This window comes from Micromonospora sp. NPDC049101 (assembly GCF_040648675.1).
GTDB lineage: Bacteria > Actinomycetota > Actinomycetes > Mycobacteriales > Micromonosporaceae > Micromonospora.
This window is the reverse complement of sequence record NZ_JBEZED010000031.1, coordinates 1-57,671: the sequence shown is the minus strand read 5'-3', so window position 1 is coordinate 57,671 and position 57,671 is coordinate 1. Positions and strand designations below refer to the sequence as shown.

At 70.9% G+C, this 57,671-nt stretch carries 44 protein-coding genes and 1 pseudogene (1 of these 45 running past the window's edge); 15 read left to right on the top strand and 30 right to left on the bottom strand.

The window, feature by feature from the left end; translation table 11 throughout:
- The 8 genes from ffh to ftsY all read right to left on the bottom strand — a co-directional run.
- Positions 1-740: the beginning of a signal recognition particle protein gene (gene ffh, locus AB0B57_RS31085; RefSeq protein WP_357077836.1), read on the bottom strand. The gene continues 820 nt to the left of window position 1, outside the view; only the first 740 of its 1,560 coding nucleotides appear in the window; the start codon lies at positions 738-740; its stop codon lies off the left edge, out of view.
- A gap of 123 nt (positions 741-863) precedes the next feature.
- Complete coding sequence (locus AB0B57_RS31080; protein ID WP_357077833.1) at positions 864-1,520, bottom strand: response regulator transcription factor; 657 nt, start codon at positions 1,518-1,520, stop codon at positions 864-866.
- Entirely contained in the window at positions 1,517-2,668 is a 1,152-nt protein-coding gene (locus tag AB0B57_RS31075) for a sensor histidine kinase (RefSeq protein ID WP_357077831.1), read from the bottom strand. The genes AB0B57_RS31080 and AB0B57_RS31075 overlap by 4 nt, the downstream gene beginning before the upstream one ends.
- Positions 2,669-3,028: 360 nt before the next feature.
- A complete protein-coding gene (locus tag AB0B57_RS31070) occupies positions 3,029-5,359 on the bottom strand; it encodes a [protein-PII] uridylyltransferase (protein ID WP_357077828.1) in 2,331 nt (776 codons plus the stop codon).
- Positions 5,360-5,378: 19 nt separating this feature from the next.
- The gene (locus AB0B57_RS31065) at positions 5,379-5,717 is read right to left on the bottom strand and encodes a P-II family nitrogen regulator (RefSeq protein WP_357077825.1); all 339 of its coding nucleotides are present in this window, start codon (positions 5,715-5,717) and stop codon (positions 5,379-5,381) included.
- A 25-nt stretch (positions 5,718-5,742) separates the two neighbouring features.
- Positions 5,743-7,155: an ammonium transporter gene (locus AB0B57_RS31060; protein ID WP_357077822.1), complete on the bottom strand. Its 1,413-nt coding sequence runs from the start codon at positions 7,153-7,155 to the stop codon at positions 5,743-5,745.
- Positions 7,156-7,430: 275 nt separating this feature from the next.
- A complete protein-coding gene (locus AB0B57_RS31055) occupies positions 7,431-8,294 on the bottom strand; it encodes an aminoglycoside phosphotransferase family protein (protein ID WP_357077819.1) in 864 nt (287 codons plus the stop codon).
- A 6-nt stretch (positions 8,295-8,300) separates the two neighbouring features.
- Positions 8,301-9,488: a signal recognition particle-docking protein FtsY gene (gene ftsY / locus AB0B57_RS31050; protein WP_357077817.1), complete on the bottom strand. Its 1,188-nt coding sequence runs from the start codon at positions 9,486-9,488 to the stop codon at positions 8,301-8,303.
- Positions 9,489-9,638: 150 nt separating this feature from the next.
- On the opposite strand from ftsY, the gene AB0B57_RS31045 reads away from it, so the two are divergent.
- From AB0B57_RS31045 to AB0B57_RS31020, 6 genes are all read left to right on the top strand, one after another.
- The gene (locus AB0B57_RS31045; protein WP_357077814.1) at positions 9,639-11,366 is read left to right on the top strand and encodes an alkaline phosphatase D family protein; all 1,728 of its coding nucleotides are present in this window, start codon (positions 9,639-9,641) and stop codon (positions 11,364-11,366) included.
- 10 nt (positions 11,367-11,376) lie between these two features.
- Positions 11,377-11,817, top strand: coding sequence for a MarR family transcriptional regulator (locus AB0B57_RS31040; protein WP_357077811.1), 441 nt, complete (start codon positions 11,377-11,379; stop codon positions 11,815-11,817).
- A gap of 150 nt (positions 11,818-11,967) precedes the next feature.
- Complete coding sequence (locus AB0B57_RS31035) at positions 11,968-13,587, top strand: MDR family MFS transporter (protein ID WP_357077808.1); 1,620 nt, start codon at positions 11,968-11,970, stop codon at positions 13,585-13,587.
- Between the two features lie 9 nt (positions 13,588-13,596).
- On the top strand, positions 13,597-14,091 hold the full coding sequence (locus tag AB0B57_RS31030; RefSeq protein WP_357077805.1) for a universal stress protein: 495 nt from the start codon (positions 13,597-13,599) through the stop codon (positions 14,089-14,091).
- A gap of 42 nt (positions 14,092-14,133) precedes the next feature.
- Positions 14,134-14,664 (top strand): DinB family protein, encoded by a 531-nt coding sequence (locus AB0B57_RS31025; protein WP_357077803.1) that lies wholly within the window; start codon positions 14,134-14,136, stop codon positions 14,662-14,664.
- A gap of 60 nt (positions 14,665-14,724) precedes the next feature.
- Positions 14,725-15,246, top strand: coding sequence for a DinB family protein (locus AB0B57_RS31020; RefSeq protein WP_357077800.1), 522 nt, complete (start codon positions 14,725-14,727; stop codon positions 15,244-15,246).
- A 7-nt stretch (positions 15,247-15,253) separates the two neighbouring features.
- On the opposite strand, the gene AB0B57_RS31015 is transcribed toward AB0B57_RS31020, so the two are convergent.
- The 3 genes from AB0B57_RS31015 to AB0B57_RS31005 all read right to left on the bottom strand — a co-directional run bounded on the left by AB0B57_RS31015 (position 15,254) and on the right by AB0B57_RS31005 (position 20,019).
- The gene (locus AB0B57_RS31015; RefSeq protein ID WP_357077797.1) at positions 15,254-15,874 is read right to left on the bottom strand and encodes an HAD-IA family hydrolase; all 621 of its coding nucleotides are present in this window, start codon (positions 15,872-15,874) and stop codon (positions 15,254-15,256) included.
- Complete coding sequence (gene smc, locus AB0B57_RS31010; RefSeq protein WP_357077794.1) at positions 15,874-19,488, bottom strand: chromosome segregation protein SMC; 3,615 nt, start codon at positions 19,486-19,488, stop codon at positions 15,874-15,876. Before smc ends, AB0B57_RS31015 begins: the two co-directional genes overlap by 1 nt.
- 336 nt (positions 19,489-19,824) lie before the next feature.
- Entirely contained in the window at positions 19,825-20,019 is a 195-nt protein-coding gene (locus AB0B57_RS31005) for a hypothetical protein (protein WP_030487463.1), read from the bottom strand.
- A gap of 373 nt (positions 20,020-20,392) precedes the next feature.
- On the opposite strand from AB0B57_RS31005, the gene AB0B57_RS31000 reads away from it, so the two are divergent.
- Positions 20,393-21,682, top strand: a complete 1,290-nt coding sequence (locus tag AB0B57_RS31000) for a CAP domain-containing protein (protein WP_357077791.1) — start codon at positions 20,393-20,395, stop codon at positions 21,680-21,682.
- Positions 21,683-21,801: 119 nt separating this feature from the next.
- A complete protein-coding gene (locus AB0B57_RS30995) occupies positions 21,802-22,644 on the top strand; it encodes an endo alpha-1,4 polygalactosaminidase (protein ID WP_357077788.1) in 843 nt (280 codons plus the stop codon).
- A gap of 174 nt (positions 22,645-22,818) precedes the next feature.
- Here AB0B57_RS30995 and AB0B57_RS30990 read toward each other — a convergent pair whose 3' ends face one another.
- The 9 genes and pseudogenes from AB0B57_RS30990 to rsmD all read right to left on the bottom strand — a co-directional run bounded on the left by AB0B57_RS30990 (position 22,819) and on the right by rsmD (position 30,851).
- Positions 22,819-25,038: an MMPL family transporter gene (locus tag AB0B57_RS30990; RefSeq protein WP_357077785.1), complete on the bottom strand. Its 2,220-nt coding sequence runs from the start codon at positions 25,036-25,038 to the stop codon at positions 22,819-22,821.
- Between the two features lie 222 nt (positions 25,039-25,260).
- Positions 25,261-26,118, bottom strand: coding sequence for a bifunctional DNA-formamidopyrimidine glycosylase/DNA-(apurinic or apyrimidinic site) lyase (gene mutM, locus AB0B57_RS30985; protein ID WP_357077782.1), 858 nt, complete (start codon positions 26,116-26,118; stop codon positions 25,261-25,263).
- A gap of 262 nt (positions 26,119-26,380) precedes the next feature.
- A pseudogene (rnc, locus tag AB0B57_RS30980) lies at positions 26,381-27,088 on the bottom strand (ribonuclease III); the annotation flags it as partial.
- The gene (locus AB0B57_RS30975; protein WP_357077779.1) at positions 27,085-28,071 is read right to left on the bottom strand and encodes a phosphate acyltransferase PlsX; all 987 of its coding nucleotides are present in this window, start codon (positions 28,069-28,071) and stop codon (positions 27,085-27,087) included. The pseudogene rnc and the gene AB0B57_RS30975, both read right to left, overlap by 4 nt.
- 114 nt (positions 28,072-28,185) lie before the next feature.
- The gene (gene rpmF, locus AB0B57_RS30970) at positions 28,186-28,359 is read right to left on the bottom strand and encodes a 50S ribosomal protein L32 (RefSeq protein ID WP_252416735.1); all 174 of its coding nucleotides are present in this window, start codon (positions 28,357-28,359) and stop codon (positions 28,186-28,188) included.
- 5 nt (positions 28,360-28,364) lie between these two features.
- Complete coding sequence (locus tag AB0B57_RS30965) at positions 28,365-28,928, bottom strand: YceD family protein (protein WP_110562455.1); 564 nt, start codon at positions 28,926-28,928, stop codon at positions 28,365-28,367.
- A gap of 110 nt (positions 28,929-29,038) precedes the next feature.
- Complete coding sequence (locus AB0B57_RS30960) at positions 29,039-29,536, bottom strand: hypothetical protein (protein ID WP_281899866.1); 498 nt, start codon at positions 29,534-29,536, stop codon at positions 29,039-29,041.
- A 272-nt stretch (positions 29,537-29,808) separates the two neighbouring features.
- On the bottom strand, positions 29,809-30,291 hold the full coding sequence (gene coaD / locus AB0B57_RS30955) for a pantetheine-phosphate adenylyltransferase (RefSeq protein WP_357077774.1): 483 nt from the start codon (positions 30,289-30,291) through the stop codon (positions 29,809-29,811).
- Entirely contained in the window at positions 30,288-30,851 is a 564-nt protein-coding gene (gene rsmD, locus AB0B57_RS30950; protein WP_357077771.1) for a 16S rRNA (guanine(966)-N(2))-methyltransferase RsmD, read from the bottom strand. The genes coaD and rsmD overlap by 4 nt, the downstream gene beginning before the upstream one ends.
- 430 nt (positions 30,852-31,281) lie before the next feature.
- On the opposite strand from rsmD, the gene AB0B57_RS30945 reads away from it, so the two are divergent.
- Positions 31,282-32,277 carry an LPXTG cell wall anchor domain-containing protein gene (locus AB0B57_RS30945; RefSeq protein WP_357077768.1) on the top strand — a complete coding sequence of 332 codons (996 nt, stop codon included), beginning with the start codon at positions 31,282-31,284 and terminating at the stop codon, positions 32,275-32,277.
- Positions 32,278-32,398: 121 nt separating this feature from the next.
- Here the strand turns inward: AB0B57_RS30945 and AB0B57_RS30940 are convergent, their stop codons facing one another.
- The 3 genes from AB0B57_RS30940 to AB0B57_RS30930 all read right to left on the bottom strand — a co-directional run bounded on the left by AB0B57_RS30940 (position 32,399) and on the right by AB0B57_RS30930 (position 45,288).
- Positions 32,399-32,749 (bottom strand): hypothetical protein, encoded by a 351-nt coding sequence (locus AB0B57_RS30940; protein ID WP_357077765.1) that lies wholly within the window; start codon positions 32,747-32,749, stop codon positions 32,399-32,401.
- A 1,387-nt stretch (positions 32,750-34,136) separates the two neighbouring features.
- Positions 34,137-40,640 (bottom strand): RHS repeat-associated core domain-containing protein, encoded by a 6,504-nt coding sequence (locus AB0B57_RS30935; protein WP_357077762.1) that lies wholly within the window; start codon positions 40,638-40,640, stop codon positions 34,137-34,139.
- Between the two features lie 43 nt (positions 40,641-40,683).
- The gene (locus AB0B57_RS30930) at positions 40,684-45,288 is read right to left on the bottom strand and encodes a LamG-like jellyroll fold domain-containing protein (protein WP_357077759.1); all 4,605 of its coding nucleotides are present in this window, start codon (positions 45,286-45,288) and stop codon (positions 40,684-40,686) included.
- Positions 45,289-45,562: 274 nt separating this feature from the next.
- Here AB0B57_RS30930 and AB0B57_RS30925 point away from each other — a divergent pair, with 274 nt between their 5' ends.
- Positions 45,563-46,351 (top strand): AfsR/SARP family transcriptional regulator, encoded by a 789-nt coding sequence (locus AB0B57_RS30925; RefSeq protein WP_357077756.1) that lies wholly within the window; start codon positions 45,563-45,565, stop codon positions 46,349-46,351.
- Positions 46,352-46,358: 7 nt separating this feature from the next.
- Here AB0B57_RS30925 and recG read toward each other — a convergent pair whose 3' ends face one another.
- The gene (gene recG, locus AB0B57_RS30920; protein ID WP_357077753.1) at positions 46,359-48,557 is read right to left on the bottom strand and encodes an ATP-dependent DNA helicase RecG; all 2,199 of its coding nucleotides are present in this window, start codon (positions 48,555-48,557) and stop codon (positions 46,359-46,361) included.
- Positions 48,554-50,167, bottom strand: coding sequence for a DAK2 domain-containing protein (locus AB0B57_RS30915; protein WP_357077750.1), 1,614 nt, complete (start codon positions 50,165-50,167; stop codon positions 48,554-48,556). Before AB0B57_RS30915 ends, recG begins: the two co-directional genes overlap by 4 nt.
- Before the next feature lie 301 nt (positions 50,168-50,468).
- Between AB0B57_RS30915 and rpmB the strand changes: the two genes are divergently transcribed.
- Positions 50,469-50,660 (top strand): 50S ribosomal protein L28, encoded by a 192-nt coding sequence (gene rpmB / locus AB0B57_RS30910; protein WP_091671657.1) that lies wholly within the window; start codon positions 50,469-50,471, stop codon positions 50,658-50,660.
- A 100-nt stretch (positions 50,661-50,760) separates the two neighbouring features.
- Here the strand turns inward: rpmB and AB0B57_RS30905 are convergent, their stop codons facing one another.
- The gene (locus AB0B57_RS30905) at positions 50,761-51,222 is read right to left on the bottom strand and encodes a GNAT family N-acetyltransferase (RefSeq protein WP_357077746.1); all 462 of its coding nucleotides are present in this window, start codon (positions 51,220-51,222) and stop codon (positions 50,761-50,763) included.
- A 29-nt stretch (positions 51,223-51,251) separates the two neighbouring features.
- Positions 51,252-52,241 (bottom strand): thiamine-phosphate kinase, encoded by a 990-nt coding sequence (locus AB0B57_RS30900; protein ID WP_357077743.1) that lies wholly within the window; start codon positions 52,239-52,241, stop codon positions 51,252-51,254.
- 96 nt (positions 52,242-52,337) lie between these two features.
- Between AB0B57_RS30900 and AB0B57_RS30895 the strand changes: the two genes are divergently transcribed.
- A complete protein-coding gene (locus AB0B57_RS30895) occupies positions 52,338-52,571 on the top strand; it encodes an Lrp/AsnC ligand binding domain-containing protein (protein ID WP_013284547.1) in 234 nt (77 codons plus the stop codon).
- Entirely contained in the window at positions 52,572-53,264 is a 693-nt protein-coding gene (locus AB0B57_RS30890; protein ID WP_357077740.1) for a DUF3515 family protein, read from the top strand. It begins immediately after the preceding gene.
- A gap of 48 nt (positions 53,265-53,312) precedes the next feature.
- On the opposite strand, the gene AB0B57_RS30885 is transcribed toward AB0B57_RS30890, so the two are convergent.
- A complete protein-coding gene (locus AB0B57_RS30885; protein ID WP_357077737.1) occupies positions 53,313-54,413 on the bottom strand; it encodes a D-alanine--D-alanine ligase family protein in 1,101 nt (366 codons plus the stop codon).
- Positions 54,414-54,607: 194 nt separating this feature from the next.
- Positions 54,608-54,826 (bottom strand): hypothetical protein, encoded by a 219-nt coding sequence (locus tag AB0B57_RS30880; RefSeq protein ID WP_357077734.1) that lies wholly within the window; start codon positions 54,824-54,826, stop codon positions 54,608-54,610.
- Between the two features lie 277 nt (positions 54,827-55,103).
- Here AB0B57_RS30880 and AB0B57_RS30875 point away from each other — a divergent pair, with 277 nt between their 5' ends.
- Both AB0B57_RS30875 and AB0B57_RS30870 read left to right on the top strand, forming a co-directional pair.
- Complete coding sequence (locus tag AB0B57_RS30875) at positions 55,104-55,949, top strand: helix-turn-helix transcriptional regulator (protein WP_357077731.1); 846 nt, start codon at positions 55,104-55,106, stop codon at positions 55,947-55,949.
- A 5-nt stretch (positions 55,950-55,954) separates the two neighbouring features.
- The gene (locus AB0B57_RS30870) at positions 55,955-56,155 is read left to right on the top strand and encodes a DUF397 domain-containing protein (RefSeq protein WP_357077728.1); all 201 of its coding nucleotides are present in this window, start codon (positions 55,955-55,957) and stop codon (positions 56,153-56,155) included.
- A gap of 114 nt (positions 56,156-56,269) precedes the next feature.
- Here AB0B57_RS30870 and AB0B57_RS30865 read toward each other — a convergent pair whose 3' ends face one another.
- Positions 56,270-57,319 carry an ROK family protein gene (locus tag AB0B57_RS30865; RefSeq protein WP_357077725.1) on the bottom strand — a complete coding sequence of 350 codons (1,050 nt, stop codon included), beginning with the start codon at positions 57,317-57,319 and terminating at the stop codon, positions 56,270-56,272.
- Between the last annotated feature and the right edge of the window lie 352 nt (positions 57,320-57,671).

The following is a 57,671-nucleotide window of genomic DNA, read 5'->3' as shown; positions in this document are numbered from 1 at the left end:
ACACCGGTGATGCCGACGCCGTCGCGGAACGCCTCGGCGGTGCGCACGGCATCCTGACCGACCATCGCGTCGATGACGAAGATGACCTCGTCCGGCGAGACGGCATCACGGATGTCGGCGGCCTGCTGCATCATCTCGGCGTCGATGCCGAGCCGGCCGGCGGTGTCGACGATGACGATGTCGCGGGCGGCGCGCTTCGCGTGCTCGATGGAGGCGCGGGCCACCTGCACCGGGTCACCGGTGCCGTTGCCGGGCTCCGGGGCGTACACCTCGACACCGGCCCGGCCACCGAGCACCTGGAGCTGCCCGACGGCGTTGGGGCGCTGGAGGTCGGCGGCGACCAGCAGCGGCTGGTGGCCCTGGGCCTTGAGCCAGCGGGCCAGCTTGCCGGCCAGGGTGGTCTTACCGGAACCCTGGAGGCCGGCCAGCATGATCACCGTCGGCGGCTGCTTGGCGAACTGGAGTCGCCGACCCTCACCGCCGAGCACGGTGATCAGCTCTTCGTTGACGATCTTGATGATCTGCTGGGCCGGGTTGAGCGCCTCGGAGACCTCGGAGCTGCGAGCCCGCTCCTTGACGTTCGCGATGAAGCCCTTGACCACCGGCAGCGCGACGTCCGCCTCCAGCAGTGCGAGGCGGATCTCGCGCGCGGTGGCGTCGATGTCGGCGTCGGTGAGCCGCCCCTTGCCGCGGAGCTTGGTGAAGATCCCGGACAGGCGGTCACTCAAGGTGTCAAACACGCGAACATCCCGTTTGTCAGTGTTCCGGCGGGCACAACGCGGCCGGCACTGCGGAGTCCGGCCACCGCAAGGGTAACCGCCCGGCCCCAGGGCCGCTGTCGCCCGGCCCGGCCCGCCGGGCCGTCACTCCGACACCAACCCCGACTGGTACGCGAAGACGACGAGCTGGGCCCGGTCCCGGGCTCCCAGCTTGCCCATCGCCCGGCTGACGTGGGTCCGCGCGGTTGCCGGGCTGACCACCAGCCGGGTGGCGATCTCCTCGTTGTTCAGCCCGTCACCGACCAGGCCCACGACCTGGCGCTCCCGGTCGGTCAGCGCGTCCAGTCGGGGGTGCGGACGAAGCACCCGCGACGGCCGGGTGGCGAACTCCCGCACCACCCGACGGGTCACCGACGGCGACAACAGCGCCTCCCCCTCGGCGACCAACCGGATCGCACGCAGCAGCTCGGTCGGCCGGGTGTCCTTGGTGAGGAACCCGCTCGCGCCGTGCCGCAGCGCGTCGAAGACGTACTCGTCCAACTCGAAGGTGGTCAGCACCACCACCCGCGTACCGGTCAGGTCGGGGTCCGCGACGATCCGCCGGGTCGCCTCGATGCCGTCGATGCCCGGCATCCGGATGTCCATCAGCACCACGTCCGGTCGCTCCCGGCGCGCCAGCTCGACCGCCCGCAGCCCGTCGGTGGCCTCGCCGGCCAACGCCAGGTCGTCCTCGCTCTCCACGAGTGCGCACAGACCGAGGCGGACCAGGTCCTGGTCGTCGGCGATCAGCACCCGGATCACGTGGTCGGCTCCACGGGCAGCCGGACGTACACCCGGAAGCCGCCACCGGCGTGCGGCCCGGTGGTCAACCGCCCGCCCAGCGCGGCGACCCGCTCCCGCATCCCGGCCAGACCGTGCCCGCCCTGGTCGGCGGCCGGCGCCGCCCCGGCGCCGGTCCCCTCATCAACGACCTCGACGGTCACCTCGTCGGCGCGGTAGTCCACCGTCACCTCCGCACTCGCCACCCCCGCGTGGCGCAGCACGTTCGTCAGCGCCTCCTGCACCACCCGGTAGGCGGCCAGGTCCAGCGCGGCGGGCAACTCCCGGGGGTCACCGACCACCCGGACCCGCACGGCGAGCCCGGCGCCGGCGAGCCGGTCGCGCAGTGCCGGGAGCCGGGCCAGGCCGGGCACCGGGTCGCGCTCCGCACCGTTGCGGACCGCGCCCAGGGTGACCCGGAGTTCGTCCAACGCCTCACGGCTGGTCCGGCTGATCGCGGTCAGCGCGGTCTCCGCCTGCTCGGGCCGTTTCGGCAGCAGATGCAGGGCGATCTCCGCCTGCATGCTGATCGCGGCCAACCCGTGCCCCACCACGTCGTGCACCTCCTGCGCGATACGCAACCGCTCCTCGTCGGTCCGCCGCCGGGTCTCCTCGGCACGAGCGCGGGCCTCCTCGGCCCGGCTGCGCGCCGCCACCTCGCGGTTGACCCGCACCACGACCCCCACCGCGAACGGTACGGCCACCCAGGCCGACGCCGGGAGCACTCCGGTCCAGCCCGGGGCCGGACCCCGGGACCAGAAGACATGCGTCAGCAGCACCACGAACGCGCCGCCGGCGGCGAGCGCCGCCGGACGCACCGGCAGCCGCACCGCCACCGTGTACACCGCGACCAGGAAGGCGAGCAGGATAGGCCCGTACGGATAGCCGAGCACCAGGTACGTCGCGGTGGCCGCGGTGACCAGGGCAAGGGTGGTGACCGGGGCGCGCCGCCGGGCCAGCAGGGCGAGCGCGGCGACCGCGATCAGCACCCGGCAGACCCCGTCCACCGGCCTCGACCCCGGCTGGTTGTCCCCGGCCAGATCGGTGGCGAGTTGCCCGAACCCGAGCAACCCCAGGGCAAGCACGGCATCCGCCGCCGCCTGTCGCCCCCACTGCCCGTCCCACCGCATGGCCGTCATTCTGCCCGCGCCAAGCCCTCCCGACGTGCGTCCACGAGCGGCACCGTCCCTACGCCCCCGGACGTACCCGCTTGCCCTCACCGCCGGACCACGCGGCGCTCACCCTGGCGATGGGGGGTTGCGAGGCTCCGAGACCGCGCAGTCGGAGGCGGATACCGCCACGAGCGTGATGACTGTGCGGCATCTTGATGCCGCACCGTCATCACGCTCAGTTGGAGAGGGCTGGCGCAGGCTCCGGCCAAGCGGACTGCGCAGCACGCCGTCGGAGCTTCCGACGGACAGCGACCGGACGGGACCGAAGCGGTACGAGCCGCAGCGGACCGCAACCGCAGCGCCGCGGCGACGGTGGGATCAGACGGCGGCGAGGACTGCGGCCTCCAGGCGCGCTCGGGTGTCGTCGTCGGGCCAGCCGCCGACCAGGTAGAAGGCGTCCACCACGTCGGCGCCGAGAGTGGAGATGCGTGCCGCGCGGACCAGGGCACCCGCCTCGTCGAGCGCGCAGGTGACCCGGTAGAGCAGGCCGGCCGCGTCGGCCGCGCGGAGTTCCAGCAGCACGGCGTCGGTGGCCGCCTCGCGGTGCCAGACCACCCGGGGCGCGGCACCGCTGCCCCGGGCGGCGAGCGCACGGCCGCGCAGTCGCTGGGTGACCGACACGTCACCGCCCACCGCCCGGCGCAGGTCGGCGCGGAGTGGCACCGGATCCGGCGGGAGGCCGTAGCGGGGTTGCACCCGGCACTCGACCAGGGCACGGCCGTCGACCACCGACGCGTCCGCGGAGATCACTTCCAGCCGGTGCAGGGCCAGGCAGCCGGCGACGGTGGCGAGCAGGCCCCGCCGGTCGGCCGCGGCGACCGACACCCGGTCCCCGGTCAGGTGGACGACCGGCAGCGGCCCGGCCAGCAGCTCCGGGTCCGGTGCCGGAGGCTCGGGCAGCACGCCGGTGTCCAGTGCGGTACGGACCCGGGCGACCAGTTCGGCGACGAGCCGGCCCTTCCAGTCCGACCAGGCAGCCGGCCCGGTCGCCGCCGCGTCGGCCCGGACCAGCGCGTGCAGCAGGTCGAGGGTGCCGGTGTCGCCGACCGCTTCGGCCACCGAGGCGATGGTGACCGGGTCGGCCAGGTCTCGGCGGGTGGCCACGTCGGGCAGCAGCAGGTGCAGACGGACAAGCGTGCCGATCAGCTCGACCTCGCTGGGTGGCAGACCGATCCGGGTCGCCACCGCCTGGGCCAGTGGCACACCGACGGTGCTGTGATCACCGGGGAGGCCCTTGCCGATGTCGTGCAGGAGAGCACCGAGGAGCAGCAGGTCGGGGCGGTCCACCTCGCGGGCGTGCCGACTGGCCTCGTGCGCGGCCTGCACGAGATGCCGGTCGAGGGTGTATCGGTGCACCGGATTGTGCTGGGGCAGGCTGCGCAGCCGGGTCCACTCGGGCAGCCAGCCGTCGACCAGGCCGTACCTGTCGCAGGTCTCCCAGGCGGGCACCAGACCCGGCCCGGCGCCCAGCAGGGTGATCAGTGCGGCCCGGGCCTCGGCCGGCCAGGGCGCGGGCAGGGGCGGGCAGTAGGCCGCCAGCCACTCGCAGGTGGCCCGGGCGATCGGGAGGCGGGTCGTGGCCGCCGCGGCCGCCATCCGCAGCGACAGGCTCGGGTCGGGGCGTGCCCCGATCGCCGTCCGGGCCAGCACCAACTCGCCGTCGTGCTCGACCACGTCGCGGGCCACCGGGCGACGCGTCGGGCGACCGTTGCCGCCTCGGGACCGGTCGGAGCGCAACCGGTCGGCGGCGCGGAACGCGTCGTCCAGGGCGTGGCTGACCGTGCGGGCGTCACCGGCGACCCGGCGCAGCAGGGCGTCGCCGTCGTCCACGACGGCTCCAGGCCGCCGCGCGGCGTCAGACGCGCCGGGCTGGAGTTGTCGCAGGTCGAGCAGGGCGGCCACCCCGGCGCGTTCCTGGGCGACCAACCTGTCGACCCGGCGACCGACCTGCTGGTGCAGAGCGTCGCGGGTGTCCAGCAGGCGGAGGTGGGCGGCGCGCACGGCGGGACGCAGCGCGTCGGTGATGCCGGCGGCGGAGATCGCCCGCAGCAGACCCACGTCGCGCAGGCCCCCGGCGGCCTCCTTGAGGTCGCCCTCCAGCAGGAACGCCAACTCACCGTGGGCCTGCCAGCGCGCGGTGGTGATCTCCCGCAGGCCGGTCAGGTGACGGACGGCGGTACGCCGCCAGTGATCGGCGGCGGTGCGGCTCAGCGCGTCGGCCAGAGCCTGGTCACCCACGACCAGCCGGGCGTCGAGCAGCCCGAGGGCGACCTTGACGTCGTCCTGGGCGACGGAGAGCGCCTCGGCGACCGTTCGTACCGAATGGTCCAGCCGCAGCCCCGCGTCCCAGATCGGATACCAGATCGAGGCGGCCAACTCGTCGGTGCCCGGCACACCGGCGTGCACCAGCACCAGGTCGAGATCGCTGTACGGAGCACACTGCCGCCGACCCAGCCCCCCGACGGCCAGCAGCGCGACCCCCTCCCGCGGAGGCAGCAACCCCCGCAGGAAGGTGTCGTACGCGGCGGCCCGGGCCAGCCGAGCCGCCTCCCCGATCCCCCCGGGTACGCCGACGACCTCGTTGACCAAGAGGTTCGCGTCACCGCCAGCGGTGTTTCCTGACGCGTTCTTCTTGATCAACGAGGTCATGTCAGTCGTGGTCTCCAGATCAGAGTGCGTCGAGGCCGCGTTCGCCGGTACGCACCCGGACGACCTCTTCGACACCGGTGACCCAGACCTTGCCGTCACCGATCTTGCCCGTACGGGCTGCCCCAACGATGGCGTCCAGCACCTTGTCCACGTCGATCTCGTCGGTGAGCACCTCGACCCGGATCTTGGGCAGGAACTCGACCGTGTACTCGGCACCCCGGTAGACCTCGGTGTGCCCCTTCTGCCGCCCGTACCCCTGAACCTCGCTGACGGTCAGCCCGGCCACGCCGAGGGCGTGCAGGGCCTCCTTCACCGCGTCCAGCTGGTACGGCTTGATGACCGCGGTCACCAGTTTCATGTCCAACCCCTCCATCCCTGGAACGTTAACCGGCGACCTTTTCGCTTACCGGCTCGGCGGGCTCCGCCTCCGGCTTGGCGCCACTCGTCGTGCCGCCACCGGGGGTGCCGATGCCGGCCATCGCGAACGCGCTGCCCGTGCCGCCACCGGCCGGGGACAGGTCGTAGCTGCTCTCGGCGTGCTCGCCGATGTCGATGCCCTCGACCTCGGCCTCGGCCTTCACCCGGAACCCGATCGTCTTCTCGATGACGAAGGCGAGCACCCAGGCGATGCCGAACGACCAGGCGGTCACGATCAGGCCGGCGAGGGCCTGCCGCCCGAGCTGGGTGGCGCCACCGCCGTAGAAGAGGCCGTCGGAGCCACCCACCACGTCGGTGATCGCGGCGTTCACCGAGTTGGTGGCGAAGAGGCCCAGCCAGAGCGAGCCGATCCAACCACCGACGAAGTGCACGCCGACCACGTCGAGCGAGTCGTCGTAGCCCAGCTTGTACTTGAGGCTGACGGCGAGCGCGCACACCACACCGGCGACGATGCCGAGCAGGACGGACGCCCACGGTGCGATGAAGCCACAGGCCGGGGTGATGGCGACCAGGCCGGCGACGGCGCCGGACGAGGCACCGACCATCGTCGGCTTGCGGTCCTTGACCCACTCGACCGCGATCCAGCCGAGCACCGCCGCCGCCGTGGCGAGCTGGGTGTTGATGAAGGCGAGACCGGCGACCGAGTCGACGGTCAGCTCCGAGCCGGCGTTGAAGCCGAACCAGCCGAACCACAGCAGACCCGCACCGAGCGCGACAAGCGGGATGTTGTGCGGCTTCATGCCCTCGCGCGGCCAACCGAGCCGCTTGCCGAGCACCAGTGCCACGGCCAGGGCCGCCGCACCGGCGTTGATGTGCACCGCGGTGCCACCGGCGAAGTCCAGTGCGTGGATGTCACCGCCGATGATGCCGCCGCCCCACACCCAGTGCGCGACCGGGAAGTAGACGAGCGTGGCCCAACCGAAGGCGAACAGCAGCCAGCCGGCGAACTTGGCCCGGTCGGCGATGGCACCACTGATCAGCGCGACGGTGATCACCGCGAAGACCATCTGGAAGGCCATGAACACGTAGAGCGGAACCCCGATGCCGCTGGGGTTCTCCGCCGTGGCACCCCACAGGTCGGTCTCGGCGAGGAAGGTCTTGGTGCCGAGGTACGCGCCCGGGTCACCCCAGAAGCCGTTCACGTCGGTCCCGAAGGCGACGCTGAAACCGTAGAACCACCACAGAATAGAGATGAGCCCGATAGCGGAGAAGCTCATCATCATCATGTTGAGTACGCCCTTGGCCCGGTTGAGGCCGCCGTAGAACAGCGCCAGTCCGGGGGTCATGAGCAGCACGAGCGCGGTCGAAACCAGCAGCCACGTGGTATTGGCGCCGTCGATCGTCGGTGCTTCAGGCACGCTGGCCTCCTAAAGGTGAAGTCCTCCTTCGCGGCTTTCCGGGGCAGCGTCGCCCGTAGGCCGGTTGCGCGGAAGCTTCGCGGCCGGCTGTTTCACCCAGGGTCCCGTGCGGGTTTCCAATTCGTGACGGGTTGTTTCGTACGTGTCACGAAGTCCGCACAGTCATCGACATGGACAATGGTGGATCGTTCGGACGGCGTACGTCGATGGCTGACCGGCCAGGCGCATCGACCGGTCCGATCGACGGGACCGACCGAGCATCGACCGGTCCGCGCTCAGCGGAGGGCGTTTTCCAGGGCGTGCCGCTCGTAGTCGAGCAGCCGCAGATCGCGCATCGGCCGGCGCAGGTGGCCCTTGTGCACGATCCGGACGAACGCCGGCTCACCGGCGGCGGCCATCCGGCGGATCCCCTCGACGTGGTCCACGATCCGTTTGCGGATGGTCCGGATCAGCCGGTGCCGGTCCCGGGGGATCAGCCCGTACGCGTCGGCGAAGAGCCGGAGCCGGCGTGGCCGGTCCGGGTGCTTCCAGCCCAGCGTGATCGAGTCCCGGTCCGCGAAGATCGGCACCCAGGTCCAGGCCGCGTACGCCACGTCGTAGATCCGCGCGCCGGGCGAGGCGAGGTCGAAGTCGATCAGCCCGAGGGTGCCGTCCGGCCGCCAGATCACGTTGTGCGGCGCGGCGTCGTGGTGGCAGATCACCTCGGTGTCCGGTGGTGGGGGCCCGAACGAGCGCCAGACCGCCTGCGGGGGCGGGGTGAACCCGTACTGCGCGTCGTGGAACATCCGCAGCATCGTGGCGACGGTGACCAGCGCCTCGTCGGTCACCCAGTGCGGGGCGAGCGGATATTCCCCGCACTCCCCCTCCAGGTATGACAACACCTCACGGTTGCGCTCGTCCATTCCGAGCGCCCGGGGCGCGCCGGTGAAGCCCACGTACTCCAGATGCCGCAGCAGGGCGTGCACGGACGGTGTCCACGGCCCGGCGTTGCGGCGGACCGTGTCACCGACGCGGACGACGGTGCTGACGTTGCCGCCGTGCAGCGGGATCTCCTGCGAAGTCACGTACGGTCTCCCGAGGCGCTGCGAGGGGTGGCCGGGCTCGCGCCAGCCCGCGTACGCGCGATCGTCGGTGGTCACCCGAGACTACGCGTCCCGTCCGGTGGCCTCGGTCCCCAGCAACGCGTCCACGAACTGCGCCGGGTCGAACGGGGCCAGGTCGTCCTTGCCTTCGCCGAGGCCGACGAGCTTCACGGGGATGCCGAGCTTGCGCTGCACCGCGATCACGATGCCGCCCTTGGCGGTCCCGTCGAGCTTGGTCAGCACCACACCTGTCACGTTGACCACGTCGGTGAAGACCCGGGCCTGCTCCAGGCCGTTCTGGCCGGTCGTGGCGTCCAGGATGAGCAGTGTCTCGTCGATCGGGCCCTGCTTCTCCACCACGCGCTTGACCTTGCCCAGCTCGTCCATCAGGCCGACCTTGTTCTGCAGGCGGCCGGCGGTGTCGATGAGCACGGTGTCCACGCCGGTGTCGATGCCGCGCTTGACCGCGTCGAAGGCGACGCTCGCCGGGTCGGCGGCCTCGGGCCCCCGGACGGTCTCCGCGCCGACACGCGAGCCCCAGGTCTCCAGCTGGTCGGCGGCGGCGGCCCGGAAGGTGTCCGCGGCGCCGAGCAGCACGGTACGGCCGTCGGCCACCAGCACCCGGGCGATCTTGCCGCAGGTGGTGGTCTTGCCGGCGCCGTTGACGCCGACGACCAGGACCACGGCCGGTACGCCGTCCTTCGGGGCGGTCCGCAGCGACCGGTCCAGGCTCGGGTCGAGCGCGTTGACCAACTCGGCGGCGAGCAGCGCGCGCAGCTCGGAGGCCGAGCGGGTGCCGAGCACCCGGGTGCGCTCGCGGAGCCGGTCGACGATGTCGCGGGTGGCGTCGACGCCGACGTCCGCGGTGATCAGGCTGTCCTCGATCTCCTCCCAGACGTCCTCGTCGAGGTGGTCGCGGGCGAGCAGGCCGAGCAGGCCCTTGCCGAAGACGTTCTGCGAGCGGGACAGCCGCGAGCGGAGCCGGACCAGTCGGCCGGCGGTCGGCTCGGGCACCTCCACCGGTGCGGGCGCCTCGATGACCGGCGGCGGCTCGACCAGGACGCCGGCGGACAGATCGGACTCCGGTGCCGCCACCGGCGGGCCGGCGAGATCCTCCTCGGCGCGGGTGTCGACCTCGGTGCGCGGAAGCGGGGGCTCGGGCCGCCGCCGCAATCGCGGCACGACCAGCCCGACTGTGCCGGCGATCAGCACACCGAGCAGGACCAGAGCGAGGACGAGATATTCGGCCATGCCGGAATCCTGTCAGATGGCGGCGACGGCGTCCCAGCCACCGCACCCAGAGCGGCGTTCGCGGTCTCCGCCACCGCTCGGTTGGGCGGTGCTCGCCTCCGCAGCCACCGCACCCGGTCGGTGCCGGGAACCGGCGGTAGGCTCGGCCGCATGTCCGCCGCCCACCTCCTCATCGGCCCACTCCTGCGGCGAGTCGTCGACACCCGGGCGACCATCTGGGTGGAGACGGCGGCGCCCGCCGTGGTCACCGTCCGCACCGCGGCCGGCGCGACCGGCACCGCCCCCACCTTCTCGGCGTACGACCATCACTACGCGTTGGTGGTGGTGGAGGGGCTCGACCCGGACAGCGAGACCACCTACGAGGTACTCGTCGACGACGAGCTCGTCTGGCCGGTGCCGAGCAGCGGCTTCCCGCCGAGCGTGATCCGCACCCGGGCCGCCGACGACCGGGACCAGCCGGTCAATCTGATCTTCGGCTCGTGCCGGGAGACCACCCAGCACGCCACCACCCGGAAGCTGCCGCCGGACGCGCTGGACGCGTACGCCCGGCGGTTGATGGCCGACCCGGAGTCGCACCCGCTGCCCGACCTGCTGGTGCTGCTCGGTGACCAGGTGTACGCCGACGTCACCTCGCCCACGGTGCGCCGGCTGCTGCGTCGGCGGCGGCGACGGCCGAAGGGGGCCCCGGCCGACCAGGTGGTGAGCTTCGACGAGTACACCAAGCTCTACCTGGAGTCCTGGCGCGACCCGGAGATCCGTTGGCTGCTCTCCACCGTGCCGAGCGTGATGATCTTCGACGACCACGAGATCATCGACGACTGGAACACCTCGGCGGCGTGGCGAGCCGAGGTGCGCGAGCAGCCGTGGTGGCCGGAACGGATCGGCAGCGGGCTCGCCTCGTACTGGGTCTACCAGCACCTGGGCAACCTGTCCCCGGACGAGATCGCCGCCGACCCGGTCTTCGCGAAGGTCGCCGCCGCCGAGGACGCCACAGGTGTGCTGCGCGAGTTCGGGCACCGGGTCGACCAGGAGTCCGACCTGGCGCACGACACCGAGCGCTGGCGCGCCGTGCAGTACCAGTGGAGTTACGCACTGGACCTGGGCCGTACCCGGTTGGTCATGTTGGACAACCGGTGCAGCCGGGTGCTCGAGTCGGGCAGTCGGGCCATGTTGCCGCCCGGCGAGTGGTCCTGGTTCCTCGACCAGGCGCACGGGGTCTACGACCACCTGGTGGTCGGCGCCTCGCTGCCCTGGCTGATGCCGCAGGGCATCCACCACATCGAGGCGTGGAACGAGAAGCTGGCGGACTCGCGCCGGCCCTGGGTGGCACGCGGGGCGGAGAAGGTGCGCCGCGCTCTGGACCTGGAGCACTGGGCGGCGTTCCGGCGTTCCTTCGAGGCGCTCGCGGAGACGTTCGCCCGCATTGGCACCGGCACGCCGCGGCAGTCCGGCGCGCGGGTCGGCGCCGGCCCGGCGTACGCGCCACCGGCGTCGATAAGCGTGCTCTCCGGTGACGTGCACCACTCGTACGTGGCACGGGCCCGGTTCGCCGACCCGGCGGTGGTCACTCCGGTGCACCAGCTCACCTGTTCGCCGATCCACAACCAGGTGCCGGCGGGCATCCGTCCGCTGATGCGGCTGGGCTGGTCGCCCGGTCCGGCCGGGGCCACCCGGGCGCTGGCCCGTTCGGCGGGCGTACGCCGGCCGGGGGTGCGCTGGCGCAAGCTGGCCGGCCCCTACTTCGGCAACGCGGTCGCCACACTGACCCATCAGGGGCGCGGGGCCGACGTGGTCATCGAGGGCACCACGAAGGACGGCCACCTACGCCCGGTGATGCGGCGTCGACTCTCCGGTGGCGGCGAGTCGGCCGCGCCGTAGTCTCTACGCCGTGGACGAGCACCTGCCGGAGCCGATCCGGGCGGTCGAGCACGAGTTGACCGCTCTGCTGCGTCGTGGCCGGGCGGTCTCGTGGGAGATCGCCCGCGAGGTGCACCCGAACCTGGAGCCGAACACCTACGGGTTGCTGCTCTGGTTGCGGCGCAGCGGGTCGATCCGGTTGACCGAGTTGGCGGCGCGACTGGGCGTGGGCAAGGGCACGCTGAGTCGGCAGATCAACGCGTTGGAGGTGCTCGGCCTGGTCCACCGCGACCCGGACCCGAGTGACCGGCGGGCCGCGCAGATCAGCCTCACCGACGAGGGTCAGCGCCGGTTCGACGTGGCCCGCGCGGCCCGGCTGGGCGAGTTCCTGCGTGCCCTGGACGGCTGGCCGAGCCGCGACGTCGAGGAGTTCGCCCGGCTGCTCGGCCGATTCAACGACTCCTGGCAGTAGCTGCCCGCCCGCGACGGGGAATGTGGCGTCGGTCCGACAGGTTGTTGCTTCAGGCAACCAAGGCATACGGTTGCTTCAGGCAACTCCCAGGCGGCCCGTGCGTATCAGCCCGCCGCCGTTCCACCTCGACTCCGCTCGGAGGCACCAACGATGAGCCAGGCGACAGCGCCTCCCCAGGCGACCGCCGTGACCATGACCCACCGGCAGATCCTGGAGGCGCTCTCCGGCCTGCTGCTGGGCCTGTTCGTCGCGATCCTCTCCTCCACGGTCATCTCGAACGCGCTGCCGCGGATCATCACCGAACTGCACGGCGGCCAGTCCGCGTACACCTGGGTCGTCACCTCGGCCCTGCTCGCGACCACCGCGACCACCCCGATCTGGGGCAAGATGGCCGACCTGACCAGTAAGAAGACCCTGGTCCAGATCGCCCTGCTGATCTACGTGCTGGGCTCGGTGCTGGCCGGTCTCGCGCAGGGCACCGGAGAGCTGATCGCCTGCCGGGTGCTCCAGGGCGTCGGCGCCGGCGGCCTCACCGCGCTGGCCCAGGTGATCATGGCCACGATGATCGCGCCTCGTGAGCGTGGTCGCTACAGCGGCTACCTCGGCGCCGTGATGGCCGTCGGCACCATCGGCGGCCCGCTGATCGGCGGCGTGATCGTCGACACCTCCTGGCTCGGCTGGCGCTGGTGCTTCTACGTCGGCGTGCCGTTCGCCGTCGTGGCGCTGATCATGCTCCAGAAGACCCTGCACCTGCCGGTGGTCAAGCGGAAGGCGCAGATCGACTGGTGGGGCGCCACCCTGATCACCGCGGCCGTCTCCGTGCTGCTGATCTGGGTCTCCCTCGCCGGTGACCAGTTCGCCTGGGCCTCCTGGCAGACCGCCGCCATGGTGCTCGGCGCCCTGGTCCTCGGCGCCCTCGCCATCCGGGTGGAGACCCGAGCCGCCGAGCCGATGATCCCACCGCGGCTGTTCCGCAACCGCACCATCACCCTCGCCGTCATCGCCAGCATCGCGGTCGGCGTGGGCATGTTCGGCGCGTCGATCTTCCTGGGCCAGTACTTCCAGATCAGCCGCGGGCAGAGCCCGACCATGTCCGGCCTGATGACCCTGCCGATGATCCTCGGCCTGCTTGTCGCCTCCACCGTGGGCGGGCGGATCATCACCCGGACCGGTCGGTGGAAGCGGTTCCTGGTGATCGGCTCCGCGCTGCTCACCGTCGGCTTCGCGCTGATGGGCACACTCCGCGCGGACACCAGCTTCACGCTGCTCAGCGTGTACATGGCGCTGATCGGTGTCGGGCTGGGCCTGACCATGCAGAACCTCGTCCTCGCCGTGCAGAACACCGTCGGCCCACACGAGCTCGGCGCGGCCAGCTCGGTGGTGGCGTTCTTCCGCAGCCTGGGCGGCGCGATCGGCGTCTCCGCGCTCGGCGCGGTGCTCGCCCACAAGGTCAAGGACTACACCGCCGACGGGCTGGCCCAGCTCGGCATCCCCGCGTCCAGCTCGGGCGGCGGCGGCACCCTGCCCGACGTGCACACCCTGCCCGGCCCGCTGCGGGCGGTGGTGGAGAGCGCGTACGGCCACGGCGCCGGCGACATCTTCCTGGCCGCCGCCCCCTTCGCGCTGATCGCCCTGATCGCGGTGAGCTTCATCAGGGAGGTGCCGCTGCGGCAGCACAACGGCAACCCGGTTTCCGACGAGGTCGAGCGGGAATCGACAGTCGCCGCCAGCGCTGGCGCAGCCGTGGTCCGCACCGGCGAGCAGAGGTGAGGTAGCACGATGAGCGTGGGAGCACCGGATCGCGAGGAGTACGGCCCCCGGAGCCGCCCGCTGCCCTTCGAACGCGGCACCGACGGCCCGCGGGTGATCATGGTGGGCGTGGACGGCACCCGCACCTCCGAGCGGGCCGGTGCCTACGCGGCCGGGCTGGCCCGCCGGCAGGGCGCCGCCCTGGTGGTGGTCTTCGTCAGCGCGGCGAGCGGGTTCACCTCCCTGGTGCCCGGGATGGACGCCAGCGCGGTCCAGCGTTCCCAGGACGAGGTGGCCGACGAGCTGCGCCGCGAGTGCCGGCGGGGCGCCGAGCAGTGGGGCATTCCGGTGACGTTCCTGTCCCGGCGCGGCGACGCGTACGGCGAGTTGTGCGCGGCGGCCGACGAGTTCCAGGCCGACATGGTGGTGGTCGGGGCGTCCGAGCAGGCCGGCCACCGGCTGGTCGGCTCGGTCGCCACCCGGCTGGTCCGCACCGGCCGCTGGCCCGTCGTCGTGGTGCCCTGAAACCCTGTCGCGACTGTCGTACCCGAGCCCCAGGATGGCCCGATGACGACATGGAACGCACCGGAGATCGATCGCACCCACGAGCCCCTCGTCGGTGACGAGCGCACCATGCTGGAGGGCTGGCTCGACTACCACCGCGACACCCTGCTGCACAAGTGCACCGGCCTGACCGCCGAGCAGCTGCGCACGGCGAGTGTCGAGCCGTCCGGCCTGAGCCTGCTCGGGTTGGTCCTGCACATGACCGAGGTCGAGCGTTCCTGGTTCCGCCAGCGTTTCGCCGGCCAGGACCTGCCCGACCTCTACGACTTCGACACCGACAACGACGCCGACTTCCACGCCGCGGCCGACGCCGACCCGGAGGCCGCCTTCGCCGCATTCCGCGCCGAGGTCGACGCGGCCCGGGCGGCGACCGCCGGCCGGTCACTGGACGAGACGTTCACGCTGACCCGCAGGGACGGCACCCCCACCTTCAACCTGCGCTGGGTGTACGTGCACATGATCGAGGAGTACGCCCGGCACAACGGCCACGCCGACCTCATCCGGGAACGCATCGACGGCGTCACCGGGGACTGACCCGCTGATGCCGTAATAATCCTTCGCAATCTGTCCGGGGCGCCGGGCAGGATGCGCGGCATGACCTGGATCGCGCCGGAGATCACCCGGACCCCCGAACCGTACGTCGGCGACGAGCGCACCATGCTCGACGGCTGGCTCGACTACCACCGGCAGACCCTCCTGCTCAAGTGCGCCGGCCTGACCGAGGAGCAGTTGCGCACGCCGAGCGTGGAGCCGTCCGGGCTGACGCTGCTCGGTCTGGTCCGGCACCTGGCCGAGGTCGAGGCCTGGTGGTTCCGGGAGAACTTCGCCGGCGAGCCGGTCGACTACCCGTACTTCACCGCGGAGAATCCGGACGCCGACCACGACGTCAGCGACGCCGACGCCGAGACCGACTTCGCCACCTTCCACCGGGAGGTGGCGCTGGCCCGCGAGGCCGCCGCCGGCCACCCGCTCGATGAGACGTTCGTCGAGGTCGGCGCGAAGAAACGCACCTTCAACCTGCGCTGGGTGTACGTACACATGATCGAGGAGTACGCCCGGCACAACGGCCACGCCGACCTGATCCGGGAACGCATCGACGGCGTCACCGGCGAGTGACAGGCGCTCAGTAGTCCAGGGCCGCCCGCAGGTAGCGCAGGTCGGCGTGGCCGCCCCACCGGTGCGCCGACAGCCCGGCGGAGCGGGCGCCCCGCACGGCCCAGTCCTCGTCGTCGACGAAGAGGACCCGGGCCGGCGGGGTGGCCAGCGCGACGCAGGCCGCCTGGAAGTATTCCGGGGCGGGCTTGTGCACGCCGATCGCGGACGAGTTGACCACCACGTCCAGCTCGTCGACCAGGCCGAGCGCGGCCAGGTCGGCGTCGAGCAGGTCGGTGGCGTTGGTGCCCAGCCCGACCCGGACGCCCGCCGCGCGGACCTCCCGGACGAACGCCAGCACCTCCTGGTCGACCTCGCCCCGATAGCCCTGCCACTGCTCGACGGCGGCGCGGGCCCGTTCCGGGCTGCCCACCGATTCGGTCAGGGCGTCCGCCACGCTGCTCATCCACTCGGCGTGGCTGACCTGGCCGGTGAGCACCGGCTGGAGCCGCCCCCACTGCATGGCGATCTCACCGAGCACCCCCTCGGAGAGGCCGTACTCCCGCTCGACAACGGCGGCCACCGCCGGGTCCCACCGGCGCAGTACGCCGTCGAAGTCCAGCAGGAGCGCCGTCGCGCGTTCCCGAGCCACTACCCGTTCTCCTCGCCGCGGCCGTGCCGCCTGTCGTCCTCGTCGGCCCGGTTGAGCCGTTGGCTGATCACCTGGGTGACCCCGCTGCGCATGGTCACTCCGTAGAGGGCGTCGGCGATCTCCATCGTCCGCTTCTGGTGCGTGATGACGATCAGCTGACTCTTCTCCCGCAACTGTGCCAGCAGGGTGATCAGCCGGCCCAGGTTCACGTCGTCCAGGGCCGCCTCCACCTCGTCCATGATGTAGAACGGGCTGGGTCGGGCGCGGAAGATCGCCACCAGCATGGCCACCGCGGTCAGCGACCGCTCGCCACCGGAGAGCAGCGACAGCCGCTTGATCTTCTTGCCCGGCGGGCGGGCCTCCACCTCGACGCCGGTGGTGAGCAGGTCGTCCGGTTCGGTGAGGATCAGCCGGCCCTCGCCGCCGGGGAAGAGCACGGTGAACACCTGCTCGAACTCCCGGGCGGTGTCGGCGAAGGCGCTGGCGAAGACCTCCAGGATCCGCTCGTCCACGTCCTTGACCACGGTGAGCAGGTCCCGCCGGGTGGCCTTGAGATCTTCCAACTGCTCGGAGAGGAACTTGAAGCGCTCCTCCAGCGCGGCGAACTCCTCCAGCGCGAGCGGGTTGACCTTGCCGAGCAGCGCCAACTCGCGTTCCGCCTTGGCGGCCCGCTTCTCCTGCACCGGCCGCTCGTAGCGCACCGGCTCGGGCACCGGCAGCCCGTCGCGCTCGGCCGCCGCGACGTCGACGGGGGTCGGCGGGACGGGCTGCGCCGGGCCGTACTCGGCGACAAGCGTCTCCACGTCCAACCCGAAGTCCTCGGCGGCCTTCGCCTCCAACTGCTCGATGCGCAGCCGCTGCTCCGCGCGGGCCACCTCGTCGCGGTGCACCTGGCTGGTCAGCCGCTCCAGCTCCGCGCCGAGCCGCTTGGCCGCCCCGCGTACCTCCTGAAGCTCCGCCTCGCGCGCGGCGCGTTCCCGGGCGACCGCGTCGCGGTGCTCCTCGGCCGTCGCGATCGAGGTGGTGAGCCGGGTGAGCGCCTCCCGGGCGCCACCGGCGACGGCCCGGGCGATGCCCGCGCCCCGGGTACGCGCGGCCCGCCGGGCCGCGGCGCGTTCCCGGGCGGCCCGCTCCGCGGTGGCCTGCCGGGTCAGCGAGTCGGCCCGGCCGGCGATCGAGGAGACCCGCTCCTCGGCGGTACGCACCGCGAGCCGGACCTCCATCTCGTTCTGCCGTGCCTGCGGCACCATGGCGGCGAGCTGGTCGCGCTCCTCGGCGGACGGCTCGGCGTCGACCGGGGTCTCCTCGGCCAGTCGCAGCCGCTCCTCCAACTCGGCGAGCGTGGTGAGGTCCCGCTGTCGGGCGGCCTCGGCGCGGGCGCGGGACTCACCGAGACGGTCGGTCTCCGCCTTGGCGGACCGGGCCGCCGCGCCCAGCTCGGCCAACCGGCGGGCGGCGGCGTTGCGGTGGCTCTCCGCCTCGCGCTTCTCGGCGGCGGCGTGCTGCACGGCCTCCTTGGCGGCGGCCACCTCGGCGCGCGCCTCGACGAGTTGGTCCCGCAGCTCCGCGCCACCGCGCTCGGCGGCGAGCCGATTGCCGCGCGCCTCCTCGACGGCCGCCTGCACCTCGATGTAGCTGGCGGCCTTGGCCGACCCACCGGCCGCCGCGTACGCCCCGACCACGTCACCGTCCGGGGTGACCGCCCGCAGCTCCGGGTTGCTGGCGACCAGGTCGGCCGCGGCGGCGAGATCGTCCACGAGCGCCACGTCGCGCAGTGCCCGGTGCACCGCCGGGCGCAGCTCCTCGCCGCACTCCACCAGGTCGGGGGCCCACCTGGCCGCGTCGGGCAGCTTCGGGCGCAGCGCGTCGGCGGAGCCGGTCATGCCGGGCCCCGCCGGGCTGCCGACGAGCAGACCGGCCCGGCCGGCGTCGGAGATCTTCAACAGCCGCATCGCCTCGACGGCCTCGTCCACCCCGGTGACGGCGACCGCGTCGGCGAGACCGCCGAGCGCGGCGGCCAGCGCGGCCTCGTGGCCCGGCGCGACGGTGAGCAGCCCGGCGAGGCTGCCGAGCAGGCCCGGCACGTCGTCGGCGCGGGCGAGCAGCGCCCCGGCGCCGTCCTTGCGCCGCAGACCCAGGGCGAGCGCCTCCTCCCGGGCCTTCCAGGTGGCGGCGTCCTTCTCGGCCGTCCGCTCGGCGTCGGCGAGCGATCGCACGGTGGCCTGTGCCCGCTCCTGCACGGCGACCGCCTCGGCGTGCCGGGCGTCCAGGTCCGCGTTGTCCCGGTCGGCCTCGGTGGACTGGGCGGCCACCGCGTCCAGGTCGGCCTGCGCCTGCTCGGCGCGGCCCATCGCGTCGGCGTGCGCGACGGCGAGGCGTTCGATCTCCTCGCCGGCGCTCGTGGTCCGGGCTCGGGCCGAGTTGACCTGGCCGGTGAGCCGGGCCATCCCCTCCCGCCGGTCGGCGATGGCCTTGGCCGCGGCGACCAGCTCCCGCTCGGCACCGGCGAGCTGCCGTTCCAGCTCCTGGCGGTGCTCGACCGCCTCGGCCAGCCGGATCTGGTCGTCGGTGAGCGCCGCGCGCAGCTCCTCCTCCTGCTCGCGGACGCGTTCCGCCTCGGCCTCCAGTTGGTCCGGATCGCGGCCGGGGCGCTCGTCGTCGCCGCTGGCGCTGAGGTGCCGCAGCCGTTCCCGGGCCAACTGCTCGATCGAGCGGAAGCGTTCCTGCAGGGCGGACAGCTTGTACCAGGTGTCCTGGGCGGCGGCGAGCAGCGGAGCGTCCTGGGCGAGGGCGGCCTCCAGCTCGCCGAGCCGGCCCTGCACCTCGGCGTGCTCACCCTCGATCTGCTCACGCCGCTCCCGCAGCGCGGTCTCGTCGGCGATCTCCCGGTCCAGGGTGGTGCGCAGGGTGGCCAGGTCGTCGGCGAGCAGGCGCAGCCGGGCGTCACGCAGATTGGCCTGGATGGCGGCGGCGCGGCGGGCCACCTCGGCCTGCCGACCCAGTGGCTTGAGCTGGCGGCGCAGCTCGGCGGTGAGGTCGGTGAGGCGGTTGAGGTTGGTCTGCATCGCGTCGAGCTTGCGCAGGGCCTTTTCCTTGCGCTTGCGGTGCTTGAGGACGCCGGCCGCCTCCTCGATGAACGAGCGGCGGTCCTCCGGCTTGGCGTGCAGCATGCCGTCGAGTCGGCCCTGCCCGACGATGATGTGCATCTCCCGGCCGATGCCGGAGTCGGACAGCAGCTCCTGGATGTCGAGCAGCCGGCAGGTGTTGCCGTTGATCTCGTACTCGCTCTCGCCGGAGCGGAACATCCGGCGGGTGATGGAGACCTCGGTGTACTCGATCGGCAGCGCGCCGTCGGTGTTGTCGATGGTGAGGGTGACCTCGGCACGGCCCAGCGGCGCCCGGCCGGCGGTGCCGGCGAAGATGACGTCCTCCATCTTGCCGCCGCGCAGCGCCTTGGCGCCCTGCTCGCCGAGGACCCAGGCGATGGCGTCGACGACGTTGGACTTGCCGGAGCCGTTCGGGCCCACCACGCAGGTGATCCCGGGCTCCAGCTTCAACGTCGTGGCGGAGGCGAAGGATTTGAACCCCTTCACCGTCAGGCTCTTGAGATACACCTTCTCGATCCTCGTCCGGTGGCCGCCGTACCGTCGCCGGCTGTGGGGACCTGGGTGAACTCGCAGACTAACCCGGTGGTGGGACCGGGCCGGCACGCGACCCACCCCGGGGCCGCGTGCGCGCTGTTGTTCTGGCGGTCACGACAGGGACGAGGGCCGTTCATGATCGGCTTATCGATCGGCGCGCTATTCGGATACCGAGGGCACGGTAAGGGCGCGACCGACCACAAGATCATAAATCGTCGGCACCGAAAGGATCCGCACAGTGTTGCGCGCCGGCACACAGGTGTCGGCGCGCATTTTGCGAGAGTGCGATTCAGTTTTTCGACACGAAGATCAGGTCAGCGCTGGCTCGGCCAGACGGAGCAGATCGTCCGCCTCCGCCGCAGCCGCCGCGAGCCGATCATTGTCGGCACGCAGACGCGTGATCTCGAACTCCAGTGCCTGAACCCTGGAACGCAACCTGGTGACCTCGTCGAGCAGACGCCGGTCGGGCGCTGCACCTACGTGGCCGTAGAGGGCCTTCGCCATGCTGACTCCTTGATATGCGCTGCCGGAAAGGCCGGCCAACGCGCGCCCATTTTGCACGCGGCTGTCATTCCAGGCTGTATCTGGGCATGACCGGGCGCGGCTGGCGACACCTATATATTGAGCCGCAAACCCCTCCTTCGTCAAGTTCTCGCAGGCCGTAGATCATCTCTACGTCGACCTGTCCACTTGTCGGGGGGCTGCCGCAATGGCACGGACACTCTCTGTCCGGACCCCTTTACTGTACGCCCGGATCCACGGAATTCCGCACCCTGACGTCCGAGTTCCCCTTAACTCTTCCTTAGCCACGTTGCCGCAGGTCGCGGGCGCGCCGTAGCGTCACCCCGGCCCGCAACCGACCCGTGGAGGCATAGGCGTGTACGGCTGGACCGACCCGATGGACCCGAACGGCGCCCCCCGGCGCGCCGAGCGGCCGACCGACGAGCCGACCTGGCTGCACGACCGCCCGGAGCCCCGCTCGGCCTACCTGTTCGGTGACGAACCCGACCAGTCCGACGCCGAGTGGGACCGGGAGCAGCCGCCCACCGGCTGGCAGTCGGGCCCGCAGACCCCCACAGCACCGGCCGACGACCACACCGCCGCCTGGCCGGCCCACCGCCCGGAGCACGAGCCGACCGAGGGCTGGCACGCCAGCAGCCCCGCTTCGCCGGCCACCGGTGGGTGGGAGGCCAGCCGCCCCGCTGCGGCGGCCCCCGGGAGCTGGCAGGCCAGCGGCACCGCTTCGCCGGCCGCCGGTAGCTGGCCGGCCGGCAGTCCCGCCGGGGCGGCCGCCGGTGGCTGGCACACCGACGCCGACCCGGAGACGACCGGTGGCTGGCGGCCCGACGCCGACCCGGAGACGAGCGGCGACCGGCCCGACGGTGTCGGTCGGCCCGGCGAGGGGCGACACCGCTCCCCCCGCCGCTGGCGACGGCCGCTGATGATCGGTGGCGCGGCCGCGGCGGCCACCCTCGTGGTGAGTTTCGGCGTCGGTGCGCTCGGACTGCCCGGCGGTGACGACGGGGCCAGCCGGCCGACGGCCGTCGACGACACGTTCGCCGCGTCGGCGGCGCCGACCGAGCAGGCGACCCTCGACACCCTCGCCGCGCCGTCCCCGAGCAGCACGCCCAGCCCGACCCGGCCGAGCCCGTCGCCGAGCAAGACCGTCAAGCCCACCCCGGAGTCGTCGCGTACCACCGCCGCGTCGCGGCGTGGCGCGGCGCGCACCAGCGCGCCGAGCACGAGCAACGGCTCCAACGGTTCGAGCGGGTCCAGCGGCACGGTCAGCGCCCAGGCCCGCGAGGTGGTGGACCTGGTCAACGCCGAGCGGGCCAAGGCCGGCTGCGGGGCGCTGAGCATCAACGACAAGCTGATGACCGCCGCCCAGAAGCACAGCCAGGACCAGGCCGACCACAAGAACATGTCGCACACCGGCAGCGACGGCAGCAACGCCGGCGTCCGGCTGGACCGGGTCGGCTACGCCTGGCGCACGTACGGCGAGAACGTGGCCTGGAACCAGCAGACCCCGGCCGCGGTGATGGACGCCTGGATGAACAGCTCCGGTCACCGGGCCAACATCCTGAACTGCGCGTTCACCGAGATCGGCGTCGGCATCGCCAGCAGCAACGGGCCGTACTGGACGCAGGTCTTCGCGGCGCCGCGCTGACCGCGCGTCGTTCGCGCCCCCGCGCTCGTTTGACCCGGTGAGGTACGCCGGGCCAGAGCGTGGGGGGCGGCGTACCGGGAAGGGCGGCGACGGGGCCGTCCGGGACCCGGGAGTTGCCGATGCGGATCCGGCCGCGGCGACGCGTCGCCGTTCGCCCACTGCGCCGCGTCCTGTCGGTCGGTGTCGCGCTGGTCCTGGTGGTGCCGGCGTACGGATGTCGGACCGAGCTGACCCCACCCGGCGCGCCCACCCGGTGGCCGGCCGAGCAGGCCCGCCAGTGGCAGTGGCAGTGGCAGCTCAGCGGCCCGCTCGACCCGGCGGTGGAAGCGGACGTCTTCCTGCTCGACCCGGTGGACACCACCGCCGCGCAGACCGCCGAGCTGCGTAACCGGGACCGCCGGCTGATCTGCCAGGTGCACGTCGGCTCGGTCCGCTCCACCGACCCGGACGCCAGCCGGCTCCCGGACGCCGTGCGGGGCGGGCCCGCCCGCCGACCCGACAGCCGTTGGCTGGACGTCCGAAGCTGGGACGCGCTGAAGCCGGTGCTGGCCGACCGGTTCCGGCTGTGCCGGGGCAAGGGCTTCGGGGCGGTCGCGCTCGCCGACGCCGACGGGTACGCGTCCCGCACCGGCTTTCCGCTCGACTTCGACGACCAACTGCTGTTCAACCGCCGACTCGCCGAGCTGGCCCGCTCGCTGAGCCTCTCCCCCGGGCTGGTCAACGACGTGCCGCAGCTCGCCGCACTGGCCCCGGACTTCGACTTCGCGGTCAACGAGGAGTGTGTCCGGCTGGCCCAGTGCGCCAAACTGCTGCCGTTCGCCGACGCGGGCAAGCCGGTCTTCCACGTGGAGTACGCCGCCTCGACCGACGACTTCTGTGTCACCACCGTCGGCTACGGCTTCGCCTCGATCCGCAAGGACCGCGACCTGGACGCGTGGCGAGAAGCCTGCCCCCTCCCCTGACCGGGCTGCGCCCCGGCGGCCACGGTCGCGTCCTGGGCCACACCCCACCCGCCCTCGCCGCTTGATCGACTCGACTTTCAGGATGTCGCGGTATCGAACGGCCTGGGATACCGCGACATCCGTGAAACCGAGTTGATCAAGCGGCGAGGGCGACGGGTGGGGCGGGTGGAGCGGTTAGGGGACCGGCACCAGTTCCGGGGTGGTCGCCGGCGGATCGGCCGGCGCGGGTGCGGGGCGCGGGCGCAGGAAACGCGGGGCCCACCAGTTGGCGTCGCCGAGCATGGTCATCAACGCTGGCAGCACCACTCCCCGGATGATCGTGGCGTCCAACAGGATCGCCGCCGCCAGGCCGATGCCGAGCTGCTTCATGTCGATCGTGCTCAACGTGGCGAAGATCGAGAACACGCCGACCATCACGATCGCGGCGCTGGTCACCACGCCGGCCGAGGAGGTGATCCCGTACGACACGGCGTCCCGGTTGGGCATGCCGGCCCGGACTCCCTCCCGGATCCGACTGACCACGAAGACGTGGTAGTCCATCGAGAGGCCGAAGAGCACCACGAAGAGGAACAGCGGCAGCCAGGACACGATCGCGCCCATCGAGGTGAAGCCGAGCAGGCCCTCGGCCCACTCGCCCTGGAAGATGAGCACCAGCAGCCCGTACGCGGCACCGGCGGAGAGCAGGTTCAGCACGATCGAGCTGGCCGCGACCACCACCGACCGGAAGGTCAGCACCATGACCAGGAAGGTGAGCACCAGCACGAAGCCCATCACCAGCGGCAACTTGTCCCGGACGTGCTGGGCGTAGTCCTCGCTGTCGGCCACGCTGCCGCCGACCGCGTACTCGATGCCGGGGATGCCCCGCAGCTCGGCCGGGACGAGGTCTTCGCGCAGCTTCTCCAGCGACTGCACCGAGCGGTCGTCGCGGCTGGCGTACGGGGTGGCGACGTCGAGCACCGACACCCGCCGGTCGGCCGACACCTCGATCTTGGGGCCGTCCGCCTCGGCCGGGGCGAACAGCGCATCGCCGGAGGCCCTGCCGGCGAGGTCGGTGAGGGCGGCGCGGACCCGGTCGGCCTGCTCGGCCGGTGCCTTGACGGCCACCACGTGGTTGGTGCCGGTGCTGGGGAACGCGGCGGTGAGCCGGTCGTACGCCTGCATGGCCGGGGTGGTACGCGGCAGGTCCTCCATGCCGGGGAACTTCAGCTTCATGCCGAGCGCAGGTGCGGCCAACGCGAGCAGCAGGCCGACCGAGATGACGAGCGTCACCACCGGTGCGCGCAGCGCCGGCCGGAGCACCGCCGGCCAGAGCCGGGGCTTGCGCGGCTCGCCGTGACGGTTGGTGCGCGGGGCGGTCAGCCGCCAGAGCAGCGGCACCCGGGGCCGGTCGACCCAGCGGCCGAGCCTGGCCAGCAGGGCGGGCAGCACGGTCAGCGAACCGGTCACGGCGACGGCGACCACCAGGATCGAGCCGACGGCCAGGGACGAGAAGACCACGTCGCCGGCGAGCAGCAGCCCGGCCATCGCGATGATCACGGCGACACCGGAGACCACCACGGCGTGCCCGGAGGTCTCCGCGGCGATCTCCACCGCGTCCAGGCCGGAGCGGCCCTTGGCCCGTTCCTCCCGCTCGCGGCGGATGTAGAACAGCGAGTAGTCGACCCCCACCGCCATACCGATCAGCAGGATCACCGGTGACGTGGTGTCGGTGGCCGGCACCAGGTGCGAGGCGAGCGTGGACAGGCCCATCGCGGCGGCGACCGAGGAGAGCGCCAGCAGCACCGGGACGCTGGCCGCGATCAACGCGCCGAACGCGATGATCAGGATGGCCAGGGTGACCGGCAGGCTGAGCAGCTCGGCACGCTTGAAGTCCTTGCCCAGGGTGTCGTCGAGCGCCTGGCCGATCGACGGCCCGCCGACCTGCTCGACACGCAGCTGCGGGTGCGCGCTCTGCACGGACGCGGTGACGTCGCGCAGCGGCTGCACCCGATCCGAGGCGGTCTCCGGGTCGCCGGACATGGTGATCGGCAGCAGCAGCGCCGAGCCGTCCCGGGCGGTGACCGGCTGCCCCACCTCGGCGACCCCGGTGACCGTGCGCAGCCGGGCCGCCGCGTCGTCGGCCGCCGCCTTCGCCGCCGTCTGGTCCAGCGCACCGCCCCGCGAGGTGATGAGCACGTTGTCCACGGCCGGATCGTCGAAGTCACCGGCGTCCACGATCAGGCTGGCCCGCCCCGCCTCGCCGATCGCCTGGTCGGCGCTGGTGGCCTCGTTGAGCCCGGCGGCGCTGCCGCCGACGAAGCACACCGCCACGAACACGACCCACAGTGCGATCGCCCGCCACGGGTGCTCGGCGCTCCACCGCGCCAGCCGCACCGTCACCGGTCTTCTCCCCATCTCGGGTCCCCCTGTCACGTCAACCCCCTGTCAACGGTGCTGACGTTAGGTGCGTGACGAGGCGGTCACATCGGGGAACGGCCCCGGTTCGCCCCGGAACCGGTACACCGGGGGCGCCGGGCCCGCCGGACGGGCATCAACCCGCGATTCGGGCGTACGCCGGGGTGCAGCCCGGAGCGTCCGGCCGCGACCCGCCGGTGCCGACCCGGACTCGACTCCGGGTCATCCCCGAAGGGAACCCCGGGGCCGTGGCTGACAGCGCGGGCAACTGTACGAGGATCGGTTCATGAACGCCTCGCGGCGGATCGGCGTTCCACACCGCCGGCAGGGCTCGCCCTCGCGACCGTAGGCGTTCAGTGCCCGGTCGAAGTAGCCGCTCTCGCCGTTGACGTTGACGTAGAGGGCGTCGAAGCTGGTGCCGCCCTGCCGGATCGCCTCGGCGAGCACGTCGCGGACGTGGCCGAGCAGGCGCTGCGCGGCGGGGCCGGTCAGCGCGTCGGTGGGGCGGCCGCCGTGCAGCCCGGCGCGCCACAGCGCCTCGTCGGCGTAGATGTTGCCCACCCCGGAGATCAGGGTCTGGTCGAGCAGGGCCCGCTTCACCTCGGTGTGCCGGCGGCGCAGCGCGGCGACGAACCCCGCGTCGGAGAACTCCGGGTCCATCGGGTCGCGGGCGATGTGCGCGATCTCGTCGGGCAGGTCGGCGCCGCCCTCGCTGACCGCGAGCCCGCCGAACGTGCGCTGGTCGACGAAGCGCAGCTCCGGGCCGTCGTCGGCGAACCGGAACCGGACCCGCAGGTGGGCCTCGTCCGCGGTGCCGGATGGCTGGAGCAGCAGCTGACCGGACATCCCGAGGTGCCCGATGATCGCGTCGCCGCTGTCCAGCGGCAACCACAGGTACTTGCCGCGACGGCGCGCGTCCAGCACGGTCCGTCCGGCGAGGACGTCGGCGAAGTGCACGCCACCAGGGACGTGCCGGCGTACGGCGCGCGGGTGGCGGACCTCGACGGAGGCGATCCGACGGCCGATGACCCACTGGGCCAGCCCCTGCCGGACGGTCTCCACCTCGGGCAGCTCAGGCACGTCGTGACCCCGTCTCGTGGCCGTCGGCACCCCCGGCCGGCAGTGCCTGCGCGAGGTGGTCGGCCTGCTCGGCCTCGGCCGCCCGCCCGGCGCGCTCCAGCGGCCCGAACGGCTCGTCCCGGTCGGTCGAGCCGTCCGGGTCGATCAGCTGCCCCCGGCCGTCGTCGCCGGCCTGCCCGTCGGCGCTGGCCCGCCCGTCGGCGCTGGCTCCGCCGTCGGCGCTGGCCCGCCCGGCCTGCCCGTCGGCGCCGGCCTGGCCGTTCTGCTCGGCGAGCGTCCGCCAGGCGGCCTCGGCGGCCCGCTGCTCGGCCTCCTTCTTGCTGCGCCCCTCGGCGCCGCCGTACCGGTTGCCGGCCACCACCACCCAGGCGGTGAACGTCTTGAGGTGATCGGGGCCGGTGCCCTCGATCCGATATTCCGGGACGCCGAGCCCGAGCGCCGCCGTCAGCTCCTGCAAGCTGGTCTTCCAGTCCAGTGCGGCGCCCCGACCGGCCGACTCGGCCATCAACGGGTCGAAGAGCCGGTGGATGACGATCGCGGTGGTGTCCAGCCCGTACTGGAGGTAGATCGCGCCGAGCAGCGCTTCGAGCGTGTCGGCGAGGATGCTCGCCTTGTCCCGGCCGCCGGTGGTCTCCTCGCCCTTACCGAGCAGCAGGTACGCGCCGAGGCCGTCCGGGCCCAGGCCACGGGCCACGTCGGCGAGCGCCCGCATGTTGACCACGCTGGCCCGCAGCTTGGCCAACTGCCCCTCCGGCAGGTCCGGATGGTTGTGGAAGAGCGCGGCGGTGATCACCACGCCGAGCACCGAGTCACCGAGGAACTCCAGCCGCTCGTTGGTGGGCAGCCCCCCGTTCTCGTACGCGTACGAGCGGTGGGTCAACGCACGCTGTAGCAGCTCGGGCTCCAGGCTCACGCCGAACGCGGCTTCCAGATGACCGACGGACGCCCGCCGCCGCTTGTCGTTGCTCATGATGTGCGTACCTCGGTGTCGGTGGAGCGGTCGGTGCGGTCCATCGCGGCGTCGCCGTCGAGCAACGCCGAGACCAGATCGGTGGCGCGCCGCCGCCACAGGTGGGCGGCGAGAGCTATGCCCGAGGCGACGTCGTCGGCGCGAGCGGAACCGTGGCAGACGACCACCGTCCCCGCGACGCCCAGCAGGGCGGCCGCGCGGGGCGCGCCGCCCTCCGCGGGTGGCCCACCAGCCATCGCGTACGCGCCCTCGATGGCCTTGAGCAGCACGTTACCGGTGAAGCCGTCGGTGACGACCACATCGACGCGCGAACCGAGGGTCACGTCGTACCCCTCGACCAGGCCGACGTAGCGCGCCCCACCGGGCAGTGGCTCGACGGCGAGCAACGGGTCGGTGGCCCGGCGGACCCGGTCGCCCTTGCCGGCCTCGGTGCCGACCGAGAGCAGCCCGACCCGCGGCGCGGTGATCGAGTGCGCCACCGCGGCGTACGCGGCGCCGAGTACGGCGTGCCGGGCGAGGGTGGCCGGGCGGGGCTCCAGCGAGCCGCCGACGTCGAGGAGGACGACCGGCCCGGCAACGGTGGGCAGGGTGGCGGCGAGCGCGGGTTGGCGGATCTCCGGCCAGCGGCCGAGGCCGAGCACGGCCGCGGTGACGGTGGCACCGGTGGCACCGGCGGAGACCAGGGCGTCGGCGGTCCCGTCACGTACGGCGGTCACCGCGGCCCGGACCGTACTCTCCGCACGGGCGGCACTGGGATGGTCGGCCATGCCGACGACATCGCGGACCGGCCGCACCGTGATCCGCGCGCGTTGCGGCGGATCGAGGGCAGCGATCAGCTCGTCGGCGACCTCGGCCGGGCCGACGAGAAGCAGGTGCAGGTCAGGATCGGCGCGCATGGCCCGCAGAGCGCCGTCAACCACGACGGCGGGAGCGTCGTCCCCGCCGAGGAGGTCAACGGCGATCCGCGCGGTGCCCGGCTCCATCGGAACGCCGGCCGGAGTGGGCCGGCCGGCGTCGGAGGAAGCCGGGGCACCGGGCGAATGCCAGGGTGCGCGCGCCGCCCGACCTGGGGTCGGGGGCGTCACTCGGCGTCCAGGTCAGACCTCGAGAACCTGGCGGCCGTTGTAGGTGCCGCAGACGGAGCAGGCGGCGTGCGGCAGCTTCGGGGACTTGCACTGCGGGCACGCGATGGTCGCGACCACCGTCGCCTTCCAGTTCGCCCGGCGGGACCGGGTGTTGCTGCGCGACATCTTGCGCTTCGGGACGGCCACGGTTCTTACTCCTCTGTAACGGTCAGTTGCGACAGGCCCGCCCAACGCGGGTCGATCTGCTGGTGACTGTGGTCGGCCGGCAGATCGTCCCAGTGCGCCCCGCATTCGGGGCACAACCCTGGGCAGTCCTCCCGGCAGAGCGGGTTGGTCGGCAGCGTGAGCACCAACGCGTCCCGCAGCGCCGGCTCCAGGTCGATCAGATCGCCCTGCATCCGGCCCACCTCGTCCTCGTCGGTCGTGGCGTCCGTGGTGCTGTCCTCGTACGCGTACAGCTCCTGGATCGTCACGCCCATCGAGTCGTTGATCTCGCGCAGGCAACGGCCGCACTCGCCCCGGACGGGACCGGTGATGGTCCCGGAGACGAGCACGCCCTCGGACACCGACTGCAACCTCAGATCGAGGTCGAGGTCCGCGCCCTCCGGCACGCCGATCAACTCCACACCGAGGTCCGCCGGTGCCGGCACGACCCGCTGGACCTCACGCAACGCGCCAGGGCGGCGCGGCAGGTCCCTCGTGTCGAGGACCAGCGGCGACCTGGGGTTGAGTGTCGATGGCGAGTGCTTGGGCATAGTCAGACTCCGGCCGGTGAGAGGCCGACAAAAAAGGTTACCTGGGCGACCGCCGGACCGTCGAACCGGGGGCGACACCCGGGCGAGAATGTCGGCTGGTGAGGTGCCGCTCAGAAGGGTAGCGGGCGTTCCGCCTCATCCCCACCGAAGGTGCCGATCTCCCGCAGTGCGTGCATCTTGTCCCGGCCCCGCTCTATCGAGGCCAGCGCCCGGGTGAGGAACTGCTCGAAGTTGGCCAGGGCGGTGTCGACGTAGTCGTCGACCTCCTCACGCAGGCGCTGGGCCTCGGCCCGGGCCTCGGCGATGATCCGGGCGCCCTCGTGCTCGGCCGACACGGTGATCTCGTTCACCGAGACCAGGCGGGCGTGTTCTGCCTCACCCTCGCTGATGATCCGGTCCGCCTCGCGCTTGCCGGCTTCCATGATCTTGTCGCGCTCCTCCAGGAGCGCGGCGGCGCGACGCAGGTCGGCGGGGAGATCGGCGCGCATCTCGTCGAGGGCAGCGATCATCTCACCCCGGTCGACCATGCAGTTGTTGCGCGACATCGGGACGGAGCGGGCCTGCTCCACCATGGCGATCAGTTCGTCGATGCGATCGAGCGGGTCCACCGGTACCTCACTCCTGTCGTTCCTCGGCCGACCTCCATGATGCGGGCTACGGCCGTTCCCCGCGTCACCAATCATGTCGTGCTCGCCCCACACAAGCCCCATCCACCCCAATCCGGCGCGTCGCGACATCGCCACCCACTGCCGCCGCCCCGCCGCCCAGCCCCGGCCCCGCCCGCGATCTTGCACGTTCTGCCGCGACAACTGCCGCAAAAACCACGAACCGGCGACCGAAACTGCAAGATCGCCGGGGTGGGGTGCGGGTGGGGTTTGGGTCAGGGGCGGGGGCCCAGGCGGGCCTGTAGGGCTTCGCGGACCGGGTCGGGCACGTGGGCGGAGATGTCGCCGCCCCACTTCGCCACGTCCTTGACCAAGCTTGAGGAGAGGAACGAGTAGAGCGGGTTGGTCGGCATGAAGAGCGTCTCGACGCCGGCCAGCCCGATGTTCATCTGGGCCATCTGCAACTCGTAGTCGAAGTCGCTGACCGCCCGCAGGCCTTTGATCAGCACACTGGCCTGTTGGGCCCGGCAGAAGTCGACAAGCAACCCGCGGAACGACTCGACCCGCACGTTGCCGTACGACGAGGTCACCTCGCGGAGCATGTCGATCCGCTCCTCGACGGTGAACAGGCCACTCTTGGACTGGTTCACCAGGACGCCAACCACCACCTCGTCGAAGAGCCGACTGGCCCGCCCGATGATGTCGAGGTGTCCGTTGGTGACCGGGTCGAACGAACCGGGGCACACCGCACGTCTCATGATCGGCGACCGTACCAAAGGGTGGTCTCGCCGTACCGGCGACTGCGGTCCGGGGTGATCCCCTCCACCCAGTCGAACTGCCTGGTACGGCTGGACCGCTCCACCACCACCAGCGCATCGGGCACCAGCCAGCCACCATCGACGAGCGTCGTCAGCAGCGAGGTGATCTCCGCATCCGGCACCGCGTACGGCGGGTCGGCGAAGACCACGTCGTACGGCCCGCCGTCCGGGCCGGCGGCCAGCACCGTCGCGACCTTCCCGGCAACCAGGCGGACAGCCGGGCCGACGCCCAGGGTCGCCACGTTCTCCCGGATCACCCGAGCCGCCCGCGGATCGGACTCCACCAGCAGGACGTGCCGGGCACCCCGGGAGAGCGCCTCCAACCCGACCGCACCGGAGCCCGCGTACAGGTCGGCGAAGCGGGTGCCGTCGAGGTCGACCTCGGCCTGGACGGCACTGAACAGCGCCTCCCGGACCCGGTCGGAGGTGGGTCGGGTGCCGGCGCCGGGGGGCGCGGCGATCCGCCGCCCGCCGAGCGTCCCGGCCACGATCCGGGTCACCGTCTCCTCCTGCTCATGCCCGCGACGCTACGCGAGCCGGCGCCGACCACGACCAGCACCGCCGTATCGCCACCCCGGACGACATCTCCGCCGGGTCTTGACGGCGTCCGTCGCGTCTGAAACGCCCCTGACCTCTGTCGCCGCCGCCCGGTCCACTGCGGAGCCGCCAGCCGACCATGGGCACCACCCCGTCCTCAGTGATCAGTTGACCACCTTCCGTTCATCAAAGATCACGAATCAACTACATTGCCCAATGGCAATGATGAGAACTCCCCTCATTCATGACTCGTCAGTACAGTCACCCTCTGTCCCCGCTTCGCGCGGGAACACCCCCGCGTCGCGACGTCCCGGTGAGCAGACGACCTACCCGGTCGCCCCGCCTCCCGACCTCACCGCACGCGATCCGTACCCCCCTCACCAGGAGCAGGCGTTGAACCTCCCCAAGTCTCCGTTGCGGCGCATCGCGGCCATCGCCGCAGGCGCGCTGATCGGCCTCACCGGCGCAGCGACGTTCGCCGGCCCGGCATCCGCGCACCACCCCGAGCCCTCTGGCAGCTACTGCGCCGCCAAGGATGGCACGGTGACCGTCAAGTGGTCCGTGATCAGCACCGAAACCGACATTTACGGCTTCATCACCAAGCTCAAGTCCACGATGCCGGGTGACATCACCGGCAGCCTGGCGCTGGGAGCGAAGCTTGAGCAGCAGAGTGAGGGCCCGCTGACCGGCACCCAGACCCACACCTTCAAGGGCAAGATCCCCAAGATCGAGCTCACCGTGGCTGCGCACTGGGACCGCAACGGCACGAGCCACGACGGGGAGCGCACGGTCACCGCTCGACCCAGCAAGAACTGCAGCCCGACGCAGTCGCCGTCGCCCACCCCGACGCCCACCGGGTCGCCCACCCCCTCGCCGAGCACCTCGCCGACGCCGACCAAGTCGCCCGTGGTCACCCCGTCGCCGTCGGCATCCAGCCCGACCGTGACGCCGTCGGCAACCCCGTCGGCGACGCCGTCGGCCCCGCTCGAGGGGGAAGAGCCCGCGTTCGAGCTCGACCAGACCTGCGACAACATGACCTTCACCGTCAAGAACCCGGCCAAGGGCATCGCCTTCTCGGCAACGATGACCACCGAGAAGGGCGTCACCAAGACGCTCGCGTCCGAGCCGGGTAAGACCACGTCCGTCAGCTTCGACGCGTACCCGGGCCTCAAGGTCACGGTCAAGTACGACGTGGTCGAGGAGTCGGAGACCGTCCCGTACACCCAGCCGGCGAACTGCGGCCAGGGCGGCGGCGACAAGGACGAGCCGGCGCTGCCGCTGACCGGTGCCGCGACCGGCGGGATCATCGCTGGCGCCGTGGTGCTGCTCGCCGCTGGTGCTGGTCTGTTCGTGATGGCGCGTCGTCGTCGGGTCCGCTTCACCGCCTGAGACAACACGCTCTGACAGAAACTGAGGGCGCGTCGACCATCTGGTCGACGCGCCCTCGGTCATTGTCGGAGGGCAATTCCTCGTTCTGGCCCGCCTCTGGACAGTCCTTGATGGGCCAAGGTCAGTCAAGGCGGAGTGTGGACACCGTTCCGCTCAGTTCGGCTGCCTTGAAGGCAACCTCTTCCGCTCCCGCCGAGGCAAGGCGATGCCGGGCCTTCTCCTGCGCCCCGCGGGTCCTCGCCACGACGGAGACCTGCGGGCGCCTGCTCCTTGCCGGGTTCAAATATCGCTGAGCGACCACTGTCAGGTCCTGGGCGGTCCACCAACCAGAGAACTGCCCCGAGGCTCGGACGTCTGCAGTCAGCTCGTCGAAAGCATCCAGCACGACGTCCAGTGGCAGGTCACCCACTGCCACATAGCGCCATCCCTGGACGTCGCCCCACGCCGCGGCGTTCTCGATGAACGACTCCACAGAATCGAACAGTGGAGTGAACTCTCCAGACCAGGAACAGCCGAGAGTCCCGTCAGCTGCAGCGGCGATGGCACACTGGATCGAGGGGTGGTCACCGCAGCGGAAGATGTTCCCGCACCGTCCCCGGTGTCGCGGGATGCTGCGAGCGTCGGCACCAAACGTCACCCGGCCCTCTAGCGGCCCGCCCAGCGACACCACCGAAAGCCCTCCGTAGAGCCCGTCGAACGCCAGCGCGGCCCTCCTGACCGCGGCACATTCGTCGCAGTCGCCCGCTACGGCAGCTGGCTGAGCCGGGCTCTCGGCAGACGCCGTCCTGGTCGGTGTGAAACTTGTTCCCGAGTAATCAAGAGATCTGGCAGAAAGAGCATCTCGGAGTTGAGCGGAACAACGCCTTGCAGGACTTGCAGAAGTCACCATTCAACGCGCAAGTATAGCAGGTCCCAGCCCACCCGTTGCAAGGAAAGTGCAACAGCCGCGTACTCACCAGTTGCCTTGTTATAGGCCGCATTTCGGCATTTCCTTGCCCGAGTTGCTTGTGCCACAACAACATCCGCTGCGGACTGCCTGCTTGACGGCGGCCAATACGAAGGCGAAAGGATTCTGCCCCGCTCGCAGCCTAGGTGCAATTTAGGCGTCAACCCACCCTGCGACCGGCCGAGCACTTGATCAGTGCTGGCGAAGTCTAGTGATGCGCGCCGCCTGGCCCGCCGCATACAGAGTGATGATCATTCCTCTGAAACAACCAGAACTGCCCCCGCTGCAACGTGGCCGAACCCGGGACCTGCAAGAGTCACTCTGGCCGTCTGACCGTCAGACAGGTGATCCAAGCGGCCAGCGGAACCAGTTATCGTAGCGATCGTCAGGGCATCACCATAAGGATGGTTCCACAATTTCCGCCCCTCACGAAGCGGCCCTCCCTCTGCTCGTGCCGTACAGACAACGGCACCATCATGAACACCGCGCACGTCGAGAATTAGCAATCTCTCCCGTGCCGTTCCGACACGTGGTTCAAACGAAAGCGCCTGTTTGGCATCGACAAAGACGTCGCGCACCTCGCCCTCAGTCAGAAGAGGTGGAGTGAAAGCGGACGCTTCCATGTGTGCGTGAAAATCACCGGGAACAGCGAGGTCATGCACATCTACCAACTCTGCCACTATCCGGGGCCAGACCCACACACCATCCGTTAGGACGCTCTCTCCGCCTGTGATTGCACGATCCATCGAAGCCAAGGGATCACGGACACTGCCAGGCACAACCACTAAGGGCACCCCGGAGCGAAGATATGCAACGATGGCAGTCTTGTCCCGGGACGCCGAACGCTCGATATTTCCGACACTTACGGCTTTACCCACGGAGTATCCGAGGTCGTCATAGAATCCGAAGTATCTCAATCGTCGAGAAGCCACGAATCACTCTCCATCTTATAGCCTTGCCACTCACCACCACCCGCGAACGTTCCATCAGGATTGACGAAGAGCTTTTGGGTGTATCCGGACACATCGGCGCGCATTTCCCGGAACATCGAGTAGGTCATGTTACCGCCGTAGCACGTGATCAGGCAGACGGGTTGGCCCTCCTTGTAGCTCGGATTTGCCCTGACGGCATCCGCCACAGTTCGGGCCGTAGTTCCGTTCGCAAACCCGTCAGCGTTACCATGGATCACTACATTGTGAACATCGGGAAGACGCGGCGCGAATCGCAGGGCCGCAGCGGTATTGGGATCATTGCCGATGCCCGTCGCCCCGTTCTCGTGGGTCACAGTCGGCTTCCACGCGGCCGGATCGTACTCGCCGGCCATGCTGCTGGAGCGGGCTGCCGAAGCCCCCTGGGCAGCCTTCGTCGCAGACTTGGTGAAGGCGTTTCGGGTGAGGCCGCTAACTATCGCGCCGGCCTCCTTCTTCGCCGCCGTGCCACCGGCCGCTGCTGCGGCCCGCGCACCTGCTCCGGACAGCAGTGACGACACTCCGGCCTTGAGGGCTTGGCCGGCTACCGAACCGAGGCCGGCCATGACGCCGCCGACGACCGCACCGACCGCGCCCTGGATGAGCATGCCGCCGAGGCTGAAATTGCCCTTGTGTTCGACCTTGGTCTCGATGGCGTACGTGACCATGTTGCCGGCGGCGCCGGCGAGGGCTCCGCAGGCGACCGCTCCGGCCCCGGTCCAACCGATGGCAAAGCCGCAGCCGACACCGACGGCCACGCCCACGGCGACTCCGGCGATGGTCGCCTTGTGGTCGTCGACCCAGTTGGCGGTCGCGGTGAACGGCTTCTTGAGCTTGCAGCCCCAGCCACACTTCTTGGGCTTGGGCGGCTTCGTGGGCGATGGTTTCGTCTGGGCTGGGTCGGGTGCGGTGGCGGCCGGGGGGCCGGTGGCGAATCCTCCGCCGTCCGAGACGATCATCAGGCCGGATGGGTCCGCGTGCACCACCGGGCTGTTGTCCGCGTACGCGTAGCCCTCCATCGACTGCGGGTCGCTGGTGTTGAGCATCGGGTCGACCGAGATGAACCGGCCCAGGGACGGGTCGTACTCGCGGGCGCCCAGGTGCGTCAGACCGGTCGGATCCGCGGTGCCGCCGACGAAGCCCTTGGTGTTGACCCAGGGGGTCGCCTGGCCGCGTGCCGTGCCGAACGGGGTCTGCCTGCGGATGGCGACCGCCTGGGTCTTCTCGTCCAGTGTGACGTCCTGGGTGCCCTGGTGGTCGCTTGCCAGCCAGGTCAGTCCCTTCGCGGTGCGCTGGGCGACAGTTCCCCCGCCGAACGGGTAGTAGCGGGTGCACGCCGCCGTCGCGGTGCTGTTGGTGTATCGGAGTTCCTCGTTCGGCAGGTAGAGGGTCCGGCCGGTGGTGTCTCGACTGATCAGGCGGTTGCCGTCGGCGTCGTACAGGTAGCTGACCGTGCCGGCGGTGTCGGTGGAGCTTTGGAGGTGACCCTCGGCGTCCCAGATCAGGGTCTGGGTTCCGTTCGGTCCGGGGCGGGTCTTGGTGTTGCCGGCCTTGTCGTAGGTGTACGTCGCGCTCCGCGTGCCGCTGTTGTCGGTCGTGGTGGTGCCACGCAGTGCGTGGGGTTGCCCGGCGCTCGGATCGGAGGGCGCGCTGTCGCTGAACTGGTAATCGGTCTTGACGTCGCCGTTCGGTGTGGCGTGGTCGGTGAGCTGCTGCCGAGCACCGCCGAGGGTGTAGCTGTAGCTCTGCCAGTACGGCGCGGGTCCGCCGAGCGCGGCGGCGGTGGGCGCCGAGCAGTCGTCGGCATTCGGCGTCCAGGCGTCCTGGATCCGTTGGTAGCGGTCGTAGGTGAAGCACTGGATGTCGGTGTAGCCGCCGCCGGTGGGCGCGTCCGCGATCTTGGTGACGTTGCCGGCGTCGTCGTAGGTGTAGTGCGTGTCGGTGACGGTGTTGGGCGTGACGCCGTCGCGGTGCACCTTGATCTCGTTGAGCCGTCCGGTGGTCTGGTCGGTCTCGAAGGACAGGTACGCGCGGGAGCCGGTGCTGCTGAACATGCCGGTGTAGAGCGTGTACTGGGTGGCGTGGGCCAGAGCGTCGTACTGGCTGTCGGAGACGATGCTCGCCTCGGACGAGTTGCCGTAGAGGTCGGTCAGACTGAGGGGCTGGTCGAAGTCGGTGTAGTGGTTCAGGACGCTTTCCGCCTGCAGGTCACCGGTGGCCGGGTAGCTGAGCCCGCTGACACTGCCGTCCGGGTTGTACCCCGAGCCGAAGACGAAGGTGCCGCCGATTCCGGTTTCCGCGTTGGGGATCGTCACGCTGCTGGTCAGCGGCTGGTAGCGCTCGTCGTACTGCTTGACGGCCTTGACGTAGCGGCGGTTGGAGTCGATTCGACTCGACTGGAAGAGCTGCCCCTTGACCGGGGTAACTCCGTCGGCGAAGGTCGCCTCGTCGTAGTCCCACTGGGCGAGCTGCCCACTGGAGGTGGGGCTGGTGCCCTTGTACAGGGCCGTCTTGCGGTCCAGGGCGTCGTAGGTGTACGTGAGGGAGACCGAGTTGGCGTCCGTGCTGCCGGTCAGCCGTCCGGCGACGTCGTACCTCTTGGTTGCCTTGCCGGCATCCGGATCGGTCGTGCTGGTCTGCCGCCCCCGCAGGTCGTAGCCGTACGCCCACTTGCTGCCGTCGGGCGTGGTGACCGAGTCGAGCAGACCGCGGCGGTTGTAGCTGTAGTCGGTGTGGTCGAAGTCGGTGCCGGTGGCCGAACGGGTCGGGTACTGGCGCAGCTGCACCGTCCGGCCGCGCGCATCGGTCCAGGTGGACGTCGCGGTCGCGCCGGTGGGTGGCTCGACATCCGTGTGGTCGCCGCCGTAGACAGTCGTGGTCCGCCAGCGCTCAGCCCCCTTGGGCGTGAACATGGAGGTGACGGGTCGGCCAGCACCGTCGTACCTGGTCGCGGTCTGGTTCGGTACGTCCTCGCGGATCAGCGGCTGCACCAGATCGGTGCCGGGCCCTCCGGTCCTGTCGTAGTAGGCGCCGTAGTCCAGCACCTGCCGACCGGCGGCGTCGTAGAAGGTGTCGGTGAGGATCCGGCCGCCCTTGGGTGACGCGGTCTGCGTCTGTCGCGGCCGCAGCAGCCCGTCGTACAGGCTGTAGGACTTGGTGACACCACCCTTGGGGTTCAGGTGGCTGGTCGTCACCGCGTTCACACCATCGGTGCGGATCAGGTAGTCGTACGCCACATCGGGGGTGTCCGAGGCGGGGTTCCGCCCCGGCAGCCACACCTTCTTGAGCCGGCCGAGGCCGTCGTAGGTGAGGTTGGTGCTCAACAGGTTGACGTCGGTGGTCGAGGTGGCCAGCCCCCACGCCGGTTCGACAGTCGTGGTGGTCTGCCAGTCCTTCGGATTGGTGTCCACGGTCTGGGTCACGGGACCGGTGCGCAGGGGTGTGTACGTGGTCGCCGAGTGGTGGTCGAGGGCGTCCCACGACTCGACCGCGCGGCCGAGGTCGTCGTATGCGGAACGGGTCACCTGCACGTACGTCGGGCTGCCGCTGTTGTACGCGCTCATCTGTTCGGTCTTGGTGACGTCGCCTCTGCTGGGGGCGACGCCGTAGGTGTGCCCGTCGTAGAGGGTGCGCCCGTCGCCGATCACGTCGGCCTCGGCAACGGTGCCAGTGGTCTTCGCGCATTCCAGCGCGTACGTCTGCACACGGTGCGGCAGTGACACTAGCCAATCCGACGTGTTCCGCGGCTCGAACGTGGTGGCCGTGCACTGCTCGTCGCCGGTCACCGCCTCGTCGCCGTAGTCGTCCTCCCTGGTGACCATGCCGTACTCGTCGAACGTGCTCCTGCTGTAGGTCTTGCGGACCCACGGCGCGTGATCGAGGGTGACCCGCGAATGGGTGCCCTCGGTGTTGACGAAGCGGGCGTGGACGGTGACCCCGTTGATCGTCCGACTTGCGGTGGGTGCCGACTGCCACGGGTCGTGAATCTCCCCGGAGACCTCGGGGCCGCCGGGACCGAGGAACGTGCGCGTCTCGCGGGTCATGCCGGCGTACGCGTCCTCGTCCGGCACCGAGCCCTTCTGCGAGTCGGTGACCGACACGGACCGGGTTCCGCTCGGCAGGTGGTCGCCGTTCATGCCACGGAAGAAGGTCGACTCGGTGTACGTCTGTCCGCCCGGGTCGCCGGTGGTGACGCCGACCTTGCCGTACCCCCGCCACTGGGACCAGGTCTTGGCGTCGTCGGAGATCAGGCCGTCGTCGTCGGTGTAGTGCCACGCCGGGTCGCCGATGTAGGTGTAGTGGTGCAGGACACGGGTGGACCGACCCGTCTTGTCGGTCTCGGTGACCTCGTTAACGACGTACCGGTTGAAGTAGTCGGTCTTCTCGCTGAAGCCCGGCGGTGCCCAGCGAACGGGGTAGCACCGCAGGGTGTTGTTCTGCGGCGACGTCGGCACGTTCCTCTGGGCGACGCAGTCGGAGTCGAGGTAGTCGACGTGGACGATCGCACCGGTCTCGGTGTTGATGTCGGTGAGCCGCATCCAGTTCATCGGCGGCGAGTTGTCGACGGTGTCGACCCGGTTGGCCTTGGCCTTACCGGTGAAGGTCACGTCCGGGAGCGTCGTCGTCGTGCCCACCAGGCCGGTGTGGCTGATCTTCTCCAGCCAGAGGCCGGCCCGCGTGCCGTCTTCCGGGTCGGGATACGCGTGGGTGAGCGCCCACTGTTCGACGTTGCGGAACTTGCCACTCGACGCGTCGTAGGTGCTGGTGGTGACCGTGCTGAGGCGCCGGGTGCTGTAGAACGACGGCATCCGGGCGTCACACGCGGTGCCGCTCGAGCAGTCCAGATCCCACGGGGTGTCCGGCCAGTGCTTGGCGTCGTGGGTGCCGCAGTCGTTCAGACAGCGGTCGCCGTAGCCGAAGGTCACCTGCGCCGCCGCATGCCCGGTGAAGATCGTGTCCTTGCCGGTGGCCAGATCTGGCTCGACCCGGGTGCCGTAGCTGACGTGGTCGAGGTAGCCGTCACGGACGTACGAGTGGACCTTGGTGGTGGTGGACTGGTAGTTGTTCGACTCGGTCTTGTACCAGTACGACATGGTGTTGCCGTGCGGGTCGACGACGTAGTCGAGATTCCACCGCCACGCCTGGGTGCACGACGACGCCTTGAACTCGTCCTGGTGGCAGGGCTCGCCACTCTGGTTGCCGAAGACCGGCACCGTCCAGGTCGAACTGGTGGTGGCGCCCGTGGTCCAGCCGGGAAGCTTGTTGCGGCCGAACCAGTACTGGGTGCCGTTCGCCGTCGTGACGACCCACCACTCACCGTTGAGCGCTCCGTTGTCGGCGCCGGTCCGGTGCTCGATCCGCGAGCCGTCGTCGTTGCGCAGGTGCCACAGGTTCGCCGTGCTGGCGTCCTTGATCAGGTCGCCGCCCGAACCGTTCAGACTCAACGACGCGTTGTCGGTGGCCCAGCACTGGTCATCGGCGTGCTTGTCGGCGTCGCCGGCGTTGTTGCCGTTCGTGGTGTCATCGCTACAGGGTTTGTAACGGCGCTCGATGAAGCCATTCGTGGAAAGCTCGAAACCCTCGCCCACCTCGGACGGCTGGTTGTTCGAGGAGGCCATCCGCCCGTCGACGGCCTGCGACGAGTAGCCCAGTTCGACAGTCGGCATCGGGCCACCCATCCCCGGCGGCACCCGCATCGGGTACGACCAGGAGAAGTTGCCCGACGACCCGCCCGCCGACCAGGTCCCGGACGACGACAGCTTGGTGGCGCCGTAGCTGCCGGCCGGGCCGGACGGCGCCGCCGTGAGCGCCAGCAACTGATCGCCCCCGACCGCGATGTCGGCGGTGGCCCGCTTCGCCACCGTGTCGTTGCGGGTCGGCACCTCACTGCCTGCGCACTGCGTGCTTTCCGGCGAGGTCAACGCGCATTCCGGGAGCCGCACCAGGCGCAACCGGCTCGACCAGTCGGCGCCGTACGCGGTGGCGAATCTGCCGTAGTCCACCGCGACGCCGACCGGAGCCGCAGCAGTTGCGCCGTCACCACGCCGTACCCGGAACAGCAGACCGGCCACGTTCGCTCGCGCCGATGCCTTCTGGTCAAGCACGTCGAGGTGCATGCGGGACGGCGGTGGACCCGACCTGGCCGCTACCGACGCCGCCGGCGGCCGGAAGGAGACCGGCGAGCCCGTCGGCGCCGAGAGCGCGGCGTCGGCACTACCGGCGGACGGCCACACCGGTGCCGGAAGGCTCCCCGCCTGCGGCAGGTGGCTCACCGGTGACGGGAGAGCCGACACCTTCCGCACCGGGACGCTCGGCTGCGCCGCGGCCTTCGGCGGAGTGAAGGGCTTCGGCTTCGCCGCGATGACAGGCTGCTGGTGCATGGTGACGACGAGCGCGGTCGTGACCAGCATCGCGAGCACCGCGCGAACGCGGTACGAGCGGGATCTCACCGGTGACCTCCACAGATCAGGGGTGCGCAGGCGGGGGTGCACGTCATGAACCGATGGCGGGAGGGTGAATCACGACGGCCTTGCCCGCAGGAAAGCCGTAACCGTCCTCGTAATACTCGATCCCGTAGTAACCATTGGCGCTGAACCAAACAGATTCGGTGTAGGGAACCTGAGACGGATCTGGCGGATCTTTGAATGCCATCCTCAATGACCCATCCTCCCCGATTACCATCTCCCAAGTCAGGCGAAGGTCCGGCCGCTCTTCGAAGCTGTAATTGCGGCCCTCAATAATAAACCGCCGGCGAGGGGCAGCACCCACCACTGCAGTCAACGTGCTTGACTGCTCGTCACTCACAGGATTTGCACCCGGCCAAAATTCAATATCACCATCGATGGAGTCACCATCTGGATCCTTCAGATACACCCCAATCTCACTCATTGATTCGGCGGTCGTGTACTGTTTACCGTAGGCCGGGAAGGTGAATGGCAGGCGAATATCAGAGTCACCATTGGGCATCACCGTTTCACCGGGAACCCATTCCATCTGCTCCAGACTGCATGAGTAGCCGAAGTCATCAAAGTAAGTGCTCAACTGCAGATCGACCGTCACTTCACCGTCGATGGTCGCGTTCGGCACGTTGCCTCGATCGCACCCTTGGAGCGCCTCGATACCGTAGGTACCGTCCTCCAGGTCAGTGAAGACGTAGCGGCCAGAGTCGTCCGACACAGCATGCTCTTGCCCGAGTTCGACCAACGCTCCAGGAACCGGCGAACCACCACGGAAGACTGTCCCCGAAAGCGAACCAGACGGGATTGGCCACGGGTCATCAGGATACGCGAACGTCACCGCCGCACCCGCTTTGAGCACCGGCTCTTGGAAGGAATATTCCAGGCCATACTGTCCACCGCCACTGGTTATGCCAACCGTGGCAGCGCCGCCATTCGACCTGTCGTCCGCACCACCCGAGTAGTTAAAGGTAATATCGCCGCTCGGCGCGAATAGCACCTCGAAGCTAAAAGTGGCGTCAGATGGCCAGGATTGCACATCACGCCATTCCACAACGAACCGCTGCTCCTCGCCGCTCCCAGTTGTTCCTGTCCAGATGCCAGCAGAGCTGTCGACCATCAAGTTGTCCCAAAATGGAAGGACCGCAGCGAGCGGCGCGTGCAGCTGGTCAGGCAAGCTGCCGGCCGGGGCTGGGACCCAACCATGCGGTTCCTTGAAGGTGACGACACCACGCGTCGACACCCAAGCCGTGTCATAGACCTTGCCGTAGTACGGGAATGCGAACGGGAACTTAATCGCCTCGTTACCTGAATCACCTTCAGTGGATGTCAACGGTTTGGTACCCCTGAGGAAGGCGGTGTTCGGCGCCGTCTTGCAGGTGTAGCCATAGACGTCCGACTGCGGTGCCAGCATCAGGTCGATGGTGAAGCTCCGGTCGACGTCGACCTCGGTGGTTGCGATTCGACCGGTGCAGCCACTTCCGCCGTTCGTCGCGGTCACGTTGTACGTGCCGGCGGCGATTCCCGTAAAGCTGTAGGTCCCCGTCGCACTCGTGATCTGCGTCAGGTCCCCGGGGGACAACCGCACCGTGACGCCAGCCACTGCCGCGCCAGTGTTCGCATCGGTCACCTTGCCGGTGAGCGCGGGCGCTTCTCGAAAATTCAGCAGGGTCGAGGCGATCGGTGACTTGAGGCCCGCCGCGTCGATCCCCTGCACCATGAGCATCGGCGTGCCGACCGTGGACGCCGTCACGTTGACCGTCGTCTGCCCGCCCGCTGCCGGCAGGGCCACCGTGGTGACCGCGCCAGACACGCCCAGCTGGTACTGCACCTTTGTCACGGCCGTGTCCCCGCCAGCACTCAGCACCGCCTGCAGTGTCTGACCGGCGTACGCGGAGGTGCCGTTCGGCGTCGTCACGATTGGCGGGTTGGGCAACTTGAGGAGGGTGAACTCCGACTCCGTGGCGAGCACCACCCGGCCGTACATCCGAACGTCGTCGATCGCTCCGGGGAAGTAGCTGGTCTGGGTCCCACCTAACCGTGCCCGCCCGACAGTCACCGGGCCGGTGGCGTCGAACGTCGTGGACGTCGCGGTTGCCGTCTGCAGCACACCGTCGACATAGAGCCGGAGCGCGTGGGTGGTGCCGTCGTAGGTGGCAAGCAGCCTGGTCCAGACTCCGGCCGCCGCCGTCGAATCGGAAAGGATCGCAGCGATCGCAGGTCCGTCCACGTCGGTGTCTGCGACGGCGAAACGCCATTTCCTGTCGATGATGCTGTAGCTGAGCACGAACGGTGACGTCCGGTTACCGTCCTGGGCGACGACCGCCCGTTCACCGGCGCCGGCGGTGCTGTCCAGCCGGACCGTGGCCGCCACACTGAAGCTACGGTTGGAATGCAGGGTGGTAGGCCCGCCCGTCTGCGGGTCCCGGGTGACTACCGATCCGGTGGTCACCGCATGCGCCCAAGGGGCGGCCAACAGCAGGGCACTGCCATAGCCCCCGCGGCCGGGCGTCCAGGTGCCACGATTGACGACCGTCAGGGTGTTGCCGTGCTCGGAGACGTCCGTGCCAGCCCGGTCGTCGAAGGTCCAGCGCGCATCCGGTCCCGATCCCGCGCGTACGGTGAAGACGTAGACATACGGCGAGGTGGAGAAGTTGCCGGCCTTGTCGCGCGACCACACCCGCAGGTTGTACGCCTGGTCGACGACCGGGTTGATCGAGATCGTCGCGGTGTGGTCGGCGCTGGCGGTCACCTGGGTTGCGCTCGCCGCGCTGACACCCGGGTCAAGGGTGTACGCGTACCCGGCGAAGTCGGTCGGTGTGCTCGTCGGTGGCCTCAGGGTGAAGGTGCCGGGCATGCCGACACCACCGTGGGCCTGGCCGTCGTTGGGGTAGTCGGTCGAGGTGACCGCGCTGGGCGCTGCGGGCGACGTCACATCGACCTCGAACTCGCAGGTCGACGAGTACTGCCCGTTATCGATGCCGTCGTTGGCAATGGCCTGCACGACGTACACGCCGCCGTCGGCGAGCCGTCCGGACGGAACTGTCACGTTGGCGTACTGGCCCGCGACGATCGAGCCCTGCGCGACCGAGTCCGTGCTGTTGCGTGTGCCGCCGGTGAGCTTCCACCAGTGGAAGGTGCCCTTGAGCAGCCGGGACGTACCGTCGGGGTCGGTGAGTCGTGCCCTCAGGGCCGGGGTCAGCGTCCGGAGGTACGGCCGAGAGGCACCAGTGAGACACGGACCGCCCGCCACACTCAACGAATCCGGCGCGTTCGGGTACGAGTTGTAGATGACGGTCAGCAGGGCGGTGCCGGCGTCGAACTTCTTCCAGTTGTTCACGTCCGACTCGCTCACCGCCCGAAGGCCGAGCGTCAGAGTGCTGGACGTCCCCCCGGATGCCGCCTGCAAGGCGCTGGTGACGCCCCACTCGGTGCGGCGGCGCACCCGGTCATGTGCGTGGCTGTTGGCCGTGGCCACCACCGCGCCCCAGCTGGCGGCGTTGTTCGACCAGGTGGTGCCGGAGTTGATTCCCCCGGTCACCCGCACCTGCGTGCCGTAGTCGGTGTTCGTCCAGGAGTACACGGTGTCCATCGACAGCTTGGCGTCCTGCACGTGCTTGTGCAGGAGACTGCCGATTCCGAAGGCGAACAAGGACCGGTAGATCATGCTCTTCGGTGTGTTGGTGTAACCCACCTTGGCGCACTGGATGGATCCGTACGGGTCGGGGCAGTCCTGCTTGTCGTAGCTCCAGTAGGGCTGGGTCGGATAGGTGCTGTTGATCATGGTCCAGGCGGACTTGCCGAACGCCGGGTCGATGTAGACCGGGTACGTCGTCGCCTTGTCGCGGAGCATGTTGACATCCGGACGAACCACGAGTTCGGTGCCGGTGAGCTGAACTGGCATCGCCGCCTGCGCTGCGGCGGGGCCGGCCAGCCGTGAGCCCAGGTTCGGCCCGGCAGCGCGGTCTGTGGACTCCGAGGAGTCCCACATCGCCGGCGCGCCGGAACCAAACAGCGTGACGCCCGCATTGTCGACCGCCGTCAGGTCGCCGGCCGGGCCCTGCCGAAGCCGCAGACCCTTGCTGGTGGTGCCAAAACGCACGTTGGCCAGGGCAGGGTTGGCGGCGGCCTTGGCGTCCTTGACCACCAACAACTCGGAGTAGCCCTCAACCTCCGCGGTCAACACCAGGTCGACACCGGGAAGAACCTCCGGGTACGTGGCGCGGGCGCCGCTGAGCTTCGGTGTGGGAAGCGCGGTCGGCCAGTGCAGGCTCAACTCGGCGGAGCCCTTGCCGATGGTTGCGGCCGGCCCGGTGCCGCCCCCGGAGAACGAGATCCGTAGCGAGGTCGCGGCCGGGACGATGCTGCCGTCAGCGGCCAGGTGCAGTGCCGGATCCGGCTTGACCCACTGGCCGGACCGGTCGCGTACGCGCTGGGCGGTGGCTGCGACGCGGGCGGTGAAGGAGCCGTTCGGGTTCGCGAACACCTGCAGCTTCTCGTCCCGCGCGGACGCCACCTCGACCTGGCCACGACAAGAGGCTGCGGCTCGGGTTGCCGTCGCCTCATCGTTCGCCGAATCAGGACATCTCGGTGACGGTGCTGCCAGCGCGGCAACCGGTCCGTCGAGCACCACCACTGACATGGGCAACAGCAGAGCTACCAAGACCGCGAGCGACGACCGCCACGTTCTACGAGCGCCGACCCCGACGCAGAAAACACGATGCCCACGGTGGCCCATGGCTCCCCCAACACTCACAGCCCAGCTGACAGATCATGCTGACCAGCCGTTGCGCATCGGCCGCATGCCGATCAGCACATCACCCGCACATCGAAAAGTTTCGTTTCATCGTGGCGCGGGCTTGTGAGTTGCCAGTGCGACACCTACGGTCGTGATCGAGTCACACAGGGGAGTCCGGTTGGAGATCAGATTTGCCCTCCTCGGCACGTTGGAGGCATCTGTTGACGGAGCAGTCCTGAGCCTGGACGCTGCGGCCATGCTCAGGGCGGTGCTTGCTGCGCTTCTCCTCGCTGGCGGGCAGCGCGTCAGCAACCGCAGACTCGTCCAGTCGCTCTGGGCGACGCCACCCCGCTCTGCGTTGTCAAATCTCCGCAGTTACCTCGCTCGGGTACGCGCCATCCTGGGTAACGCCGATCCCCGTCTGGCGGCACGGCTGGTCACCGTCTCCGACGGTGGCGGCTACCTCTTCACCCTTGGACCCAAGGAGTTGGACGTCAACGTCTTCTCCGACCTCGCCCGACGCGGCCAGGCCCACCTCAGGGCCGGCGACCACGCCCCCGCGGCAGCGCTGCTGCACGACGCTCTCGCGCTCTGGCGAGGCCCGGCGGGCGACAACATCACCGCCACCGGCACCATCACACAACAACTCGCCGACCTCGACGAACAGCGCATCATCGCCACCGAAGACTTCGTCGACGCACGCCTTGCGCTCGGAGCCACCAGCAGCCTCCTGCACGACATCCGTGCCCTCGTGCTCGACCAGCCCCTGCGCGACCGCCCCTGGGAACAACTCATGCGAGCGCTGTACCTCACCGGCGATCCGGCCGGAGCACTCGGCGCCTACCAGAAAGCTCGTAGGTCCTTCGGCGAAGCCCTGGGCATCGAGCCGTCTGGACGCCTCCAACAGCTACAGGTCGCGATCCTGCAACGCGACGACCTCGTCATCGCCCGGCACGCGCTGCGCTAGGAGAGCCTCAGCCCTTCTCCAGGTATTCGGCGCGTTCCTCGTCGACGAGTGCGGCGACCGAGGCGGCCAGCGCCGGATTACGCGTCAGGTCCGGGTCGTCCTCGATCAGGGTGATCGCCTCGGCGCGGGCGTCGCGGATCAGGTCGGCGTCGCGGCGCAGCGACAGCAGCCGCAGGTGGGAGCGGTGCCCGGACTGGGTCGCACCCAGCACGTCACCCTCGCGGCGCTGCTCCAGATCCAACTCGGCGAGCTTGAAGCCGTCGCTCGTGGACGCCACCGCGTCCAGCCGTTCCCGTGCCGACGAGCCCTCGGCCGCCTCGCTGACCAGCAGGCAGAGCCCGGCGGCGGCGCCCCGGCCGACCCGCCCCCGCAACTGGTGCAGTTGGGAGACCCCGAACCGGTCGGCGTCCAGCACGATCATCACGGTGGCGTTCGGCACGTCCACGCCGACCTCGATCACCGTGGTCGCCACCAGCACGTCCAGGTCACCGGCGGCGAAGGAGCGCATCACGGCGTCCTTCTCGTCGGCCGGCAGGCGACCGTGCAGCACCCCGATCCGCAGCCCGTGCAGCGGCCCCTCGGCCAGCAGCGGGGCCACCTCGGTCACCGCCACCGGCGGCCGACGACCGTTGTCGTCCACCGGGGGCGGCTCCTCGTCCGCTGCCGGCCCCTCTCCGATGCGTGGGCACACCACGTACGCCTGATGGCCGGCGGCCACCTCCTCGCGCAACCGACGCCAGGCCCGGTCCAGATAGGCGGGTTTCTCGGCGGCCGGCACCACGTGCGAGGCGATCGGCGACCGCCCCCGGGGCAGCTGGGAGAGGGTGGAGACCTCCAGGTCGCCGTAGACGGTCATCGCCACCGTGCGCGGGATCGGGGTGGCGGTCATCACCAGCACGTGCGGAGGCTGGTCGGCCTTGGCCCGCAGGGCGTCGCGTTGCTCCACGCCGAAGCGGTGCTGCTCGTCGACGACGACCAGGCCGAGGTCGGCGAAGTCGACTCCCTCGTAGAGCAGGGCGTGGGTGCCCAGCACGATGCCGGCGGCGCCACTTGCCACCTCGCCGAGCGCCCGCCGGCGGGCCGCCGCGCCCAGTGAACCGGTGACCAGCTCGACCCGGGTGGCGTGCTCGGCGGAACCCAGCTCGCCGGCCCGCCCGAGCGGCCCGAGCAGGTCGAGCATGCCGCGGTGGTGCTGGGCGGCCAGCACCTCGGTGGGTGCCAGCAGCGCGGCCTGCCCGCCCGCGTCGACCACCTGGAGCATCGCCCGCAACGCCACCACGGTCTTGCCCGAGCCCACCTCACCCTGCAACAACCGGTGCATCGGGTGCGGGGTGGCGAGATCTGCGGCGATCTCCACGCCGACGTCGCGCTGACCGGCCGTCAGCTCGTACGGCAGTCGGGCGTCGAAGGCGTCCAGCAGCCCGCCGGAACGCGTCGGGCGGGGCCGGGCCGGCCAGTCCGCCGCCCGGTGCTTGCGCTGCACCAGGGTCAACTGGACGGCGAACGCCTCGTCCCACTTGAGCCGCCGCCGCGCCCGGTACAGTGCCTCCTTGCTGGACGGCCGGTGGATCTCCGTCAAGGCGGTGCCCAACCCGACCAGCTTGCGGCTGGCGCGCACCTCGCCCGGCAGCGGATCGTCCGGTGGGGTGAACGTGTCCAGCACGACCCGCACACACCGCGCGATCACCCAGGTCGGCACCGCCGCGGCGGCCGGGTAGACGGGGATCAGCGCACCGGCGAACTCCTCGATCTCGTCGCTGGCCGCCGCCTCGCCGTCACCACCCTCGCCGAGCAGGACGTACTCCGGGCCGTTGAGCTGCCGGTTGCCCCGGAACTCGGTGACCTTGCCGGCGAACAGCCCCCACCGGCCGGGGCGCAGCTCCCGCTCGCGCCACGCCTGGTTGCCGAAGAAGGTCAACGTCAGCAGCCCACCGGAGCCGTCACCGACGGTCACCTCCAGCAGGTTGCCCCGTCGCTGCCGCATCGGGCGCACGGCGGTGCGCTGCACCTGGGCCAGCACGGTGACCTGCTCGCCGACGTCCAGCGAGCGGATGTCGGTGTGCTCGCCACGCTCGTCGTAGCGACGCGGGAAGTGATAGACCAGGTCACCCGCGGTGTGCAGGTCGAGGTGTGCGGCCAGCGCCTTGGCTGTCTTGTCCCCGACCAGCTTCTTCAGCGGAGTGTCCACGGTGGCTGGTTCGCTCATTCGATCCCTACCAGGAGCGGATAAAACGGTTGGCCGCCCGGGTACGTGTGCACCTCGACGAACGGCCAGCGCCTCGCGACGTGCGCGCGGACGGCATCGGTGAGCCCGGCCGGAGCGTCGGCCCCGGCCAACAGGGTGACCAGCTCGCCCCCGCCGCCGAGCATCCGGTCGACAACCGCCGCGCAGGTGTCGGTGAGGTCGGTGCCGATCAGGTGCACCTCGCCCTCGACAAGCGCCAGCACGTCACCGGGACGGCACGGGCCGGCCACGGTCAGCGCCTCCCGGCTGGCATGGCAGACCTCGGCGTAACGGCAGGCCCCGGCGGCCTCGGCCATCGCGATCACGTCGTCCTCGAAGCGGCGGTCGGCGTCGCGGACCGCGAGGGCTGCGAGGGCCTGCACGGGCGAGCGGGTCGGCACCACGCTCACCTTGATGCCGTGTCGATGCGCCTCGCGGGCTGCCGCGCTCGCCACCGCCTGCGTGTTGGGGTCGTTGGGCAGCATCACCACCCGGGCCGCGCCGGTGCCACGGATCGCGTCCAGCAGCTCACCCGTGGACGGGTTGCCCGGCACCACTGTCGCGCCCTCCGCGGCGAACAGCTCGGCGATGCCGCCGCCGGTGGCCACCACCACCGCGGCCCGGCCGTCCGACACCGGGCCGCGGGGCGGCTCCGGTTGGTCGGCGAAGCGGGTCACCGAGATCCGGTACGGGCGGCCGGCGGCGACACCCGCCTCGACCGCCGCGCCCACGTCGTTGACGTGCACGTGCACGTTCCAGGTGCTCTCCGGCTCGCGCCCGTCGCCGACGACGACGAGCGAATCCCCCAGTGCGGCGAGCGCCCGCCGCATCCGGGCCACCGCCTCGGCCCCCGCGTCGAGCAGGAACTGCACCTCGTACGCGTACTCGTCGGAACCGGTCTCCCGCGCGACGGTGGCCGCCGGGCGGGCGGAGCGCGGCGTCGGTGCGGGCCCGGCGGTGCTCTCCCCGGTCAGCACCTCGACCAGGGCGTCCAGCAGCACGCAGAGCCCTCGCCCACCCGCGTCGACGACGCCCGCGCGGGCCAGTGCCGGCAGCTGCTCCGGGGTCCGGGCGAGCGCCTCGGCCGCCGCCCGGGCCGCGAGGCGGGCCACCGCCGGCAGGTCGTCGCTGTCGGCCCGGTCGGCCGCGGCGGCGGCCGCCGCGACCACGGTGAGCAGGGTGCCCTCGACCGGCTGGGCGACAGCGGTGTACGCCGCGGCGGTGCCCGAGCGCAGCGCGGCGGCCAACTCCCGGCCGCGCACCGCCGGGGCCACGGTGAGCTCGTCGGCGAACCCCCGCAGGATCTGCGCGAGGATCACCCCGGAGTTGCCCCGTGCCCCGAGCAACGCGCCCTGGGCCATCAGCCGCAGCGCGTGCCCGTGGGCTGTCGGGCCGCTGTCGGGCAGGGTGTCCAGATCCATCGCGAGCGCCTGCTGGGCGGAGGTGAGGGTGAGCACCAGGTTGGTGCCGGTGTCGCCGTCGGGCACCGGATAGACGTTGAGCCTGTCGATCTCACCCTGGTGACGCTTCAGCGCGGCCAGCCCACCCGCGCACCAACGGCGCACCGCGGCGGCGTCGAGGGTGTCCAGCACGGCCAGAAGCCTACTGGCGCGCACCGACACGCGTCGGACTCGTCCGGCGTGTCCGGTTGCCCCGCACCCGACCGGCCCGCCACCCTGGCCCGGGCGGACGGGATCCGCCCTCCAGGTACAGTTGCCGCCGGAACCACCGCCGCCACCCGGCGGGCCGACCACCGCCCACGTGCGGAGGGGCGGCTGATCACCGGGCCAGGGCGGTTGGTCACCTCGGCGGGACATCGGGTAGGCTGACGCGGTTGCCCGTGCAGCACCTCTGCCGGCAACCTCATGAACGTTTCAATCCCAGGAGTATCCCGTGGCTAGCGTGTGCGACGTCTGTGGCAAGGGGCCGGGCTTCGGCCACAACGTGCCCTGGTCCAAGAAGAAGACCAACCGCCGCTGGAACCCGAACATCCAGTCGGTGCGCACCCCGGCCGGTGGCGGCAACACCAAGAAGCTGCAGGTCTGCACCTCGTGCATCAAGGCCGGCAAGGTCACCCGCGCCTGACGCGGCGGCACCACACAACTTCTCGTACGGCTCAGCCGGCGGACCCTGAGGTCCGCCGGCTCTGTCGTGCGCGCGCCCACCCAGCGCCGAAGGCCACGGGTCAGAGCGTGCGGCCGAAGGAGATGCAGCCCTCCGCGTCCTTGTAGAAGCCGAAGTTCGGGATCCGCTCGTAACCGGCGGAGCCGTACATGGCGATCGCCTCGGGCTGCTTGTCACCGCACTCCAGCACCACCCGCTTGCGGCCCTGCTCACGGGCCGAGCGTTCGATGGCCGCCAGCACGGCGCGGGCCACGCCCCGCCCGCGCGCCGCCGGGGCCGTGTACATCCTCTTCAGCTCCGCGGTGTCCGCGCCGTGGCTGCGCCAGCCACCGCAGCCGACCGGCTCGCCGGCCAGATAGGCGACGAGGAACGCGCCATCGGGCGGCTCGAACTCCGTCGCGTCGACCGGGGTGTCGTCACCGGAGCCGCCGTAGCGGACACCGAGGTCGGCCAGTGCGGCATGGATCAACTGCTGCGCCACCGATGCGTCGAACCGCACGGCCCGGATCTCAATATCACTCACGGTATCCAGAATACGACCGGCGCCGGGCCTCACCGGAAGTGGTCCCAGCCAGCCGGGCCGTCGTGGGGCGCGCCGTCGACAGTCACCCCGACACCGTCCGTGACCACTCCGATCGGCCGCCAGTCCGGCGGCAACACCACCCCCGGCGGGAAGGTCGCGACCAGCGCGTGGTCGTCGCCACCGGCGAGGATCCAGGTGTACGGGTCGACGCCGAGCGCCTGCGCCGCGTCGGCCATCTGCCGGGGTATCTCGAACGCGGCGCGGCGCACGTCGATCGCTACCCCGCTGGCCGCCGACACGTGCCCGAGGTCGGCGAGCAGCCCGTCCGACACGTCGATCATCGACGTGGCGCCGAGCCGGGCGGCCAGCGGCCCGGCCGGGTAGGGAACCTGCGGCCGCCGGTACGCCTCGACCAGCAGCCGGGGGGTGCGGAAGCCCCGGGTGAGCACGGTCAGCCCGGCGGCCGCGTACCCGATGCGCCCGGCCAGGGCGAGCACGTCCCCCGGGCGGGCACCCGAGCGCAGCACGGGCGGGCGGCCCTGCAGGTCGCCCAGCGCGGTGACCGCGACAGTCAGGGTGGGGCTGGCCGACATGTCGCCGCCGACGACGCTCGCGCCGACCGTGGCCGCCTCGGCGGAGAGCCCGTCGGCCAACTCCTCGGCCCAGCCGGTGTCCAGGTCCGCGGGCATGCAGAGGGCAACCAGCAGGGCGGTCGGTGTGGCGCCCATCGCCGCGATGTCGGCCAGGTTGGCCGCCGCCGCCCGGTGTCCGACGTCACGGGCGGAGGACCAGTCCCGCCGGAAGTGCCGCCCGTCGACGAGCACGTCGGTGGAGGCCGCCACCCGCCCGTCCGGCGCGGCCACCACCGCCGCGTCGTCGCCGGGGCCGAGCAGGGTCGTCGGCCCGTACGTCAGTCGCGCCGTGATCCTTCCGATCAGCCCGAACTCCCCGATCCCGGACACGCTGGTGCCGCCGCCGGCGTTCCGTCCGTGCTGCCCGGCTCCGCCGTGCTCGCTCACCGCTGCTCCTTGACCACCGATAGGGATCGGACCTGCTCCGTAAGGTAGTTTCACCGTTCGGGCCGCTCCTGAGCGGCGACGGACGGAGGTCTACTCGTGGTACAGGCGTACATCCTCATCCAGACCGAGGTCGGCCGCGCACGCGACGTGGCGGGTCTCATCGCGGACCTCGCCGGTGTGGTGCGCGTCGACGCCGTCACCGGGCCGTACGACGTGGTCGTCCTCACCGAGGCGAACACCGTCGACGAACTCGGCAAACTCATTGTCAGCAAGGTGCAGATGGTGCCCGGCATCACGCGCACCCTCACGTGTTCGGTGGTGCGGCTGTAGGTGGACGAGATGACGAGCTCCTCCGCTGCGGTGGACGACGACGGCCCACGCGACACGTCCGACGGGACACGCGAGCCGGCTGACGGTATCGGCGAGCCGGCCGACCCGGCCGCCGCCGCGCCGGTCGGCCGGGACCGGAGCAATCGGGGCGCCGCTCTGGTGGCCACGTTGATCGCGGTGCCGATCACGCTGCTGGTGGCCGTGCTGGCCGTCACCAGGCTCGCCCCGGACACGCCGGCCGCCGCGCCGTCCCCGTCCGCGACCACCGCCCGGGTGCAGTCCACCGCCCCGGTGGAGATGGCCGCCCCGGCGCTGGCCGCCCGCCCGGCCGTGGTCTGCCGGGCCCTGCTCTCCCAGTTGCCGGCGACCATCCGCGACCTGGCCCAGCGGCCGGTCACCGCCGGCCCGGAGCAGAACGCCGCCTACGGCGACCCCGCGCTCACCGTGGCCTGCGGCGGCACCGAGCCGACGTTCCCCGCCACCGACGAGGTCTGGACGGTCAACCGGGTCTGCTGGCACCTGGCCGAGCAGGGCGCGGAGACCGTGCTCACCACCGTCGACCGGGAGACGCCGGTCGCGGTGCGCATCCCGCGCTCGTACGAGCAGCCGTTGCAGTGGGTGTCACCGATCTCCAGCACGATCGTGGCGAGCGTGCCGTCCGGCGGCGCCATCCCGTCCGGTTGCCAGCGCTGAGCTGACCCCGCCCGCGCCGGCTGACCTGCGCGAGCGGGGCCGGGCGACTCAGTGCAGGCCGACGCCGCGCCGCTGGGCGGTACGGATCAGCCGGTTGACGAGCTTCGGATATTCCAGGCCGGAGGCCGCCCACATCCGCGGGAACATCGACGTCGGGGTGAACCCGGGCATCGTGTTGATCTCGTTGAGGTAGACGTCCAGCTCGGGTGTGACGAAGAAGTCGGCGCGGGCCAGGCCGGCGCAGTCCAGCGCGGTGAACGCGCGGACCGCGTACTCCTGCACCTGGCGGGTCACCCGCTCCGGCAGGTTGGCCGGAATGTCGTACTCGCACGAGTCGTCGAGGTACTTCGCCTCGAAGTCGTAGAAGTCGTGGTCCGCGACGACCCGCACCTCGGCCAGGACGGACGCCTCGGGCGTGCCGCCGGCCTCGCCCTCCAGCACGCCGCACTCGACCTCGCGGCCGACGATCGCGGCCTCGATGATGACCTTCGGGTCGAACTGCCGGGCGGCGGCGACGGCGGTGTCCAGGTCGGCCCAGTCGGTGACCCGGGTGATGCCGAACGACGACCCGGCCCGGGACGGCTTGACGAAGACCGGCAGCCCGAGCCGCTCCTTGTCCTGCTCGGTGAGTGTCATCCCGTTGCGCAGCACGGCGTACGTGCCGACCGGGATGCCCTCGACGGCGCAGAGCTTCTTGGTGAACTCCTTGTCCATCGCGGCCGCGGACGCGAACACGTTCGCCCCGACGTAGGGGATGCCGGCCATCTCCAGCATGCCCTGGATGGTGCCGTCCTCGCCGTACGTGCCGTGCAGCACCGGGAAGACCACGTCGACGTCGGCGAGCACGCGGGGGCCCTCGGTCGGGTCGAGCACCATCAGCCCGTTGCCGGTGGGGTCGGCGCGCAGCACGATGTCGTCGCCGGAGTCGGCGGTGATCTCCGGTAGCTGACGGGCGTTGATCGCGAGTTGGGCGGGATCTCCGCTGGTCAGCACCCACTGACCGGCTCGGGTGATGCCGACCGGCACCACCTCGAACTCGTCCGGGTCGAGTGCGCCGAACACGCTGCCGGCGCTGACGCAGGAGATGCCGTGCTCCGGGCTGCGGCCGCCGAAGACGATCGCCACGCGGGTTTTGCCTGGGGTGGTCACTCCGGTCACCTCTTCGTACGCGACTGCGGCTGGTCGTGCTCGCCGGTGGCGCTCACCCGGTTGACCTTACTGTGCGTGGCGATAGGGCGAGGCGATACCCGGCGAGCCGCAGCGCGACACGGCGATTAGCCAGCATAGGATATACGGTGCGTAACGGGACTATTGCCGTGCGACAGATCGGCCGTCGTGCCGGCTCAGTCGCGGGAGTGTCGGCGGCCGACCGCGATCACCTTCACCCGCTGCCGACCGGCGCGCACCATGCCCAGCGCCATGAACGCTCCGGCGATCCGGTCGGCGGCCTCCCGGCTGCTGGCGCCGACCACCTGCCGTCGGCGCTCCGGCGCGGTCCGCTCGTCGCGGTTGATGCCCTCGACCGAACGCACGTCGGTGAGCACCACCAGGAAGCGGGTCATCGGGGGCCGACCGGCTGCACGGCGGGGGGATCCGGAACGGTACGCACGTCGTCGTCTCCTTCCGGCGGGCCGGGATGGCGCGGCACGCGACGATCGGGCACGGGGGAGAAACCCGATCGCCGCGCGCCCCATCCCTCCGGTCGCTCACCACCACCGTCGCCACGACAACCGGCGGTGAGGACGCGCTAACAGATTGACACGTGGACAGCCATGAATGCAACTCTCATCGACCCTCTCCCATGCAGACGTTCTCACGAATGTGTGCAACCATCGATGTATGGCCCCGAAGACAGCCCGTGCCCGCCGGCTCGGCATCGCCCTGCGCCACCACCGGGAAGCCGCCGGCCTGACACTGGAGACCGCGGCGGATGAGATCAACAGCACCCGCAGCACCCTCTCCCGGTACGAGAACGCCCAGTCCCTGGTCACCCCGGCCACCGTGCGCGCGCTGCTCACCTCGTACGGGGTGGGTGCCGAGGAGGTGGCCGCCGCGGTGCAACTCGCCAAGGACGCCCGCAAGCCAGGCTGGTGGGTCTCGTACTCCTACCTGCTCGATCCGCGCACCATCGACTTCATCGCGCTGGAAGCCGAGGCGACCGCCATCGCCAACTTCGAGCCCTCGGTGGTGCCCGGCCTGCTCCAGACCGCGGACTACATCCGTGGCGTGATGCGCGGTGGCCCGCACACCCTCGGCGACGACCTGGTGGAGCAGCGGGTCAAGGTCCGACTCGATCGGCAACAGCGGCTCACCGGCGACGACCCGCCCATCCTCGACGCGATCATCGACGAGGGCGCGCTGCTACGCCCGGTCGGCGAGCAGTCGGTGATGGACGGCCAACTGCGGCACCTGGTCAAGATGGCCGAGTTGCCGAACATCACCGTTCAGGTGATCCCGCTCTCCGCCGGCTACCACCGGGGCACCCGAGGCTCGCTACACATCCTCGAGTTCGCCGATCCGGAAGATCCGATCATCGCCTCGGTGGAGACCGTCGCCGGCCAGATGATCCTCGACCGAGCCGGCGAGACGCGGACCTGCACCAAGATCATGGAGCATCTCCGAAGCGTGGCGCTCAGCCCGGCCGACAGCCGCGGAATGCTCCTGACAGCCCTGAAGGGACGGTAAGACCGATGACACCGACGATCACAGCGGCCATGTCCGCGGCGGCGTGGCGCAAGAGCAGCCGCAGCGGCGACGAGGGCGCCTGCGTGGAGGTGGCCGCGATCCCGCGGCTGGTGGCCGTCCGCGACTCCAAGGACCCGGCCGGTCCGGCGCTGCTGTTCCCGCCGGCCGCCTGGGCCGCCTTCGCCCAGGCACCACCCCTGCGGTGACCGGGAGGCCGCAACGCTGACCCGACCGGCCGCGCCACCAACCCGCCGCCCCGACCGCCGCCCCGCTGACCACCGGGCGCGGCGGCCGGGGCGGGCTCGGGCTCGGGCTCAGGCTCAGGCGACGAGCGGACGGGGCTCCGGGACGGCACGTAGCGCCTCCAACGCGGCGATCGCCACGCCCCGGGCGCCGGCCATGTCCCGGTCCGGCACCAGCGCGAAGGTGGCCACCGCCGCCTGCTCCTCCCGAAGCACGGTGTGCTCGCGGACCGTCGCCAGGAACCAGTCGCGGAACTCCGGCGCCGCCTCCACCACCCCACCACCGACGAAGTACGCGTGCGGATCGGTGAAGTTCGCCGCGACCGTGAACAGGCGGCCCAGCGCCATCGCCTGCTGGGTGAAGAGGTCCCGCGCGAGGGCGTCCCCGCGCTCGCCGTACCCCCGGACCAACTTCGCGGCCCGGGCCACCGGCTCGGCGGCAAGGGGGTGGTCGGGATAGCGGGTCAGCCAGTACGGCAGCAGATTGCGTTCGATGCCGGTCAGCGAGGCGATGCTCTCCACGTCCCCGGTGAAGCCGCAGGCGCAGCTGGGCTCCCCCTGCCCCGGGCCGAGCAGCCCACCCAGCGGGATGTGCACGTGACCGAGCTCCCCGGCCATCCCGGCGGCACCGGCGATCACCCGGCCGCTCTCGACCACACCGCCGCCAAGCCCGGTGCCGACGATCGCGGAGACCGACGAGCGGTTCATCGCGTCGTCGCCGAAGTGCACGTGGTGGGCGTAGAGCGCGGCGGCGTTGCCGTCGTTGTGGTAGATCACCGGCAGGCCGAGGCGTCGCTCCAACGCGCCCCGCACGTCGAAGCCCCGCCAGGCCGGCTGCGAGAAGTTGGTGGAACCCCGCGACGAGATGACACCGTCGGCACTCGCCGGGCCGGGCGTGTCCAGCCCGACCGCCCGGACCAGCTCACGCGGCACGCCGGTCCGCGCCAGGGCACCGTCCAGAGCCCGGGCCAGCGCCTCGATCGCCGTCTCCGGCCCGGACCGCACCTCGCTGGGGATCTCCAACAGCCCGTCCACCAGGAAGCGGCCGTCCACCGTCAGCACGGTGGCGTTGTTGCTGGTGCCGCCGTTGTCCAGCCCGACGACCACCGGCACCCCTGCGCTGCCCACCGAAAACCGCCTCCCGCCCGTAAGAGTGTGAGCCGAGGCTAGTGCCAACCCCTCTCCCCCGCCACGCCCGGCCACCCGCCGGCTGGCAGAGGTACCGACAAGCGTCACCGCACGTCCCGTTTGACCAGAAGATCCGGTCTCGCGCACGCCGCGGTCAGCTCGACGGTGCCGTGGCGCCGCCGCCGGGTCTCGCCCCCACCCTCCTCTCACCCGCCTTTGCTCTGCACCCGCCCATGCGCCAGTTACGGACCGTTCGTGGTGCACGGGCGGGTGCAGAGCAAAGACATCCCAGGTGCTTAGGTGTCAAGCAGTGGCGGTGTTGGGGTGATGTGTCCAGGCGGTGGTCTCGTTG

Excerpts from the sequence above, each read along its gene's own strand:
- ftsY (WP_357077817.1), bottom strand. The coding sequence starts at position 9,488 with ATGGCCGAATATCTCGTCCTCGCTCTGGTCCTGCTCGGTGTGCTGATC.
- AB0B57_RS31035 (WP_357077808.1), top strand. The coding sequence starts at position 11,968 with ATGAGCCAGGCGACAGCGCCTCCCCAGGCGACCGCCGTGACCATGACC.
- AB0B57_RS31070 (WP_357077828.1), bottom strand. The coding sequence starts at position 5,359 with ATGACCTCGTTGATCAAGAAGAACGCGTCAGGAAACACCGCTGGCGGT.
- AB0B57_RS31030 (WP_357077805.1), top strand. The coding sequence starts at position 13,597 with ATGAGCGTGGGAGCACCGGATCGCGAGGAGTACGGCCCCCGGAGCCGC.
- coaD (WP_357077774.1), bottom strand. The coding sequence starts at position 30,291 with ATGAGACGTGCGGTGTGCCCCGGTTCGTTCGACCCGGTCACCAACGGA.
- AB0B57_RS30965 (WP_110562455.1), bottom strand. The coding sequence starts at position 28,928 with ATGCCCAAGCACTCGCCATCGACACTCAACCCCAGGTCGCCGCTGGTC.
- AB0B57_RS31025 (WP_357077803.1), top strand. The coding sequence starts at position 14,134 with ATGACGACATGGAACGCACCGGAGATCGATCGCACCCACGAGCCCCTC.
- recG (WP_357077753.1), bottom strand. The coding sequence starts at position 48,557 with ATGAGCGAACCAGCCACCGTGGACACTCCGCTGAAGAAGCTGGTCGGG.
- AB0B57_RS30990 (WP_357077785.1), bottom strand. The coding sequence starts at position 25,038 with ATGGGGAGAAGACCGGTGACGGTGCGGCTGGCGCGGTGGAGCGCCGAG.
- AB0B57_RS31005 (WP_030487463.1), bottom strand. The coding sequence starts at position 20,019 with ATGGCGAAGGCCCTCTACGGCCACGTAGGTGCAGCGCCCGACCGGCGT.
- AB0B57_RS31075 (WP_357077831.1), bottom strand. The coding sequence starts at position 2,668 with ATGCGGTGGGACGGGCAGTGGGGGCGACAGGCGGCGGCGGATGCCGTG.
- AB0B57_RS30875 (WP_357077731.1), top strand. The coding sequence starts at position 55,104 with ATGGCCCCGAAGACAGCCCGTGCCCGCCGGCTCGGCATCGCCCTGCGC.
- AB0B57_RS30975 (WP_357077779.1), bottom strand. The coding sequence starts at position 28,071 with ATGGAGCCGGGCACCGCGCGGATCGCCGTTGACCTCCTCGGCGGGGAC.
- AB0B57_RS31020 (WP_357077800.1), top strand. The coding sequence starts at position 14,725 with ATGACCTGGATCGCGCCGGAGATCACCCGGACCCCCGAACCGTACGTC.
- AB0B57_RS31045 (WP_357077814.1), top strand. The coding sequence starts at position 9,639 with ATGTCCGCCGCCCACCTCCTCATCGGCCCACTCCTGCGGCGAGTCGTC.
- AB0B57_RS30880 (WP_357077734.1), bottom strand. The coding sequence starts at position 54,826 with ATGACCCGCTTCCTGGTGGTGCTCACCGACGTGCGTTCGGTCGAGGGC.
- AB0B57_RS30870 (WP_357077728.1), top strand. The coding sequence starts at position 55,955 with ATGACACCGACGATCACAGCGGCCATGTCCGCGGCGGCGTGGCGCAAG.
- AB0B57_RS30995 (WP_357077788.1), top strand. The coding sequence starts at position 21,802 with ATGCGGATCCGGCCGCGGCGACGCGTCGCCGTTCGCCCACTGCGCCGC.
- AB0B57_RS30930 (WP_357077759.1), bottom strand. The coding sequence starts at position 45,288 with ATGTCAGTGGTGGTGCTCGACGGACCGGTTGCCGCGCTGGCAGCACCG.
- AB0B57_RS31065 (WP_357077825.1), bottom strand. The coding sequence starts at position 5,717 with ATGAAACTGGTGACCGCGGTCATCAAGCCGTACCAGCTGGACGCGGTG.